General features: G+C 46.3%; 46 protein-coding genes and 2 tRNA genes (1 of these 48 running past the window's edge). 25 read left to right on the top strand and 23 right to left on the bottom strand.

Going from position 1 to position 57671, the window contains the following annotated elements:
- From P3T48_RS04170 to P3T48_RS04190, 5 genes are all read left to right on the top strand, one after another.
- Window positions 1–187 (top strand): hypothetical protein (locus P3T48_RS04170; RefSeq protein WP_276505762.1); only part of this gene is annotated, 187 nt, incomplete at its 5' end.
- A gap of 518 nt (window positions 188–705) precedes the next feature.
- On the top strand, window positions 706–1446 hold the full coding sequence (locus P3T48_RS04175; RefSeq protein WP_276505763.1) for a polyprenol monophosphomannose synthase: 741 nt from the start codon (window positions 706–708) through the stop codon (window positions 1444–1446).
- A 20-nt stretch (window positions 1447–1466) separates the two neighbouring features.
- Window positions 1467–4877: a transcription-repair coupling factor gene (gene mfd / locus P3T48_RS04180; protein WP_276505764.1), complete on the top strand. Its 3411-nt coding sequence runs from the start codon at window positions 1467–1469 to the stop codon at window positions 4875–4877.
- Window positions 4878–4956: 79 nt separating this feature from the next.
- Window positions 4957–6321, top strand: a complete 1365-nt coding sequence (locus P3T48_RS04185) for a TrpB-like pyridoxal phosphate-dependent enzyme (protein WP_276505765.1) — start codon at window positions 4957–4959, stop codon at window positions 6319–6321.
- Window positions 6322–6465: 144 nt separating this feature from the next.
- On the top strand, window positions 6466–8202 hold the full coding sequence (locus P3T48_RS04190; protein WP_276505766.1) for a CotH kinase family protein: 1737 nt from the start codon (window positions 6466–6468) through the stop codon (window positions 8200–8202).
- A gap of 185 nt (window positions 8203–8387) precedes the next feature.
- On the opposite strand, the gene P3T48_RS04195 is transcribed toward P3T48_RS04190, so the two are convergent.
- The gene (locus tag P3T48_RS04195) at window positions 8388–8942 is read right to left on the bottom strand and encodes a glutathione peroxidase (RefSeq protein WP_158463916.1); all 555 of its coding nucleotides are present in this window, start codon (window positions 8940–8942) and stop codon (window positions 8388–8390) included.
- A gap of 296 nt (window positions 8943–9238) precedes the next feature.
- The gene (locus P3T48_RS04200; RefSeq protein WP_276505767.1) at window positions 9239–13129 is read right to left on the bottom strand and encodes a hybrid sensor histidine kinase/response regulator transcription factor; all 3891 of its coding nucleotides are present in this window, start codon (window positions 13127–13129) and stop codon (window positions 9239–9241) included.
- 189 nt (window positions 13130–13318) lie between these two features.
- On the opposite strand from P3T48_RS04200, the gene P3T48_RS04205 reads away from it, so the two are divergent.
- Window positions 13319–14056 carry a hypothetical protein gene (locus P3T48_RS04205; RefSeq protein WP_276505768.1) on the top strand — a complete coding sequence of 246 codons (738 nt, stop codon included), beginning with the start codon at window positions 13319–13321 and terminating at the stop codon, window positions 14054–14056.
- A 158-nt stretch (window positions 14057–14214) separates the two neighbouring features.
- Here the strand turns inward: P3T48_RS04205 and P3T48_RS04210 are convergent, their stop codons facing one another.
- From P3T48_RS04210 to P3T48_RS04230, 5 genes are all read right to left on the bottom strand, one after another.
- Window positions 14215–15156, bottom strand: coding sequence for a DNA/RNA non-specific endonuclease (locus tag P3T48_RS04210; protein ID WP_276505769.1), 942 nt, complete (start codon window positions 15154–15156; stop codon window positions 14215–14217).
- Window positions 15157–15328: 172 nt separating this feature from the next.
- Entirely contained in the window at window positions 15329–15580 is a 252-nt protein-coding gene (locus P3T48_RS04215) for a type B 50S ribosomal protein L31 (RefSeq protein WP_006847266.1), read from the bottom strand.
- Window positions 15581–15968: 388 nt separating this feature from the next.
- Complete coding sequence (locus P3T48_RS04220; RefSeq protein ID WP_276505770.1) at window positions 15969–17321, bottom strand: single stranded DNA-binding domain-containing protein; 1353 nt, start codon at window positions 17319–17321, stop codon at window positions 15969–15971.
- A gap of 39 nt (window positions 17322–17360) precedes the next feature.
- Window positions 17361–18602, bottom strand: coding sequence for a DUF5689 domain-containing protein (locus P3T48_RS04225; RefSeq protein ID WP_276505771.1), 1242 nt, complete (start codon window positions 18600–18602; stop codon window positions 17361–17363).
- Between the two features lie 14 nt (window positions 18603–18616).
- Window positions 18617–21169: a TonB-dependent receptor gene (locus P3T48_RS04230; RefSeq protein ID WP_276505772.1), complete on the bottom strand. Its 2553-nt coding sequence runs from the start codon at window positions 21167–21169 to the stop codon at window positions 18617–18619.
- 170 nt (window positions 21170–21339) lie between these two features.
- On the opposite strand from P3T48_RS04230, the gene P3T48_RS04235 reads away from it, so the two are divergent.
- The 3 genes from P3T48_RS04235 to udk all read left to right on the top strand — a co-directional run bounded on the left by P3T48_RS04235 (window position 21340) and on the right by udk (window position 23776).
- Entirely contained in the window at window positions 21340–22383 is a 1044-nt protein-coding gene (locus P3T48_RS04235) for an endonuclease/exonuclease/phosphatase family protein (RefSeq protein WP_022252738.1), read from the top strand.
- 109 nt (window positions 22384–22492) lie between these two features.
- The gene (locus P3T48_RS04240; protein WP_276505773.1) at window positions 22493–23062 is read left to right on the top strand and encodes a uracil-DNA glycosylase family protein; all 570 of its coding nucleotides are present in this window, start codon (window positions 22493–22495) and stop codon (window positions 23060–23062) included.
- Window positions 23063–23140: 78 nt separating this feature from the next.
- On the top strand, window positions 23141–23776 hold the full coding sequence (gene udk, locus P3T48_RS04245; RefSeq protein ID WP_022252736.1) for a uridine kinase: 636 nt from the start codon (window positions 23141–23143) through the stop codon (window positions 23774–23776).
- An 883-nt stretch (window positions 23777–24659) separates the two neighbouring features.
- Here the strand turns inward: udk and P3T48_RS04250 are convergent.
- The 6 genes from P3T48_RS04250 to P3T48_RS04275 form a co-directional block, all read right to left on the bottom strand.
- Window positions 24660–26453, bottom strand: coding sequence for a M6 family metalloprotease domain-containing protein (locus P3T48_RS04250; RefSeq protein ID WP_276505774.1), 1794 nt, complete (start codon window positions 26451–26453; stop codon window positions 24660–24662).
- A 58-nt stretch (window positions 26454–26511) separates the two neighbouring features.
- Window positions 26512–27342: an EFR1 family ferrodoxin gene (locus tag P3T48_RS04255; RefSeq protein ID WP_276505775.1), complete on the bottom strand. Its 831-nt coding sequence runs from the start codon at window positions 27340–27342 to the stop codon at window positions 26512–26514.
- A gap of 2 nt (window positions 27343–27344) precedes the next feature.
- Window positions 27345–27731 (bottom strand): DUF1573 domain-containing protein, encoded by a 387-nt coding sequence (locus tag P3T48_RS04260; protein ID WP_276505776.1) that lies wholly within the window; start codon window positions 27729–27731, stop codon window positions 27345–27347.
- A 145-nt stretch (window positions 27732–27876) separates the two neighbouring features.
- Window positions 27877–30735 (bottom strand): excinuclease ABC subunit UvrA, encoded by a 2859-nt coding sequence (uvrA, locus tag P3T48_RS04265; RefSeq protein WP_276505777.1) that lies wholly within the window; start codon window positions 30733–30735, stop codon window positions 27877–27879.
- 74 nt (window positions 30736–30809) lie between these two features.
- Entirely contained in the window at window positions 30810–31280 is a 471-nt protein-coding gene (gene rlmH / locus P3T48_RS04270) for a 23S rRNA (pseudouridine(1915)-N(3))-methyltransferase RlmH (RefSeq protein ID WP_022252854.1), read from the bottom strand.
- A gap of 10 nt (window positions 31281–31290) precedes the next feature.
- Window positions 31291–31626: a DUF4491 family protein gene (locus P3T48_RS04275; RefSeq protein ID WP_276505778.1), complete on the bottom strand. Its 336-nt coding sequence runs from the start codon at window positions 31624–31626 to the stop codon at window positions 31291–31293.
- 171 nt (window positions 31627–31797) lie between these two features.
- Between P3T48_RS04275 and P3T48_RS04280 the strand changes: the two genes are divergently transcribed.
- On the top strand, window positions 31798–33549 hold the full coding sequence (locus tag P3T48_RS04280) for a phospho-sugar mutase (protein WP_276505779.1): 1752 nt from the start codon (window positions 31798–31800) through the stop codon (window positions 33547–33549).
- 396 nt (window positions 33550–33945) lie between these two features.
- Here the strand turns inward: P3T48_RS04280 and P3T48_RS04285 are convergent, their stop codons facing one another.
- The 3 genes from P3T48_RS04285 to P3T48_RS04295 form a co-directional block, all read right to left on the bottom strand.
- Window positions 33946–34344 (bottom strand): hypothetical protein, encoded by a 399-nt coding sequence (locus tag P3T48_RS04285; RefSeq protein WP_022251725.1) that lies wholly within the window; start codon window positions 34342–34344, stop codon window positions 33946–33948.
- A gap of 143 nt (window positions 34345–34487) precedes the next feature.
- On the bottom strand, window positions 34488–34853 hold the full coding sequence (locus tag P3T48_RS04290) for a hypothetical protein (protein WP_158463935.1): 366 nt from the start codon (window positions 34851–34853) through the stop codon (window positions 34488–34490).
- Window positions 34854–34967: 114 nt separating this feature from the next.
- Window positions 34968–35999: an asparaginase gene (locus tag P3T48_RS04295; protein WP_158463936.1), complete on the bottom strand. Its 1032-nt coding sequence runs from the start codon at window positions 35997–35999 to the stop codon at window positions 34968–34970.
- A gap of 222 nt (window positions 36000–36221) precedes the next feature.
- On the opposite strand from P3T48_RS04295, the gene thrS reads away from it, so the two are divergent.
- From thrS to P3T48_RS04350, 11 genes are all read left to right on the top strand, one after another.
- Entirely contained in the window at window positions 36222–38174 is a 1953-nt protein-coding gene (gene thrS / locus P3T48_RS04300; protein ID WP_276505780.1) for a threonine--tRNA ligase, read from the top strand.
- Between the two features lie 398 nt (window positions 38175–38572).
- The gene (infC, locus tag P3T48_RS04305; RefSeq protein WP_158463938.1) at window positions 38573–39259 is read left to right on the top strand and encodes a translation initiation factor IF-3; all 687 of its coding nucleotides are present in this window, start codon (window positions 38573–38575) and stop codon (window positions 39257–39259) included.
- An 81-nt stretch (window positions 39260–39340) separates the two neighbouring features.
- Entirely contained in the window at window positions 39341–39538 is a 198-nt protein-coding gene (rpmI, locus tag P3T48_RS04310) for a 50S ribosomal protein L35 (protein WP_022111351.1), read from the top strand.
- 39 nt (window positions 39539–39577) lie between these two features.
- Entirely contained in the window at window positions 39578–39922 is a 345-nt protein-coding gene (gene rplT / locus P3T48_RS04315; RefSeq protein WP_022111350.1) for a 50S ribosomal protein L20, read from the top strand.
- 292 nt (window positions 39923–40214) lie between these two features.
- A tRNA-Pro gene (locus P3T48_RS04320) sits at window positions 40215–40288 on the top strand.
- 32 nt (window positions 40289–40320) lie between these two features.
- Window positions 40321–40394: transfer RNA gene (locus tag P3T48_RS04325), tRNA-Pro, on the top strand.
- 73 nt (window positions 40395–40467) lie between these two features.
- Complete coding sequence (locus tag P3T48_RS04330; RefSeq protein WP_022251610.1) at window positions 40468–41043, top strand: cytidylate kinase-like family protein; 576 nt, start codon at window positions 40468–40470, stop codon at window positions 41041–41043.
- 29 nt (window positions 41044–41072) lie between these two features.
- Window positions 41073–41432, top strand: coding sequence for a CidA/LrgA family protein (locus P3T48_RS04335; RefSeq protein WP_022251611.1), 360 nt, complete (start codon window positions 41073–41075; stop codon window positions 41430–41432).
- Window positions 41429–42121: an LrgB family protein gene (locus P3T48_RS04340; RefSeq protein ID WP_276505781.1), complete on the top strand. Its 693-nt coding sequence runs from the start codon at window positions 41429–41431 to the stop codon at window positions 42119–42121. The genes P3T48_RS04335 and P3T48_RS04340 overlap by 4 nt, the downstream gene beginning before the upstream one ends.
- 123 nt (window positions 42122–42244) lie before the next feature.
- On the top strand, window positions 42245–43759 hold the full coding sequence (locus P3T48_RS04345) for a right-handed parallel beta-helix repeat-containing protein (protein ID WP_276505782.1): 1515 nt from the start codon (window positions 42245–42247) through the stop codon (window positions 43757–43759).
- Between the two features lie 27 nt (window positions 43760–43786).
- Window positions 43787–44455, top strand: coding sequence for a tetratricopeptide repeat protein (locus P3T48_RS04350; RefSeq protein WP_276505783.1), 669 nt, complete (start codon window positions 43787–43789; stop codon window positions 44453–44455).
- Here the strand turns inward: P3T48_RS04350 and cdd are convergent.
- From cdd to P3T48_RS04365, 3 genes are read right to left on the bottom strand one after another with little or no spacing between them, the layout of a single operon-like run.
- On the bottom strand, window positions 44417–44896 hold the full coding sequence (cdd, locus tag P3T48_RS04355; protein WP_022251615.1) for a cytidine deaminase: 480 nt from the start codon (window positions 44894–44896) through the stop codon (window positions 44417–44419). The two genes, P3T48_RS04350 and cdd, sit on opposite strands and share 39 nt — an antisense overlap.
- A 42-nt stretch (window positions 44897–44938) precedes the next feature.
- Complete coding sequence (locus P3T48_RS04360; protein WP_276505784.1) at window positions 44939–46225, bottom strand: M64 family metallopeptidase; 1287 nt, start codon at window positions 46223–46225, stop codon at window positions 44939–44941.
- Window positions 46226–46253: 28 nt separating this feature from the next.
- On the bottom strand, window positions 46254–47180 hold the full coding sequence (locus P3T48_RS04365; RefSeq protein ID WP_276505785.1) for a glucosaminidase domain-containing protein: 927 nt from the start codon (window positions 47178–47180) through the stop codon (window positions 46254–46256).
- A 92-nt stretch (window positions 47181–47272) separates the two neighbouring features.
- Here P3T48_RS04365 and P3T48_RS04370 point away from each other — a divergent pair, with 92 nt between their 5' ends.
- Window positions 47273–47680, top strand: coding sequence for a 2-amino-4-hydroxy-6-hydroxymethyldihydropteridine diphosphokinase (locus tag P3T48_RS04370; RefSeq protein ID WP_158463944.1), 408 nt, complete (start codon window positions 47273–47275; stop codon window positions 47678–47680).
- Between the two features lie 8 nt (window positions 47681–47688).
- On the opposite strand, the gene nrdG is transcribed toward P3T48_RS04370, so the two are convergent.
- From nrdG to P3T48_RS04390, 4 genes are all read right to left on the bottom strand, one after another.
- Complete coding sequence (nrdG, locus tag P3T48_RS04375) at window positions 47689–48204, bottom strand: anaerobic ribonucleoside-triphosphate reductase activating protein (RefSeq protein ID WP_276505786.1); 516 nt, start codon at window positions 48202–48204, stop codon at window positions 47689–47691.
- Window positions 48205–48428: 224 nt separating this feature from the next.
- The gene (locus P3T48_RS04380; protein ID WP_158463946.1) at window positions 48429–50651 is read right to left on the bottom strand and encodes an anaerobic ribonucleoside triphosphate reductase; all 2223 of its coding nucleotides are present in this window, start codon (window positions 50649–50651) and stop codon (window positions 48429–48431) included.
- Between the two features lie 301 nt (window positions 50652–50952).
- A complete protein-coding gene (coaW, locus tag P3T48_RS04385; RefSeq protein WP_022251621.1) occupies window positions 50953–51786 on the bottom strand; it encodes a type II pantothenate kinase in 834 nt (277 codons plus the stop codon).
- 29 nt (window positions 51787–51815) lie between these two features.
- Window positions 51816–53285, bottom strand: coding sequence for an SLC13 family permease (locus tag P3T48_RS04390; RefSeq protein WP_276505787.1), 1470 nt, complete (start codon window positions 53283–53285; stop codon window positions 51816–51818).
- 243 nt (window positions 53286–53528) lie between these two features.
- Between P3T48_RS04390 and P3T48_RS04395 the strand changes: the two genes are divergently transcribed.
- The 3 genes from P3T48_RS04395 to P3T48_RS04405 form a co-directional block, all read left to right on the top strand.
- On the top strand, window positions 53529–53813 hold the full coding sequence (locus P3T48_RS04395) for a hypothetical protein (protein ID WP_276505788.1): 285 nt from the start codon (window positions 53529–53531) through the stop codon (window positions 53811–53813).
- Between the two features lie 675 nt (window positions 53814–54488).
- Window positions 54489–57083 carry a DNA gyrase subunit A gene (gyrA, locus tag P3T48_RS04400; protein ID WP_276505789.1) on the top strand — a complete coding sequence of 865 codons (2595 nt, stop codon included), beginning with the start codon at window positions 54489–54491 and terminating at the stop codon, window positions 57081–57083.
- Window positions 57084–57124: 41 nt separating this feature from the next.
- Window positions 57125–57671, top strand: partial view of a hypothetical protein gene (locus P3T48_RS04405; RefSeq protein WP_276505790.1) — the 5' end (the start) only. It continues 653 nt past the right edge of the window; only the first 547 of its 1200 coding nucleotides appear in the window; the start codon lies at window positions 57125–57127; its stop codon lies beyond the right edge, outside the window.

Below are 57671 nucleotides of genomic sequence, written 5' to 3' on the forward strand. Positions count from 1 at the left end.
AATGATTCTTATAATGCCTCTGCGCATAGCCTTGGCTGACAAAAACAGGCGAGTTGGTTTTGATTTTAAAGAACGTTTGGAGGAAGGAAGACATCGGCACATTAAAGAATGGACTAATGCAACCCTCTCTCCAAATTTGGCAGTGAAACGCATCAATACCATAGGTAAAAAATGCGTCGGATTTTAAACGGATTTTGAACACCCTACCTTACAGGGCGCATTGCTGACTGTCATTATACCCAGGGCGTTGCCCTGGCTAAGAGCTTCTGCCCTTTCAGGGCGTGCTGCGTATTACACCATCCGTACAGGTCGATTTTTTTCCTATACTATATAAATTGTTTCTTAAACCTGTAAAAGTTCCGTTCAGAGCCTATAAAAGTTCTGTTCAGAGCCTATAAAAGTTCCGTTCAAAGCCTTTGAATGTGCGTTCAAAGCCTTTGAATGTCCGTTCAGAGCCTTTGAATGTCCGTTCAAAGCCTTTGAACGAAGATTTTAATGTGGTTCAACGATTTTAAAGTAACTACTTATGGTTATATGGGGTGCTGAGTAGTTACTTTATTTCGCAACAACGTGAATTAAATATAATCATCGTTCAGAAAATGAAAATATTTTCTTTTTCCTTTCGCAAACTCAGAAAAATGCATTATCTTTGCATGAGATATATTAATTATTATCATGTCGATTCATTTAAACCAATAATAGCTTATGAGTGATAGTGTTGTAATTATTCCTACTTATAATGAAAAGGAGAATATCGAGAAGATTATCCGGGCCGTGTTCGGTCTGGAGAAAGACTTTGATATCCTTGTTATTGATGACGGAAGCCCCGACGGTACTGCTGCCATCGTGAAGGAACTGATGGCTGGCGAGTTTGCCTCCCGTCTCCATATCCTTCAGCGAAAGGGCAAGTTAGGACTGGGTACAGCCTATATCACTGGCTTCAAATGGGCGCTTGAGAAGGGGTATGAGTTTATCTTCGAGATGGACGCAGACTTCAGTCATGATCCCAACGACCTGCCACGACTCTACGCCGCGACTCACGACGAGGGATTCGACGTGGCTGTGGGCTCGCGCTATGTCTCGGGTGTCAACGTCGTGAATTGGCCCATTGGTCGTGTGCTGATGAGCTATTTCGCCTCGAAGTATGTGAGAATGGTCACGGGATTCAAGGTGAATGATACTACGGCAGGTTTCGTATGTTATCGCCGCAAGGTGCTGGAAACCATAAATCTTGACGAGATCCGTTTCAAGGGTTATGCCTTCCAGATAGAGATGAAATACACTGCCCACAAGATTGGCTTCAAGATCAAGGAAGTGCCCGTAATCTTCGTCAACCGACGTGAGGGTACGAGCAAGATGAGCGGTGGAATCTTTGGTGAGGCTTTCTTTGGTGTGATGCGCCTGCGCTGGGATGGATGGTTTAAGAAATATCCCAAGAAGGTGTAGGGGGCGAAGACTGAAGAGAAGTGGAAATACAGGAAATAGTACATATTTTTGAGCGGTCGCCCCAGGCGAAGGCGCTCCTGAAATTATTGGATAGAAAAACGCAGAAGACCGTTTTCCTCAGTGGATTGGTGTGCTCTTCTGCGCCTTTGTTTTTTGCCGCTGTCAAAGAGCGGTTGGCTCGCCCGGTGCTCTTCGTGCTCAATGATGCCGACGAGGCGGGCTATTTTTATCACGACCTGGTGCAGATACTGGGCCAGGATCAGGCATTCTTCTTTCCTTCTACTTACAGGCGTGCTGTGAAATACGGACAGAAGGATGCTGCCAACGAGATATTGCGTACCGAGGTGCTGGCACGACTGGCATCCTCGCAGCCACTCTATGTCGTTACTTACCCCGATGCTCTGGCAGAAATGGTGGTGTCGAAGAAGAATCTCGACGAGCGTATCATTAAGCTCGCAGTGGGTGACCAGGTGTCGCTGATGGACATCTCGCATCAACTGCGCGACTTCGACTTCATGGAGACAGATTATGTCTACGAGCCTGGTCAGTTTGCCATTCGAGGCAGCATTCTCGATATTTATTCCTATAGTTGCGAGTTTCCTTTCCGCATCGACTTCTTCGGTGACGAGATAGACACCATACGTACTTTCAGTATTGAGGACCAGTTGTCGCGCGACCGGCGTGAGAGTGTGGAGATTGTGCCCGAACTCTCGCTTGCTGAGGGTGAGAAACAGCCCTTCCTGCATTTCCTCGACAAGCGGGCTGTGGTAGCGATGAAGGACTTTACGTTCGTCTATGACCGTATAGACCAGATATACAAGGAAGGCTTCTCCTCGCAGAGCATGGTGGAACAGATGGAGGGAGCCACCGAGGTGGAGGCGGAACGGATAAGACGTGCCATGAAGAAAGAGCTGAACCTGTCATCGGCCCTGCAGTTTCAGCAGGGTGTGGCGGAGCGCCAGCGCATAGAGTTTGGTATCGCCGAACAGGGTGTGGCGGAGCGCAAGACAGAGGAGGCTGCCGACGTGGTGCCGTTCCATATCGTGCCTCAGCCCCTGTTTCATAAGAATTTCGACCTGATAGGCCAGATGATGGAGGACTATCTTCTGCAGCAGTACACCTTATATATATTGGCCGACAGCAGCAAGCAGCAACAGCGACTCAAGGATATTTTTGAGAGTGAGGAACTGAAGCGCTATCAGGTGAGGTTTGTGCCCGTGGACAAGACCCTGCACGAGGGCTTCATCGACAACGATAAGAAATGCTGTTTCTTTACCGACCATCAGATCTTCGACCGATTCCATAAGTACAGTCTGCGTTCGGACTCAGCACGTGCCGGCAAGATGGCGCTCACGATGAAGGAGTTGCAGGAGATGGAGCCGGGCGACTATATCGTGCACGTGGATTTCGGCATCGGAAAGTTTGGCGGACTGGTGCGTGTGCCGGTGGGCAACAGCTATCAAGAGATGATACGCATCGTCTACACGAACAACGACAAGGTGGATGTATCCATCCACTCGCTCTATAAGATCAGCAAATACCGCAGCGGCGATACGGGCGAGCCGCCCCGACTGTCGACCCTCGGCACGGGTGCCTGGGACCGACTGAAGGAGAAGGCGAAGAAGCGCATCAAGGACATCGCGCGCGACCTGATCAAACTCTATGCCCGCCGCCGTAAGGAGAAGGGATTCGCCTTCAGCGCCGATTCCTATCTGCAACATGAGTTGGAGGCCTCGTTCCTATACGAGGACACGCCCGACCAGAACAAAGCCACCATGGACGTAAAGGCCGACATGGAGAGCGCACGCCCCATGGACCGACTGGTGTGCGGCGATGTGGGCTTCGGAAAGACGGAGGTGGCGATACGCGCAGCCTTCAAGGCGGCATGCGACAGCAAGCAGGTGGCTGTGCTGGTGCCTACCACGGTGCTGGCTTTTCAGCACTACCAGACTTTCAGAAACCGACTGGAGGGAATGCCGGTAAAGGTGGACTACCTGAGTAGGGCACGCTCCGCCAAGGAGACCAGACAGTTGCTGGAAGACCTCAAGGAGGGAAGGACAGACATCGTAGTGGGGACGCACAAGCTGATTTCCAAGACTGTGAAATGGCATGACCTCGGTCTGCTCATCATCGACGAGGAACAGAAGTTCGGCGTCAGCACCAAGGAGAAGCTGCGCCAACTAAAGGTGAATGTCGACACGCTGACGATGAGTGCCACACCTATTCCCCGCACTCTGCAGTTCTCGCTGATGGGTGCACGCGACATGAGCATCATGCGCACGCCGCCGCCCAACCGATACCCGATACAAACGGAGGTGGTGACCTTCAGCGGTGATACCATGGCAGATGCCATCAACTTCGAGATGAGCCGTAACGGACAGGCGTATGTCGTCGTCGACCGTATATCGAAGCTCATGGAGTTGAAACTGATGATAGAAAAGTACGTGCCCGACTGCCGCGTGGCGATAGGACACGGACAGATGAAGCCCGAGGAACTGGAGAAGGTCATTATGGGATTCATGAACTACGACTACGATGTGCTGCTCTCGACAACCATTGTGGAGAACGGTATCGACATATCGAACGCCAATACCATCATCATCATCAATGCCCATCACTTCGGTCTTAGCGACCTGCACCAAATGAGAGGCAGGGTGGGGCGTAGCAACAAGAAGGCTTTCTGTTATCTCGTGGCTCCGCCGAAGAGTACACTGACACTCGATGCTCGCCGCCGACTGGAGGCGTTGGAGACCTTCTGCGATCTGGGAAGCGGGTTCAACCTCGCCATGCAGGACCTTGACATTCGCGGTGCTGGAAACCTGCTTGGCTCAGAGCAGAGCGGATTCATGGAAGACCTGGGGTATGAAACCTATCAGAAGATCCTGTCGCAGGCTGTCACCGAACTGAAGAATGAGGAGTTTGGCGACCTGTATCAGGAGGAGATGGATGAGGGGCAGCAGCTCACGGGTGACGACTTCGTGGACGACTGTTCTATCGAGAGCGACTTAGAGATGTATTTCCCCGACACCTATGTGCCGGGAAGCAGCGAGCGAATGTTGCTCTACAGGGAACTGGACCGCATAGAGAATGACGACGACCTGGCTGCTTACCGAAAGCGAATCATCGACCGCTTTGGACCTGTGCCCCGTGAGGGTGAGGAACTGATGCACGTGGTGAGCTTGCGACGCCTCGGCAAACGCTTGGGCTGCGAGAAGATCATGCTCAAACAGGGTACTATGCAAATGCAGTTTGTAAGCAACGTGCAGAGTCCGTTCTATCGCAGCACGATGTTCTCGAAGGTTCTCAACTATGCCACTTGCCACGTACAGCAATGTGCGTTGAAAGAGAAGAACAACAAGCGATTCCTTCGTATCGCCCGCATCACGAGTGTGGAACAGGCTGTCGCCATTCTCCAGGAAATACAAAAGTAAAATCAAGAATACAAGAATAAGATAAAGTGTAAGACTAAGAATAACAATAACAATCACAATCAATATCAACTTAAAAATTATGAGACAGAAAAAGTTCATCCTACAGGAAAAAGACATTCCTACACAGTGGTACAACATTCAGGCTGATATGCCCAACAAGCCATTGCCACCACTTAATCCGCAGACCCACAAGCCCATGACGGCTGAGGACTTGTCGCACGTGTTCAACCTGGAGTGTGCCAAGCAGGAGCTCGATACAGAACATGCCTGGATCGACATCCCTGAGGACGTGCAGGAGAAGTACACCTTCTATCGTTCTACTCCGCTGGTGCGTGCCTACGGTCTGGAGGAGGCACTGGGTACTACTGCCCACATCTATTTCAAGAACGAGAGTGTCAATCCTTTAGGCTCTCATAAGATCAATTCGGCCTTGCCACAGTGCTACTACTGCAAGCAGGAGGGCGACACCAACGTCACCACCGAGACGGGTGCAGGACAGTGGGGCGCAGCCTTGTCGTATGCAGCCAAACTCTACGGACTGGAGGCGGCTGTGTATCAGGTGAAGATTACCATGCGTCAGAAACCTTATCGCTCCAGCATCATGCGTACCTTTGGCGCTACTGTGGAGGGTTCTCCATCAATGAGTACACGAGCCGGAAAGAACATCATCACACGCGACCCTCATCATCCAGGTTCACTCGGTACTGCTATCAGCGAGGCTGTCGAACTGGCTACTACTACTCCGGGCTGTAAGTACACACTGGGTTCGGTGCTCAACCATGTGGCTCTGCATCAGACGATCATCGGACTGGAGGCAGAAAAGCAGATGCAGATGGCTGGCGAATATCCCGATCAGGTGATTGCCTGCTTCGGTGGCGGAAGCAATTTCGGCGGACTGGCTTTCCCATTCATGCGTCATAATCTGAGCGGAGAGAAGAACACTGAGTTTATCGCAGCCGAGCCAGAGAGCTGTCCTAAGCTGACAAGGGGTAAGTTCGAATATGACTTCGGCGATGAGGCTGGCTACACTCCGCTGCTGCCGATGTTCACCCTGGGTCATGACTTCAAGCCTGCCAACATTCATGCTGGTGGTCTGCGTTATCATGGTGCCGGTATGATCATCTCGCAGTTGCTCAAGGACGGTTATCTGCACGGTGTGGACATTCCACAGTTGGAGTCGTTCCAGGCTGGTATGCTCTTTGCCCGTACCGAGGGAATCATTCCTGCTCCTGAGAGCTGTCATGCTATAGCTGCAACCATTCGCGAAGCGCTCAAGGCTAAGGAGAAGGGCGAGAAGAAGGTCATCCTCTTCTGTCTGTCTGGTCATGGTCTCATCGATATGCCTTCATACGACAGCTATATCAATGGTGACTTGCAAAACTATTCTGTCAGCGACGAAGAGATAGAGCAGTTCCTCAAGGATGTGCCACAGGTAGAGATGTAGGCCAAGGCGTAAGTGTGCTTATGCTGATTTTTCAATATATATATGTGAGAGAAGGCGCAACTTCATCAGGCAATGATGCGCCTTCTCTTTCTGCTTCTAATAACTTGTTATAACTTGAAATTTTGAATCATTAGACTTATATTTATGTTTAGTAAAGAAAAAATACTGTTATTGCTGCTCGTTGTGATGTGCAACTTGGGCAGTCTGTCTGCTGTCCATGCCGCAACAGATCCAACCATGACGTCAGCTTTGAAACCATCGGGGACTTTACCCGTCATGTATGTTAACACTCAGGATGCACAGCCTATCATTTCCAAAGAAACTTATGTGTCAGCCACGGCCTATATTGATGCTTTGGGATTGGAGGGGTATGAGAATATGGCTTCTGCAGATAAACCAGAAACCTTGATAATTAAAGGGCGTGGTAACTGGACGTGGAATGGGTTTGACAAGAAACCTTATCGCTTGAAGTTTGATAGTAAGGTGAACCCTGTGGGTATGGTGAAGAGTAAGCACTTCTTGCTCATGGCTGGTGCCGATGATGATTTGGGTTTTCTCCGCAATCTGGTAGGCTATGAATTGAGCCGTCGTGTGGGCTTGCCTTATACCACAGATTCACAACCTGTTGAATTGGTGCTCAATGGAAAATATCAGGGCTTGTATTTCGTAACCGAAAAGATACGTGTTGATAAAAAACGAGTTAATATCGTAGAGCAGGCTGACAAGGCGACTGATCCTGAGGCTATCACGGGCGGATGGCTCGTGGAGATAGACAATTATGATACAGATCCTCATATCAATGTGAAGTTGGGCAGCCAGAACATGGTGCTTACTTATCATACCCCAGAGGCGCTCTCCGCAGAGCAAGAGAACTATTTGCAGACACAGTGGAATGCCATCGCCAAGGCTATCTGTAGCAATAATGAAAACGATACGGAATGGGAAAAGTATGTAGACATCGAGTCTTTGGCAAAGGTGTATATCGTGCGTGAGCTGTTGCAAGATGAGGAGGGATTTCATGGCAGTTGCTATCTCTACAAGGAAAAAGGTGCAGATACCAAGTGGACTTTTGGCCCTGTATGGGACTTTGGTAATGCTTATAATGAAACCAATTTCCGTCATTTTATCTTCCAGGGAGATAAGTTTGAGCAGTTTATCATTGATCGTGCCTGGAATTTTAAGCACTTCCGCGACAAGGTGAAGGAGGTATGGCAGGAGTTTTATGCCAATCAATATGCAGAGATGAACGCTTATATTGATGGTGTGGCGGCAAAGATTTCCGATGCTGCAGCTAACGACTATCTATGTTGGAAGAATAGCAGCAATGTCGCCAAGAACCAAGATGAACTGGCCAAGGCTGCCGTTTTTAAGAACTATATGCGCCAAAAGGCCACATGGCTTGTTGAGCAATGGGGTGGTGGCGAGGCTCCTTCTGACAAGATGAACATCTATGTGACTTGCGACGAGGATCGTGTGCCTTACCTCTTTGCTTGGGGTGAAGGAAACAACGGAGGATGGCCAGGCAATCAACTGACCGATACCAGGATGATAGGTGGCAAACTCTTCTATCATATTTCTTTGCCTTATGGAACCAATATCATCTTCAGCTATGGTGATCAGGAAACGCAGACGGAGGATATCTTGAATGTGTCTCGCGACACCTATTATCGCTTCTATCAAGCTCCAAAGAGTGAGCATAAGGAGAAGAAAAATGGCCGTTTCGAAGATATCACACAGAAAGTACTCACAGGCATCAGTGCAATAGTTACGTCAAAGCCGCAGCCTGCGAAAGCTGCGATATACAATATGAACGGACAGCGTGTGGATGATAGCTATCATGGTCTTGTCATCTGCAATGGTAGGAAATATATATCCAAATGAGGTCTGTAAATTCTGTGGTGTGATTCTTCTGTATTGACAGCCATGTGGCAAGAGATGTGTAAATAGAAAAGCCAAATGTTTCATGCAAGTAAAACATTTGGCTTTTTTGATGTTTGAGGGATAGATTCCTACAAACGATGATGGCGATATCAGAAAGTAGCGATATTGCACATATTCGTTGATTCTTATGAATTCAGAAGTTCCTCTATTTGCTTGGCGATATTCTCAAACTTCTCGGTAGGCTCAAAGCGGGCAACAACCTGCCCTTTCTTGTTGATGAGGAACTTGGTGAAGTTCCACTTGATGTCGGCACTCTCCTTGTAGTTGGGGTCGGCCTCGCTTAGCATCTTGTCGAGGACAGGGTAGAGAGGGTGTGACTCGTCCCAGCCAGCGAAACCTTTCACCTCCTTGAGGAACTTGTAAAGAGGAGCGGCGTCATCACCGTTTACCTTTATCTTCTTGAAGCGTGAAAACTCTGTGCCGTAAGTAAGCTTGCAGAATTGATGAATACTCTCGTCGGTACCGGGTGCCTGCTGACCAAACTGGTTGCAAGGGAAATCGAGGATTTCAAAACCTTGTGAGTGATATTTCTCATAGAGATTTTCCAGTTCTTCATACTGTGGGGTGAAGCCACACTTCGTGGCTGTGTTGACGATGAGCAGCACCTCGTTGGCATACTCCTTGAGGGAAACGTCCTTTCCCTTTCTGTCCTTGACAGAGAATTCGTAAACGGTTCTCATTTTCTTTATGTATCTTTTTATAGTTTTATCTCAGTTATCGTATCTTTAACGAGTGCAAAGATACGATTTTTCTTTCATATGTGTCTATAGTTACTGATATTTTTTTATAAAAAAATCCGGGAATTTCACAATCCCCGGATCACTTTGAATATTCCTTTCGTTGTTGAAGGAAAGGAGTATTCAAGAATTAAACTATCATTTAACTTTTCTAAGAACTGGTGCAAAGGTACTGCTTTCGTACAGAATCAAGGTGTAAATTCTCTTTTTTTTCGTGCACCAGGTATAAAAAAGTGTTATTACTTTGAATTTTCTCTATATTCGCTTGGAATGATACCCATTTCCTTTTTGAATACCTTCGAGAAATACTTAGGATCGCTGAAGCCCAAAGAGTAGGCGATGCTGCTAAGTGTTTCGTCAGTATTGCAGAGCAACTCGGTGGCACGCATGATGCGGATGTGGCGTACGAAGTCGATAGGCTTCATGCCCACAGCATTCTTGATCTTGCCGTAGAGCACGCTGCGGCTCATACCCATGGCTACGGCGATGTCATCGATTTTGAGGTCGGGATTGCTCATGTTCTCATTGATGAACTGTACGATCTTCTCGGTCAGAGCGTCCTCTTCCGTCATGCGCTTATTAGTAGCAGGGCTTCTGTTGTCGCCCTGTCCGGATGCTGTCTGTGGATATTCGTGCGTGATATGGAATTCGGCACCCTCGGCTCGTTGTATCTGTTTTAGCATGTCTTGCTGCAGGGCATGACGCTGATTGATGACAGCCTCGATGCGTCCCTTGAGGTAGGTGGCCGAGAACGGCTTGGTGAGATAACCGTCCACACCTTCCTCGAAGCCTCGCAGGTGGTCTTCCACACTGGCTTTAGCCGACAGTACGATGATAGGAATATGGGCGGTGTTGGTGTCCTGCTTGATGTAGTGTACCATCGTGAAACCGTCCATCACAGGCATGGTGACGTCGGTAAGGATGAAGTCGGGCATCTTGTTTCTTGCCATTACCAAGCCTTCCTTGCCGTTTTCGGCAAGCAGTACATTATAGTCTGTCTTGAGGATGGTGAAGAGGAACTGGCGCAGGTCGGGGTTGTCTTCTACAACGAGGATGGTGATGTCCTTTTCCGCCTGTTCTGTTTTGTCGTCCTCTTCTGTCTCTTCTACTTCCTGGAGATAGCCTTTGGCTGTCTCGTCGCTGATGCTGCCGTTGTTCTCGCTTGACACGAATGCCTGATCGCTTCCTTCGTCAAGATAGAAGTCGCTTTCGTTGTCAAACTTCAGCATCTTGTTGAGCATATTGAGCATCTCCTTGGCATTGCGCTGAACCATCTGCAGCAGGCTGCGGCTCTCGGTAGAGAGGTTGTCCTCCTTCTCTAACACCTCGTTTATCGGACCTCCGATGAGCGTGAGTGGAGTGCGAAGCTTGTGTGAAGCCTTGCTGAAGAACCTGTTCTTCATCTCGTTCATCTCGTGGTTGATGCGTTCCTTCTGCTGCTTGTTGTATGTGATGAAACACAAAGCCGCAACACCGGCAATGATGAGGATGATGAGCAGCTTGCCCCAGATGCTTTCCCAGAACGTCGGTTGCACGTCGAGTTCCAGCGAAGCCACGTGTTTGCTCCATTTGCCATGCGTATTGGTGGCGATGACCTTGAGCACATAGTTGCCATGCGAGATTCGGTTGAAGCCGATGCGGTTCTGTCCTCGAAGGTCGATCCATACGCCTTCGGGGGTATTTCCGTCGATGCGGTATTTATAGAACTGTTGGTACTTGCGTGTATAGTCGAGTGCGGCGAAGCTGATGGACAGGTTGCGTTTGTTGGCTGGGATGACTATCTTCTTCTGGTGCAGGATAGGTATGTTCTCGTTGCTTCCGTTGTAGTGCAGCTCAGTGAAGATAATGCGGGGCTGATAGTCGGTCTGCTTCAGTCTCGCGGGGTTGAACGTCAGGCTGCCCGTAGCAGTGCCCACTGTGATGTTGTCGGTTACTGGGTCGTGAATGGGGCGTGCCTCCGAGAAGGTCATGTTGAGGTCGAAGTCGTTGGGACCGAAGACGGTCAGCTTCCTTGTCTTGGGGTTGTATTTATCGACACTCGACTCCCTGATGAGCCAGATGTTGCCACTGTTGTCCTCTATCATGCTCTGCACATTACCCTCGCTGGTATTGATGAAATTGCAGAATCTCACCTTCAGATTGTCCAGCAGCAGGTTTTCGCTTGTTATCTTGTCGAGGCTTCCTCCCATGCTCGATACATAGGTGTCGCCGTTGGAACGCACCAGAATGAAGTTGATGTCAGGAGCTGTGAGAGATGTCGTGTCGTTCTCCCTGTAGGAAGTGGTGTGGAATTGTATGTTTTTGGAAGGGCGCTTTTCTTCCTTGAAGGTGACGAGGCCGCCTGTGGTTCCGATGAGTATTTCGCCACTGGCGGTACAGGTGATTCTACGTACTTTACTGTAATATTTCTTTGGCCATCTCAGTCCGTTACGAGGAGTAAGGAATGTGATGTTGCCCTGTGGGTCTTCACGCATAAGTGCCAAGCCTCCTCCGTATGTGGCTACCCAGATGTTGCCCTGTCGGTCGCTCACCACATCATAGATGCTGTCGCCCGGGAGGGAATTTCTGTCGGATGCATTGTAGCGGAAATGGCGCATGGTGTTTCGGTCATACAGATACAGTCCGTCGCCGTCTGTGCCTATCCACATTCTTTTCTTTATGTCTTGATAGATGGCATAAATACCTGAGCGTGAGAAGGGTGTCTGCTTCTGGCAGATCTGTCCGTTGGACTGCAGATAACCAATCTTTTTGAAGTGGCTGTCGCTGATCTTGAGGTGTCCCGACTTGAAACCATCCCAGTGGAATCCGTTGTTAGTGTAAGCCATGGCTCTTATTTCCGATTCTCCTTCATCGAGTTTGATCATGGAGTAGTTGTGGAACTTGAAGTTTACCTGAGTCAAGTCGTGTACACCCGTCAACCAAAGTATGCCTTGGTCTGAAACAACGAATTTAGAAATGCGAGGTACATAGAAATTACCTGCAGAGTTGCTTCTCAGCATATAGGGAACGAGCTTTCCCGTCTTGCGGTCGTAGTAGCTGAAGGTGCCATAGTTAGGGATAGTCCACAAAGTGCCGTGTTCGTCTTCCATGATGAAGAAGTTGTCACTCATGGTGCGGTCGGCAGGGGTAGGGGCATCAGCGTAGAGCCAATTAGCTGACATGGTTTTAGGATTGATGACGGTCACGCCCTGTCCTTCGGTAAATGCCCATACCATGTTGTGCCCGTCTACGTAGGCTTTCTTCACTTCTGCTACGGGCTGATTGGGGTTCTGCACACTGATGACGTCGGTCTTGAATGTGCGTGGATTGTACACTACGAGTCCTATGTTGGTAGCGATAATCAACTGATAACCAGTATTCTTCAGCTCGTTGATGCGAGTGACGCCTGCTGGCATGGGAATCCAGGAGAGATGGTTCTGCTTGTCGTAGACAGCCACCTTGCCATCAGTCGTGGCGAGGAAGATGGTGTTGCCCACTTCTCTGAACCACTTGAAGGGCGTAGAGGTATGGAAGTTCTTGCCGTAGATGAATGTTCCCTTGTCGGTGAGAATCCATTCACGGCCTCGCTTGTCTTGCTTGATAAACCATACGTTGCCGCTTCGCAGTCCTTTTTCGCCCACCTTGATGAGCTCGGGCTTCATGCTCTCTATGTCCTTTCCTTGACCTACACGAATCAGGAAGTTCTGTTTGTGAGTCGTAATCCAGGTGTGTCCATTGGCGAGTGGATATATCTCGCTCGACTCCAAATGGATGCCGAAACGCTTGCAGAGCATCGTGCCAACCTTGATAAACTGGCATTGCTCTGTATCGAAGATGTATAGCTTGCGGTCGAAGGTGACTACCCACACATTGTTGTCTGGGCTTGGGAAGATGGAGAGTATGCGGTTGGTACTCATGATGTCGATGTCGTCGGGCTCGTCACGGAATGTCTTGAAATGATAGCCGTCGTAATAGGACAGACCATTCCCGGTGCCAAACCACATCATATTGTCGTAGCCTTGTGCCAAATCGGAAATGGAGTTGGCTGCAAGTCCATCGAGGATTGAAAACTTTCTGACATCGCAATAGGGTTCTGCTGATGAAAAGATTGTTATAAATGATAGTATAATTAAAAAATGTAAGCGTTTCATGCTTTTTTTGATAAAGTTTGGTACAAAGTTAGGCATTAAACTTGACATTTCCAAACTTTTTAGGGAAAATCCGCTTTCTAATAGGGATTTTTCCTTAAAATAATCTACTATTCCCTTTGCCCTAAGAAAAGAATAAGGTATCTTTGCACCAGAATTTAACGAAAATATTAACTTATAAACAAAAGCGATATGAAAAAAGTATATTCTTTGCTGACAATGGCTGTGATAGTTGCCATGTCGCTTACAATGACCAGCTGCGATGGTGATGATTATTGGTATGATCCTTATGGTTGGTACGATCATTATGACGACTGGGGATGGAACAACAATGATTGGAATAATGGTTGGCAAGGAGGTTCGCAGAATAGTGACCTTGTTGATATGGCACGGTTGCTCACAGGTGAATGGTATGGACCAGTAACCTATTCTTATCTTTCAGATGATGGGCAGTCACGACAGACTAATGAGTTCTATGCCGATATGAAGTTCTTCCAATATGCTAACACTCGTGATGCTTTGAGTGGAGAGGGCGTGGAGACTGACTATAAGTATAACGATGATGGTTCTGTAGCAGATCAGCAGACCTTGGAGTTTAAATGGTATATTGATGATAATTACGATATTTATATCCAGTATAAGAACTCTGGGGCTACGTTTGTCATGGACCATGGCTCTTCACAGGCAGGCTTCCACTTAGGGGCAGAAAAGGGATATGACGTGGATACTTTCTGGGGCTATATGATAGGTACGGGAAGTTCGAAGGGTGATGTGATTTATATTGACTTAAAGCGTGTCAACCAGACCAGTCAAGCCAAGGCCTTCGGTTCTTCTAAGACCAATGAGAAGACCATTAAGAAGTCGTTTGGCAGGGGTGCGACCATCAAGCCTCTCAAGGCAGACTCTTCTCGACTGAATAATCGGAGATAACGAAGGATGTTACGATAAATACAAAGTTGCCAAATAAAAAATCGCATGTTTCGATAGTTCTGTAATGAACTTTTGAAACATGCGATTTCTTTTTTGTCTTATTGAAGTATTACTTGTGTATAGGAAACTAAGCTAAATGGCTATTATCCTTTGACTTCTTATTTTTCTATACTTCCCCAGTCGCTAAGTATTTTTTTGCTTTCTACATCTTGCTCGATATTGTCGGGCAGATTGCAGAAGAAGTCTATACCAGTCTTTGCTTCCAAATCCTTGATGCTCATGGTGTAATCAGACAGCTTGTCGTCTCCATGGTATACATTGGTGTGAGGGAACCACATACCGATAGACTTGTAGTAAGCCTGTCCGTTGATCGTCTTCTTAACGAGGACTGCCACAAAGAAATACTTGGGGACAATCAGTTTGTTTTGAATACGCATCAAGATATTTTCTTCTTTGTCAATGGTACCACCCTTGCATACGTACATGGTGTCTGTGTCATTGAGTTTGAATCCGTTCAGATAGTTCTCCATTTTAATCCAAAGCCCTTCATACTTATGGTTGGGATGACTTCCATTGAAGACGCTATATTGTGGCTGCATATTGGTGAGATAGAAAGTTTGATAGTTGACATTGGAATTATACATACGATCGTTCGAAGGACAGATGTGTCCGTGGTCAAAGCCTGATCTGTAGATGTAGTCTTTCTCCCATCTGTTAGAAGCTGCTAAATCTGGATCGGTGGGATATTGGTTGTCCTGGCTGTAATAACGTTTTATATTATCGGGATTGCCGCTGTTCTTGTTGGTGAGGATGTAGCATGACCAGCGCTGCGATTTTTTATCGCAATCCCATTCTACTGCATAGTTTACGTTGTCTGGGTCGTATTGCTTGCTGTTACCATCACGATAAACACGGATAATGCTGTTTCCGCCTTTCAGTTTAGGAAACTCCAGTCGAGTGACAGCCTTGTCGGTTGTTACCTCGTTCTTGTTGGTGTTGATTTCATTCGAACCATTTCCGTCTCCGTCGTCGCTGCTTCCGCAGGCTGCCATAGAGAGCACAGCGAGGAGAGCGAATAAATAAATCTTGATTTGTTTCATAACATAGTGAATGTTAAATGATAAAATAGATAATAAGATGTTAGGATGAATCTTATAAGAAGAGTGGGGTGATAAAGAAAAGTAAAAGGTGCGCACTAACGCATATGCAACTACGTTAGAACGCACCTTCTATCTCGTATTGATAATATATCCTTATATATAAAAAGGTATATTACTTCTTCAACTTGCCGTAACGGTTCATGAAGCGGTCTACGCGACCTGCAGTATCAACGAGCTTGCTCTTACCTGTATAGAATGGGTGAGAGGTGCTTGAGATTTCAATCTTTACTACTGGGTAAGTTTCGCCTTCGAACTCAACAGTGTCGTTGGTCTTGCAAGTTGACTGTGAGAGGAACATGTCGCCATTAGACATATCCTTGAATACTACTGGACGATAGTTCTCTGGATGAATACCTTTTTTCATTTTGTTTTTTACTTTTATTTGGGTTATTAAAATTAGACGTCATGGGGATGTTGCCATCATTTCATGTCCTTGCGGTGCATGCCCATTATAGCCTTTTGACTTAACAGGGTGCAAAGTTACGACTTTTTTTCCTTTCCTCCAAATCTTTCTACTTGTTTTTATACCTTTCGCTCTTTTTTTTATTTTCATTGATGTGTTGCCCAAGTAGTAGTCGTTAGTTTGGGCATACGCTGCCCGTCGCGTGGGCAATGGTTGCTCGTCCCTTGTTCACCAGCTCCCCATCACGTGTTCATCGAGGGACCAAGCGATGGGCATTGCTGGAAACAAAAATCCCCATTGCCTGATGAGAGGCAATGGGGATAGTTAAAGTTATTTGTAATTGAGTGGATTACTTGGCATAAACAATTTCGATAGATGAGAATCTAAGTTGAACACCACCACCTGTTGTACCTGTAAACACATTGGTGTAGGTTGCAGTCTTGCCAGAGAAGTTTATGGTTGCAGTCTCATTACCGTCGCAATTAACAGTTTCACCATTCTTTGTATATGGTGCATTGCAGTGGAAGATGATCTTTGCAATTTCTTTTGTACCCTTTACGATAATCTTGTTATTCTTGTAAACGCGAACTGCAGTTCCTGAAGTGTAGTATTTTGAACCATTTTTCTCACCATTAGCATCAAAGGTGATGGTTGTTCCATCAGACAACTTTATAGTTGTCATGTCTGTCTGATTTTCGTAGTTCTGTGCAGTGAAGTCAAAAGACACGCTTTCACCAGCAGTTGCATTGCTGTTTTCAAGCGTAAGAGTTCTGTGGTCGTCGGCAAATGTTATCTTGCCATTGCCTGTATCAGGAGTATCTGGCTTTGGAGTAACTTCGCCGCCAGTGCCTTCGCCTTCTATCTTGACGATAGTGCTGTTCTTGTCAATCTCCATAATATCAGTACCATTCTTGTTGAATGCCTTGATGATACCCTTGATAGTTACCTTCTGTCCAACCTTCAAATCTTCTTTAGATGTGAAGTCTGCACCATTCAAGCCCTTACCTGAATAAACCTGCATGTCCTTGCTCTTACCATCGTCAGAGATGTAGTAAGAAAGGCTCTTGTATTGATCACTGTAAAAATAAACATCAGAAACGATACCTGTCACGTAAACCTCGCTGGTAGGAGCGCCTGCCTTGATGGCTGCGATAGCTTCTGCTACGGTGTATGGATCGCTCTCTGAACCCTTTCCAGTGGTAGGAGTATCAGGTGTGGTTGTTCCACCTTCGCCATTAAGAGATACAATGTAGTTGCCAGTCTGGAACTCTTTGGTTCCACTGAATACGATAAGGTTACCGCAGATAACGACCTCATCACCTTGCTTCAAAGCATCTTCGCCCGAGAACTTAGTGCGGTTAGGACCAGCATAGCCATTGTAAACATAGAACTGGTTGGTAGGAGTACCGTCGTCTGAAATGTAATATTTCAAGCTACCGTGGGTCGCATCGAAACTGCCCTGTTCTACAGAAACAACTTTACCTTTAACGTATTTCAACTCAGATTCGCTTCCACCATCTTCGATGTACTTTACTGCACCTGCCACATTGAATGGGTCTGCGGCAGTACCTGTACCTGCAGGCTGAACTTCTGGAGTTTCATCCTCTGTAGGCATATTGTAAGGAGCAGGAACGTCTTCGCAGCTGCTGAATGTTATGGCTGCCATAGCCAAGAACAAGCATGAATAAATGAACTTTTTCATATTGATTATTCTTTTTATAGTTTTCTACTTGAGTTAGTTTTATTTGATGGAAACGATATAGTTTCCACTGTTGATTTCCGGTGTTACACCATTGTAGAGTAAGAGCTTGCCGCAGATGACAACTTTCTTTCCCTTCTTGATCAAGTCCTTGTTGGCATCGGTGTACTTATCCTTGTTGAGATAGTAGTTGCGGAATACCTTGATGGTCTTGGCAGGATTGCCAGTTCCGTCAGCATTCATACCCTTGCCGTCTACAGAGATGTAGAAATCAGCATTACCATACTGTACACTTACACTTGGCTCAGAACAGATGATACCTTCGGTATAAACATTGGTCTCGGTAGTCTTTCCGTCGTTAATCAACTGGATGGCTTCCGCTACGGTGTATGGACACTGTTCTGTTCCCTTGGCTACCTTCACGTCGTCTGCAGTACGGATAAGAATCTGCCATGTGTCGTTCTTGCTTCCTGCATAACGTGTGAAGATACCTGTTACGTTCTGTGGACCTTCTGGCAGGAGAGCATTAGCAAACTTGGCGTAGGCAGAAGTGCGAACCACCAGGTTGTTGGTGCTGATGCCAGAGAATCCGCGGTTTACGCAGTTAGCGTTGTCTTTGTCTGCCGCAGCGGCAAATACCTTCTTACCGGCATCGGCGAAGGTTACGCCCTCGATTCTCATCAGCTTGCCTGAGCAAGACTTCAGATAGTCGGCATCCTTGATCTTAGTCTGGTCGAACACCTCAACCATTGCCTCAGCCTTGGCCTCGTCGGCCTCGCCGATAATCTTGTAGTGCTTCTCCCATACGTAGCGGTCTACCTTACCGATAGACTGTGAGCCCTTGTTGGTGTTGGTATAGACACCGCCCAACTCAGCCTGCTTGCCGTAGCCACCGATGTAGAGGCCCTTGCAGTCGATAAGCACTTGCTGACCTACAGGCAACTCGCCATAGAGTCCGCTCTTGCCGATGCAAACCAAGATACCGCCCGTCTTGTCCTGCAGGCAAATCTGGTTGTAGAGGTTGCCTCCGAGGTCGTTACCTGTGACGATACCCAATATCTTGATGTCCTCGTCCACCTGCTTGTACAGGCCGCGTTCTATCTGTGTGGCATATTTCTCCTTCAGTTCGGAGATAGTGATGACATTGGTAGCCTCCAGTTTGTTGTTGCCGATGGCAGGGCCGGTATAATCCTTTTCTCCCACGGAATCAGCATAACCGTCGCCCATGCATGAAGCCAAGAGCAGGGCTGCAAATGCCATTGCGATATATTTTAACTTTTTCATATCTTTCTCTTCTTTTAGAATCTGTATGATACCTGGAACATCCCGTTGGTTCCGAATACGTAATACTTCTTAGGGTTCTTAGAGAACTTGTAGACGCGATCCTTGGCCTCGTTTTCCTTGTTGAGGGTATAGTCGCTTCGGCTCTGCTCGTAACCACCTGAAACAATCTTGCGGTTGTTGAGGATGTTGGTTACCATGAGGTTGAAGTTCAGACTACCGTGCTTGAGGCGGATACTCTTGCCGATGCTTCCGTCTACCATCCATCCGCCGTGTCCCTTAGCCTGGTCAACAGAACCAGGGAGAGGCTCGTCGTTGAAGAGCATGTCGCGGTTCTTCAGAGAAGACTTGTAGCGATAGCTTGGTGAGTATGACAAATAGATGCGGTCGTACCAGTTGGCGTTGAGGTTGACGAACCAGCCGCTCTTATGGAAGTCGAGTGCAAGGCTACCGATAGTAAGAGGAGTTCCGCTTTCGCGCATGTCCTTAATATATGCGTAGTCCTTAACCACCTCTGCCGACTTGGAGAGCATGTAGTTCACGTTGGCATTGTTGATGTTCTTGGCGTCGCTGATGGTTCCGATGGCCTTGAAGTTAAGGAAAGAAGCCACCTTGAAGTCGAGACCTGCCTCGATACCATAGTATTCTTTCTCCAATCCTGTCATGCTGAGGTAGGTGAAAGAGTTCTCGTCATCGTTGTAGAAGTTCTGCCACTCTGTGACGTGGTCGAGGCGACTATAGTATGCGTTGACGTTGGCGTGTACCCAGGCATTCTGATACTGATAGCTGAACTCGCTGCTGAATACATGTTCGTCACCGAGGTTGAGAACGTAGTCGTTGCAGATCTCAGGAGAGATGAATGCTGTGTTGGCCATTGGTGGACGCCACTCGTAACCTACACCAATCTTGAATACGTGGCCCTTGCCGGCATCGAAGTTGATGCTACCCTTGGCACCGCCTTCACCGAAGCGTGCGATGCGGCTGTTGCCCTCAGAATTGTTGGCAGCCATACCGTTGCGCATATAGCCATGACGACGCATGTTGGTCTGACCAAGCTTGGCGCTTATCATGGTCTGGAAACGTCCCATCTCAGCAGTGTAGGAAGTCCAGAGCAAGCCCTTCATCACCTCAACCTTATAGTCGTAACCGAACTTGTCGCCTTCGTAAACGAGAGAGCCGAGGTTGTTAGGTCCAGCAGTGTTGAGGTCGTATTGTACTCTTGGGTCGCTGGCAGGATAGGTGCCGAGCGCATAAGTGTTGATGTTGTGGAAGAAAGAAGCACCCAGCAAGTCATCCATGGTCTGATAGTGACGGTTGCTGTTGCTGCCCAGTACAAGACCGCCTACGAGTGTAGAGCGCTTAGTAACCTTAGCAGACAGGGTGGAAGCCATGTTGAACATCAGGTTGTCGCTGTGCTTGGCCTGGATGAAGTAGAGCGCATCATGGCCCTGGTTGGCAGCCTGAGTGTTGGCATAATAGAGGCGATCCCAGTCAATCTGGCGGTTGGCCTTGCTTGCTGTCCAGTAGTTGTAAGAGTTGTACCAGCTCTGGAGTGTAGACGAGTTGTTGCCCAGCGCGTCAGCATTCCAGATGTCGTAGTAGCTGCTTGGCAGATTCTTCCAGTAGTCTGGCTGTGGGTTCTCAGCGTTGGCGTAGTTGAGCTTGGTGCTCTTATACATAGAGTACTTGCCAAAGACAGAGGTGGTGAGCTTCATCTTGTCGTTGATGTTCCAGTCCCATGTGGCGATGGCTGAAGGCGCAAAGTCGTTCACAACGCGTGAGTTGCGCTTGTGGCCATTGTAGTAGCCCCAGTATGGGTTGTAATAGTAGTCGTTGGCGAGCCAGTAAGTCTCGTCGGTTGCTGCTCCCTGTGTAGAGCGCTCTGTAGGATTTCCCCATGTGGTGAAGCTCAGGGAGTGACCATTGTCCCACTTCTTCTGCACACCGAAGTAGTAAGACAGCGCATTGTAGAAGGTTCCCTCTACATAACCGCGGTTTGCCCAACGATAGGTAAGACCCGCTGAGATGGCCCATCCCTTGTCGTTGAATCCACTGCTATAGGTATAAAGACCACGAAGCGTGTAGTTGCGGTTGGCAACTCCCACAGAAGCATAGTGGCCTGTCTGCATGCTTCCGGCACGGAAGTCATAGTTGTTGCTGCCTCCCATACCTGTCATGGAGTAGTTGTTGCCCTCGAAAGGCAAGGCAAAGTCAACGTTTCTTGAGAATCGGTTCAGACCTCCGATGTTAGAGAAGCGGAACTGACCAGACTCCATGTCGTTCATGGGAGCACCATTGATGTACACATCATTGTACTTCTGATTGAAGGCACGATAACGGAAACGCACTGGCGAGAACAGGTAGCCTGCCTCTGATGCGTAAACATTTGAGTTAGAATTCAGAATGGTGACGTTCTGTGACATATCGTCATCCTCACCCAACTGTGCTTCGGTGAATGTGAATGCATTCTCGTCCAATCCCTTTGCTATCTTCTGCTCGGTGGCGTTCTGAGCGAAGAGCAATGGGCTGTAGCAGAGAGCAATCATTGCTAATTTTACCTTTTGTTGCATAGTCAATAGTTTAATTAATATAATGTGAGTGCAAAGTAAATAAATAAATTTTAAAAAAGAAAGTTTTTTTGATTAAAATTTCATTAAAAATTCACTTTTTCCACTTTTCTTACTGATAATTACAATTTAATAGCTACTTTTGCAGTAAACAAATTTTAAAACTATAAATAATGAAACGACATTTGCTATTCTTGGCGGCTCTTTTGATAGTCAATTTGGCTGCCTCTGCCCAGAAGAAGTTCTCGGTTTACGCCGTAGGTTTTTACAATCAGGAGAATCTCTTCGATACCTGTCACGATGAGGGAAAGAAAGATTACGAGTATTTGCCCAACAAAGGCTGGAACGGCATGAAGTACACCAATAAGTTGCGTAATATGTCGAAGGCCTTGGCGGATATGGGAACAGACGTGCTTCCTAATGTGGGGTGTGCCTTTATCGGACTTTCCGAGGTGGAGAACCATAAGGTGCTTGATGCCTTGGTAGACCAGGCACCTCTTAAGGCCCGCAATATGAAATATGTACATATCGAGGGTCCCGACCGTCGAGGCATCGACTGTGCGCTGCTCTATAATCCTTCGCTCTTCAGTGTGAAGAATGTGAAGCTGTTACCTTATGTGCAGGAGTTGGCAAAGGACAGCGCCTTCTTCACCCGTGGCTTCCTCACCGTAAGAGGAGAGATGGCTGGTGATGATGTGGCGGTGATCGTATGCCACTGGCCAAGCCGTTTCTCTGGTCCTTTCTATCGTGAGTCGGCTGCGCGACAGGTGAAGGTGATCAAGGACAGTCTGCTGAATGTGAACCAAGAGATGAAGATCTTTGTGATGGGAGATATGAACGACGACCCAGTGAACAAGAGCATGCACGTCTATCTGCAGGCTAAGCCCGAAATCAGTCAGGTGGGAGCTGGCGATATGTACAACCCCTGGTACAACGTTCTGGCAAAGGAAGGCAAGGGCACCTTATTCTATAGTGGCAACTGGAACCTCTTCGACCAGATAGTGATTACTCCTAATCTGCTCAACAAGGACGCCAAGAAGAAGGACTACTCTTCGCTGAAATACTGGAAGAGCCATATCTTCCGTCGCGATTACCTCATCCAGCAGGAAGGTCAGTACAAGGGAGCTCCGCTGCGTACCACAGCAGGCGGACGCTGGCTCAATGGCTACAGCGACCACTTGCCTGTAGTGATGTATCTCGTGAAGGAGAAGAAGTAACTTTTTAAAGGTAAAAAGGTAAAAAAGTAAAAAGGTAAAAAAAGTAAAAAGATAAAAAAAGTAAAAAGGTAAAAAAAGTAAAAAGATAAAAAAAGTAAAAAGGTAAAAAATGATAGAAAATCATCCTTTTGAGCCGTGGCTGCCATCGAATGCCCATCTACTGATGCTCGGCACTTTCCCGCCTTCGCCCAAGCGCTGGTGCATTCCTTGGTATTATCCTAACTATCAGAACGATATGTGGCGCATCTTCGGGCTTATCTTCTTCGCAGATAAACTTCATTTTGTCGACGCAGAGAACAAACGCTATCGTGAGGCAGAACTGAAGAGTTTTCTGCAGGAAAAAGGTGTGGCTATCTACGACACGGCTCAGAAGGTGATACGTACCAAGAATACGGCTTCAGACAAAGACCTACAGGTGGTGGAACCCTCCGACCTTGATGGTATGCTCAGAGCATTGCCCCAATGCAGGGCTGTGCTTACTGCAGGACAGTTGGCCACCCGCATCTTCTCCGAGCATTACGGCATTACAGCCACTCCGCCTATGGGAGGCTATGTGGAGTTCGTTTTCGATGGACGTATTCTCAGACTCTATCGCATGCCGAGCAGCAGCAGGGCTTATCCCTTAGCCGTGGAAAAGAAGGCTGAATATTATCGCAAAATGTTCGAAGATGTGCTCTAAGTGTATGTGCTGCCAAAGAGTAGCTCTTTTAATTTCTATAACTTCAGAACCTGATAAAGTTCAATAAAAATTAAAACTATGGATAAAGACAAAATAACCATCATCGGTATAGCCGGAGGAACCGGCTCGGGCAAAACCACGGTAGTGAGAAAAATTGTTGAGGCTTTGCCTCCTCACTTTGTGGCTGTAGTGCCTCTTGATTCTTACTATAACGACACAACGGGCATGACAGACGAAGAGCGTCATGCCATCAACTTCGACCATCCTGATGCTTTCGACTGGAAATTGTTGCACAAGCAACTCAACGATTTGCGTAACGGAAAGGCTATCGAGCAGCCTACCTACAGTTACCTCAAGTGTAATCGTGAGGCAGAGACGATACATGTAGAGCCCAAGCCTGTCATTATCATAGAGGGTATTATGACGCTGCTCAACAAGAAGTTACGCGATTTGATGGATCTAAAGGTTTTTGTGGATGCTGATCCCGACGAGCGGCTAATCAGAAACATTCAGCGCGATACTATCGACCGCGGACGTACGGTCTCTATGGTCGTCGACCGCTATCTGAAAGTGCTCAAGCCCATGCACGAGCAGTTTATTGAACCTACTAAGCGCTATGCCGACATTATTATTCCTGAGGGCGGTGAGAATGTGAAGGGTATCAATATTCTGTGCCGCTATGTGGAAGGTTTGGTGAAAGAAATAGAAGCTTAGTAATTTGTCTGTATTTTTATGCTGTATATTCATACGGTAATAGCCAAAAAAACGTTTCCCAGTTAGGTTTTTTAATCCGCCTAACTGGGAAAATATTTTTTCCTAACTATGAAATTTTTTTTTCATAGTTAACTAAGCTATGGCTGTGAATATTTATGCAAAAGTATTCTTGCTGTCTTATTCTTGTTTTACAGCAAGAAATATAACGTGCAGCTAATAATAAACTCCGCTTTAGCGACTGAGAAAGCGGAGTTTAACATATTATTTCGAGCTGTACGATTGAAATACCCTAATAGGAAAAAACTCTTAGAAGCCGCACGCCCTGAAAGGGCAGAAGCTCTTAGCCCAGGGCAACGCCCTGGGTTTTAATGATATACAAGCCTACGCCCTGTAAGGGCAAAAGCTTTAAAACTCCAGACAAAACTTAAAGCTTTTGCCCTTACAGGGCGCCTTGCTGATTGCTATTATACCCAGGGCGTTGCCCTGGGCTAAGAGCTTCTGCCCTTTCAGGGCGTATTGGTAATTTCAACCATACAGGTCGAATTATTTCCCTATGCCGTAGAATTGCTATTCGCAGGGCACAATTGTGCCATAAGTAGGCATTTTTGTGGAATCCGTATTAAAAAAAATTGAACACGAAGATAACTGGAGTCTTATCGCTTTGCGCCTCGTGAATCAGCATGATTACGAACTAAAAATAGTCGGTAAAAAACAAAGTGTGCAAAGATACAAAATACAATTTAGGAGAATGTCGAAGAGTGTTGCAGACTGTCGTTAAGTACATGACCTAAAGAAGCGCTTCGTTAACACTAAATAAAGCGCTTCGTTAAGTCTCATAGAAGCGCATCATCAGAATGGATGCCTGCGCTTCCTTAAAATTGCCTTATTTTATCACCACTTTCTTCTTGCCGATGATGTAGATTCCCTTCGTCAATTTGCTTGCATCATTGCCGAGGTAACGGCCATCGAGGGAGAAGATTTGCTTTGTAGTCATATCAGTTTCATCAACAGATGGGAGCTGGATGGCGCTGATATTATCAAGATAGTCGAAGGTGATGACTCCATTTTCTTCCTTGATATTATAGAAAGGCTTCTTTAATGTGCTGTTGTTGAGTACGACACTCAAAAGTTCGGTCTTATTTGTAGCACCTGGGAAAGGATCGCCTTGGAGACTTTCCTTGTACTGATCGTCTGTCCATTGTTTGCCATCACCATGGTTGTAGTCAGAGATTACATAACCATCAGCTGGAACAATCATAACTTTTGGCTTGCCTAAAGTATTATTGGGGTTATCAAAGAGGTTGACATCTTCGTTGTTATAGTCAATTCGCCAAACCAACATACCTGTTTTGTAAACATATGCTACACCTGTCCACCATCCGCCTATCTGGATGTTTTGTAACAAGAGGTACTCATTGTTTTCTCCCTTTATTTTATAAGCTATCCTTTCTTTGCCGTATGATTTGAGAGTAACAGTCTGCTTTTCATCGCTCAGTTCTATAGGTGTAGCCCATCCCATGGCATCCATTTCCCAAGGTGAATAAGGAGTAGGGCAGTAGCCGCCATTATAAGTATATTCTCCTCCATCCATCAAATCCCACATTTCTGGGTTTTGGTTGTCTACTTTTGATGCGTCAACAGTAGGGTAAAGGTCGGGCAGACCGAGCGTGTGAGAGAATTCATGGCAGAACAGTCCGATTCCGCTCAGTAAGAAACCGTTCTTTTGGTTCAATTCCCGTCCAAAGTTGAGTTCTGCATGAACTCCAAATCTGCAGACCTTTTTGCCGTCATAGGTTCCGAAACTGCCATCACCTGGTCCTGACTTTGGCCAAATGTCATTTGGATTGCCCGACATGCTGGCAGGATAACCTGCATAGATGATATATACGAGGTCTACCATTCCATCACCGTCTGCATCATATTGTGAAAAGTCAACATCTTTATCGGCAGCTTTACAGGCATCGCTGACAAGGGCAGAGGTGTTGTCGTGTTCACCTTCTCCATAGTAAAGAGAAGGCTGATTGAGTTTATAAGGACCTACGACATCAAACTGTGGAGTGTATGCACCCTTACTCATGTCGTAGAAATAGTCTGAAACACTTCCTTTGTTGCGGAAATATGCTTTTGCGTAAGAGCCTGTATAAGCTTCATACCCATCGGGTAAGTTGTCCTCAGTCTTTCCTTTAAGGAAGTGCTCAAATACATTCTTGGCTTTCTCTCCACTTTGGAAGGGTGTGTCAGAAAACTCAACCAGAATAACCAATGCCTTTGGACTGCCACTATGTGGGAAATACTTCACTCCGCTGTTTCCGGTACCCATTGCTTTTGCTGGTGATGCCTTTTGAATGGCATAACTTCTAAAGCGTGAAAGGTCTTGCTTTTTGATGGCTTTGATTTCTGCAGGCACACGTTTGTTGGCATTGTGGGCAATATAGTTTGTTGCTTTCAATGCGCCGTATGAGGTAGTTTCTGCAATATAGTAGTTGTTTCCTTCTTGTACAAGAAGAACTCCATCCTCTGTGGTGATCCAATTGAAATGTTCGTCGCCATATATTCTGACGTTTAATTCTGTTCCGTCGCTCTGTGTGACAGTGACAATGCCTGAGTATGCTTTTGCCGCAAATCCGCTTGCGATACCCATCAGAGCAAATGTGATGCTAAGTAAAATCTTCTTCATTTGTCTATAGAATTATTTAGTTATTATTCAAGTTTTGGTAGGTGATAGACAGTTACACCTATTTATAATAATATTGTCCCTTCTTCTGTGTCTGTCTGCCAAACTCGATGGCATGGTGCGGACAATGATGATAGCAAGAGAAACAGGTGAGGCAGTCGTCGTGGTGGAGCCATACCGGCTTCTTGCCTTTGCCTCCAGAGATGTCGCCCACAGGGCAGACGTTGGCACAGATGCCGCACTTCACGCATCGCTCTTCCACGACGTGGAATCGCTTGTCGGTGATGAGCACATGCTCGAAGAATCCTCCTACTATGTGGGTGAAGAACCAAGGAAGCGGACCTTCCGTCAGATGGCTAATGCCGGTCTTTCGCTCTCTCAGGTCTTCGCAGATGGCTTTCAGCTGTTGTGCTGCCTTCTCCTTCTTGCGCTTCTCCTTCTCGGAAGGATCTACATCCATGAATGGCAAGCCCACATACGACTCCGGCATGATGAGCGAATAAGCCGAGTCGGGCTGGCTGATGCCCATTGCTTGCAACTGATGGTTGGCTTGCAGACTTTTGTTGAGTGTGTCGATGGTCTTTCCGATGCTGTCGCCTGCCGTGCATACTGCATAGGAGAAAGGTTTGCTGTCAGGAGAAATACCATCGCCGAAGGGTTTCAGTCTCAGTCGACTGATGAACGAACGCACCAGTCTTGGCACTCTCCAGCCATGAACGGGGAAAACGAAACCAAGCCGTTCACCTTCTTTCAAGGCGAACGGCTCGATGTCTTTATCGGCTGAAAGATAGTCGGAATAGTCGGCTATGTTGATCAGTCGTTCTTGCGTGGCAGCCCCAATCTGAATGGCGGCCCAGCGAGTATTTCCTGTTCCTGAGAAATAGAATATCATTACTACTTCTTGACTTCGGTCATGACACCTTCTATATACAGACGAGTCATCTCTACAGTGCCGTTGGTACGTACGGTGATGCTCTTCTTGAAGTGGCCGGGCCATGTGCCGTCGCTTTTGTAAGTTACCTCAATCTGGCCCTTCTGACCAGGAGCTATAGGAGCCTTGGTGTACTTGGGTACGGTGCAGCCGCAGCTTGCCAATGCCTGATTGATGATAAGAGGCTTGTCGCCTACATTGGTAAAGGTAAAGGTAGCCTTGTGGATCTTCTCTGTCTCAGGGAATGAGCCAAAGTTGTGAGTCTGCTTGTCAAACTTGATTTGAGCCTGTGCGTTGGCGCTCAGAGCGCAGCAAACTGTCATACATATAAAGAGTACAAACTTTTTCATTTTCTTTCTTTTTTAAAAATGTAACGTTTTCTGTTCTTTTAAGTTTTGGATGCAAAATTACACATAAAGTTTAGTATGTCTCTAATTTTTTACATCTTTTAGCATCTCTTGTGGCGTATTTACCTCAGTTTAATAGCTTTTCGCCTTATTTTGGCAGATATTTCTTCAGGAATTGACCTGTGATGCTGCTTGGGCAGGCTGCCACTTGCTGAGGTGTACCGCAGGCTACCAGGTTGCCACCCTTGTCTCCTCCGTCGGGGCCTAAGTCTATGATATAGTCGGCACACTTGATGACATCGAGGTTGTGCTCGATAACCACCAGTGAGTGTCCGCGCTCTATCAGGGCGTTGAAGGCATGGAGCAGACGTCGGATGTCATGGAAGTGAAGACCGGTGGTAGGCTCGTCGAAGATGAAGAGTGTGGGCTCCTGTTCCTCCTTGCCGATGAAGTAGGCGAGTTTGACACGCTGGTTCTCACCTCCTGACAGGGTGCTTGAGCTCTGACCGAGCTTGATATAGCCCAGGCCCACTTCCTGCAGAGGCAGAAGTTTTCGTACGATGATGCGGCACTGGTCGAAGTCGTTGTCGCTATGTGCATTTTTCTCATCGCTAAAGAACTCGATGGCTTCGTTCACTGTCATGTTGAGCACATCGTTGATGTCCTTTCCTCCATATCTCACGTCCAGTATATCGTGCTTGAAGCGTTTGCCGTGGCAGGCTTCGCAGGTAAGAGTGAGGTCTGCCATAAACTGCATCTCGATGGTGACATATCCGGCACCCTTGCATTCCTCGCATCGTCCGCCTTCGGTATTAAAAGAGAAATACTGTGCTGTAAAGCCCATCTGTTTAGCCAAAGGTTGGGCGGCAAAGAGCGTGCGGATGGCATCGTAGGCTTTCAGATAAGTGGCAGGATTGCTGCGTGTACTCTTGCCTATAGGGTTCTGGTCGACAAACTCGATGTGTCGGATGCTCTTCCAGTCGCCTTCCAATGAGGCAAACTCGCCAGGAGCATCAGCCACGAGGTCGAGTCGGCGGCGGAGGGCAGGGTAGAGTATGCCCTTGATGAGCGACGACTTGCCCGAGCCCGACACACCTGTCACTACTGTAAAGACATTGAGAGGTATCTCCACATCAATGCCTCGCAGGTTGTTCATGCGAGCCCCTCGGATGGTGATGCTCATGTTCCATGCCCTTTGTGAGGCAGGACATTCTATCTCCTCGTCGTGGGTGAGGTAGCGTATGGTGTAGCTCTTGGGGTAGCGGTCCAACAGTTTCTGTTGGGCGGCCTTGTCGGTAGTATCGTACTCGGAGGAAGGTCCGGCATAGACCACCTCGCCACCTAAGCGTCCTGCATCGGGACCTATATCTATGAGATAGTCGGCAGCCCGCATGATTTCCTCATCGTGTTCCACGACAACCACGGTGTTGCCCAACTGTTGCAGTTCGCGAAGTACCTTGATGAGGCGGTCGGTGTCACGGCTGTGCAGTCCGATACTTGGCTCGTCGAGGATGTACACACTGCCCACGAGCGAAGAACCCAGGCTCGTGGTCAGGTTGATGCGTTGGCTCTCACCACCCGACAGACTATTGCTGAGTCGGCCTAAGGTGAGGTAACCCAATCCTACATCGAGCAGGAACTGCAGACGGTTGTTGATTTCGGTAAGCAGTCGTTTGCCGATGCTCTGCTCGTGTTCTGTAAGCTCCAACTTGTCGAACCAAGCCTTCAGATTGGTAATCGACATTTCCACCAGTTCGGTAATGCTTCTTCCGCCTATCTTCACATAGGTGGCTTCCTTCTTGAGTCGTGTGCCATGGCAGTCGGGACAAACCGTCTTGCCACGGAAACGGCTCAGCATCACGCGGTATTGTATTTTGTACTGGTTCTCTTTCACCATCTGGAAGAAGGCATCGATACTCACCTGCTCGTGGATGTCCTTTTTGCGGTCGCAAGGCAATCCGTGCCAGAGCATATCCTTCTGTTTCTGTGTAAGATTAAAGTAAGGCTCGAAGATTGGGAAATCGTATTGTGCTGCACGGCGGATGAACTCTTTCTGCCACATGCCCATCTTCTCGCCACGCCAGCAAACCACGCACCCATCATACACACTCATTGAGGTGTTGGGGATGACGAGTTTCTCGTCGATACCTATCACACTTCCGAAGCCCTCACAGGTAGGACAAGCACCTAAGGGAGAGTTGAAGGCAAACATATTGTCGGAAGGATCTTCGAAGGTGATGCCGTCTGCCTCGAAGCGGGTAGAGAAGTCGTAGCAGATATGGCTGGGAAGGAACAGAAGGCGGCAGGCACCATCGCCCTCATAGAAGGCAGTCTCAGTAGAGTCGGTGAGTCGGCTGATGTCGCTCTTCTCCTCGCTTACCGACGAGCGGTCGATAACAAGGTAGATGTCCTGAGCTTCGGCTTTTCCGTCGAAGTCCTCGATACGTACGAACTCATCTTTCACCAAGATGCGCGAGTAACCTTCCTGCAGATACATCTCCAACTGGCGGTCAAGAGTGCGTCCTTCTGCCACATGGATAGGGGCAAGAATCACAAACTTGGTGCCAGGAGAATACTGTCGGGTGCAGGCCAGGACGTCTTCAGTGGTATGTCGCTTCACCTCCTCGCCGCTGATGGGTGAGAAGGTTCTTCCTATGCGTGCATAGAGCAGGCGCAGGTATTCGTAGATCTCGGTAGTGGTTCCTACTGTGGAGCGCGGATTGCGCGAGATGACTTTCTGCTCGATGGCAATAGCTGGCGGCAAGCCTTTGATGAAATCACATTCGGGTTTGCTCATTCTGCCCAAGAACTGGCGGGCATAGCTTGACAATGACTCTACATAGCGACGCTGGCCTTCGGCATAAAGAGTGTCGAAAGCCAATGACGACTTGCCCGAGCCCGATACGCCTGTTATGGCAACAAACTTGCCCTGAGGAATCTTGATGTCGATATTCTTCAGGTTGTTGGCCCTGGCTCCTTTGATCTCAATATATTTTTCTTTAGCCATTTAGTAACTTTTTTTATTTCCTCCTTTTTACCCTTTTTACCTTTCTACCTTTTTATCTTTTTACCTTTCTACCTTTATTCATGATGATATGGCTCTCCTTTTATAATAGTGCATGCCCGATAGAGGGCTTCGGTGAAGATAAGTCTTACCATCTGATGGGAGAAGGTCATCTTGGATAGCGAAATCTTCTCGTTGGCACGGTCGTATACCGCCTGAGAGAATCCATACGGACCACCAATGACGAAGACGAGTCTTCGTGAAGTAGCCTGCTTGCGCTCTATCCATTTGGCAAACTCGATGCTGCGAAACTCCTGTCCATGTTCGTCCATCAGCACTACTGTGTCAGAAGGCTGCAGCTGTTTCAGTATCAGTTCGCCTTCGCGCTCTTTCTGTTGCTGTTCACTCAGACTCTTTGTGTTTTTGAGTTCGGGAATGGTGGTGATGGTGAAAGGCATGTAATGGGTGATACGCTCGGCATAATCTTTGATGCCAGCAATGAAATGCTTGTTGATGGTTTTGCCCACCAGTATGAGTTCTGTCTTCATTTTCCGTCTTTTACTTTCGTTCTTCGTCCTTCACCTCATCCTTATAATAACCCTTGCCGATGCGCTTGGGATTTTTAGGAAACCATCCCTTCTCGCAACGTTGTTTCTGCTCGAAGAGCTCACCGATGCTCCAAAGACTGGAGGCTCCCAAGACGCCATGAATAGCCGACAGAAGAATGTCCTCTATCAGGAATGCCGCAGCGATGGTGGCTAATCCCAGAACGAGAAATACCCACCAGTAGCGGGTGCCTGTGTAGTATTCGGTCTTGATGACAATAGGGTGGAAGAGTCCTATAATGAGAAATGTGCTGACGGCAATGATGATGCCTGTGAAATGTAATTCCATGTTTAATATTTTTATTGTTACTGAAAATGGTACAATCTTGTCCAAAAGATGACCAAATATATTTTAGAATGCAAAAATACAAAAAAATCTTCAATCTTGCTTTTGTTTCTCGGATATTTTATATATCTTTGCAAAAAGAACTAAAATAACAATTATATAATACCATTAACTATGGCTAATAACACAGAATTAATTAAGCAGTGTGAAGAAAGAGCTCAGCAGTGGCTCACACCTTCATTCGATGAAGAAACCCGTAAGGAAGTAAAGGCAATGCTCGACGCAGAGGACAAGTCTGCTCTCGTTGATGCATTCTATCAGAACTTGGAGTTTGGTACAGGTGGCTTGCGTGGAATCATGGGCGCTGGTACCAATCGTATGAACAAGTATATCGTTGGTATGGCTACCCAGGGCTTTGCTAACTACATCCTCAAGGCTTTCCCAGGTGAGGAGAACCTTTCTGTAGTGGTAGGTCACGACTGTCGTAACAACTCTCGTCTCTTCGCTGAGACCGTAGCTGCCATTTTCTCTGCCAATGGCATCAAGGCTTATCTCTTCGAGAGCCTCCGTCCTACACCAGAGATTTCTTTCGCTATCCGCGAGTTGGGTGCTAAGGCTGGTGTCAACGTAACAGCTTCTCACAACCCTAAGGAGTACAACGGTTACAAGGCTTACTGGAGCGACGGTGCTCAGGTTCTGGCTCCTCATGATACAGGTATCATTGAAGAGGTGAACAAGGTTTCTATCGACCAGGTGAAGTTTGAGGCTAACTGGGATAAGATCAAGATTATCGGTGGTGAGATGGATTACGACTACATGACAGCCGTTCATTCTGCTATGATCGACCAGGATGTCATCAACCGTCAGAAAGACCTCAACATCGTTTATTCAGCTATGCACGGTACAGGTCGTGTCATCGTTCCTCTCTGTCTGCGTTCTTGGGGCTTCCAGAATATCAATGTAGTTCCTGAGCAGATGGTTGTAGATGGTAACTTCCCAACAGTGGTTTCTCCTAACCCAGAGAATGCAGAGGCTATGACCCTTGGCATGAAGCTCGGTACTAAGTTGAATGCTGACCTCGTGGTTGCTACCGACCCTGATGCTGACCGTCTGGCTATCGTTTGCCGTGACGATAAGGGTGAGTGGATGATTATCAACGGTAACCAGACCTGCATGATGTTCTGCTACTACATCATCGAGAACAAGAAGAAGTTGGGCAAGTTGAAGCCAACAGACTTCCTCGTGAAGACCATCGTAACTACAGAGGTTATCGCTGAGATTGCCAAGAAGAACAACGTAGAGTTGCGCGACTGCTACACTGGCTTCAAGTGGATTGCACGCGAGATCGCTATCTCTGAGGGCAAGCAGCAGTATATCGGTGGTGGTGAGGAGAGCTTTGGTTTCTTGCCATACGACAAGGTACGCGATAAGGATGCTCCTGCTTCTATCTGCCTGATTTGCGAGATTGCAGCATGGGCTAAGGATCAGGGCAAGACTCTCTACGACCTCTTGATGCAGATTTATGCAGAGTATGGCTTCAGTAAGGAGTTCACGGTCAACGTGGTTCGCCCTGGCAAGACTGGTGCTGACGAGATTAAGCAGATGATGAGTGACTTCCGTGCCAACGCTCCAAAGGAGTTGGGTGGCAGCAAGGTGGTTACCTGGAAAGACTATCAGACATTGGAAGAAAAGCATGCTGACGGCAGTGTGGAGAAACTCAACATGCCTACAACAAGCAATGTGTTGCAGTGGTTCTGTGATGACAATACTAAGGTAAGTGTTCGTCCTTCAGGTACAGAGCCAAAAATCAAGTTCTATATTGAGGTGAAGGATCCTTCCTTCAAGTGTGCTGGTTGTTACAACCGTTGTACAGCAGCTGCTATGGAGAAGATAGAGGCTATCAAGAAGAGCTTGAACTTGGAATAGACAGGTTTTTAGTTATGGAGGTAATACCTCTATAGTATCTCTTATTTATACTGCGGGTGACTGAGAAGTTGCCTGCAGTTCTTATTTTGTATAAAAGACTGAACTTTAGCAAGTTTAGAAGTTGTAGAAGTTAAAGAAGTTATCACGTTAAACCACACCCTTCGGTTTTGAATAGAAAAGCTTCGGAAAATGAAAGCGGCTTCGATAGTCAATAAAGCCTATTGCGTAGAACAATGAAAGCGGCTTCGTAAGCAGTTGAAGCCTATTGCATTATTCTGATATTTTGCGAAAGTTGAGTAAAAGAAATAACCCAGGGCGGAAAGCCCTGGGTTTATTGTTGTACTTTGGGTGCTTTTTCAGCTATCCCATTGTGAGGTCTTTGCTCTTTACTCAGACTTAATCGAAAAGTTCGGCAAAGGCTTCTGCCGTCTTTCCTTCGTAAACCACCATGTCGGTAACAGGTTTGTAGCTGAAGTCGACAAAGCGAAGCAGCTGGGCTCCTACAAACTGACGGTCTTTAGAGATGCAGGTGTCCAATCGCATGTTGCCCATATCGCTCTTGCTGTACTTCTTGCCCTTGTTGCGCTGTTCCATAATGGTGTTGTTGCCGCCATTGAGCAGTTTTTCTAATTGTCCGCCTACTTCTACCGAGTATTCATTCTGGTTAACTTTGATGACACTCTGTGAAGGTTTATAGACAGCCTGAGTGAAAAGTCCGAAGCATGTTTTCTTTATTTCGATTTCTGGAAGCGCCTTCAGTTGGTCGCACATTTCCAAATGGTTGATACTTGCCATAATTTAAGTTGTTTATATATTGTCTGTTTTTTGAATTTGATATAACTCACCAGTCCTATGCCCGTCTTCGAACATAGGTAAACAGTGAGCTTGATGACTTCCCGAAAAGGAAAAACTCGTGATTCTTTTTGTACAGGCAAGTGTCAGCAAAGAAGATGCCGCAGGCAAATGACATAATATTTGCTTGCAACATCAAAGTGGATAGGCGCCGATTCCTGGCGCTCGTGTCCACGGTAGGTGGTTAAAAGAAAATGATAAAAATGATTCTTGAGTGGTAGCTTGTTGGGCGTTGATGTTTCGGAAGCCCAGCATGGTATCACTCTCTGTGGTCGGGCGTTACAGATGCGATAAATGTTGCTCGAATCGGTAAGTACCGCCTGTTGTTGAGGCTTATGCTCTTCTACTTTCTGCAGTCTGTCTTTAGTGACAGGCGCAGCATGGCTCTCTCCATAGCTTCCGAAAGCCATGGCAAGTACCAGTGTGATGAAAAGTAGAATGCGTCTTAGCATATATTGTTCTTTCTATTCTATACTTTATATATAGGCACTTCGCCTACACATTATATTATATATAATCCACAAAGCCTATATCTTTTTATATATAGCTTCTTAGGGAACATTGGTTTATAGTGTGATTTCACCCGCAAGCGATTGTTGTAACTTCTCACGTACTATCTTGTTGTCGCTGTATCGGCCTTGCAGGTACATCAGCTTGGTGACAGCTGCTTCCACGGTACTGTCGCGTCCACTGATAACGTGGGCTATCTTTAGCTGGAAGCCGGCTCCGTATCTGCTCATTTCCACACTTCCCGTAAGACATTGACTGATATTGATGATGTTGACACCACGATGGGCTGCCTGGTCGAGCAGACGCATAATCCAAGGTGCCTGAGGAGCATTGCCCGAGCCGTAAGTTCGCATCACAATGCCTCGTAGAGTAGGTGACTCCAGTACATGACGCACGATGGCATCCTGTATGCCTGGAAAGAGACTGAAGACGATGACGTTCGGATCGAGCTTCAGGTGTGGAACCATAGGCTTGTCATAGTCTGGCGTCAGGATGTGATGGTCGTGGAAGGAGAAGTTGATGCCCACATCGCAGAGATGGGGATGGTTGAAGGAGTCGAAGGCATGAAAACCTTCCGCATTAATCTTGATGGCTCGGTTGCCTCGCAGCAGTCTGCCATTAAAGAAGATGCATACCTCTGGAACCATAGGTCTTCCTTCCTTGTTCTTCATCGAAGCCAATTCTATAGCAGTCATGAGGTTCTCCTTTCCGTCGGTTCGCAACTCACCAATAGGCAGCTGGCTTCCTGTGAGGATGACAGGTTTGGTGAGGTTTTCCAACATAAAGGAAAGGGCTGATGCTGTATAGGCCATGGTGTCGGTTCCATGCAGGATGACAAAACCGTCATATTCTTCGTAATTATTGGCTATCAGTCCTACTAATTCTGCCCACCGCATAGGATCCATATCACTGGAGTCGATAGGTGGGTCGAATTTACGTACATCGATGTCGGCTTGTATGAGCTGGAATTCGGGCATTGAGGAAACTAAATGGTTGAAGTCAAGAGGCTCAAGAATACCAGTCTCGACATTTTTTCCCATGCCGATGGTTCCTCCTGTGTATATGATCAAAATCCGAGCTGCCGCCATATCTTGTACTTTTAATCTTTTTATTCCTTAAACTTACTGTAGGGTTATGCATTTTTTTGTTTCTACCTCCTCTTTTAGTGTAGAGATGGTGAAAATAAATGTTTCCTGTCTGCAAAAATACAATAAAAAATAGTCAGAACAAAAAAAAGTTGGAAAAATATGTGCGTCGTATGCAAAAAAGCATTACTTTTGCATTTGATTTAATAAAAATACTAAGTTGTTATGGTAAAAATCACATTCCCAGACGGATCTGTTCGTGAGTATGAGCAGGGCGTAACTGGTTTACAAATCGCCGAGAGTATCTCACCGGCTCTCGCTCGCAACGTTGTATCTTGCGGTGTAAATGGTGAGACAGTAGAGTTGAACCGTCCTATCAATGAGGATGCTAATGTAGAACTCTATAAGTTTGAGGATGAGCAGGGTAAGCACACATTCTGGCATACTTCTGCACACTTGCTCGCTGAAGCTCTTCAGGAGCTTTATCCTGGTATTCAGTTTGGTTTCGGTCCAGCCGTAGAGAGTGGCTTCTTCTATGACGTGATGCCAGCTGAGGGTCAGGTGATTTCTGAGAATGACTTCGCTAAGATTGAGGCTAAGATGATGGAGCTTGCCAAGAAGAACGAGCCTGTGGTTCGTAAGGAGGTTTCTAAGGCTGATGCGCTCGCTGAGTTCAAGGCTGACGGTCAGGAATACAAGTGTGAGCACATCGAACAGGACTTGGAGGATGGCACTATCACCACATATACCCAAGGTAACTTCACCGACCTCTGCCGTGGTCCTCACTTGATGAGCACTGGTCTTATCAAGGCCGTGAAGATTACAAGTGTGGCTGGTGCTTTCTGGCGCGGTGATGCCAAGCGTGAGCAGATGACCCGTATCTACGGTATCAGCTTCCCTAAGAAGAAGATGCTCGATGAGTACCTCGTGGTTCTCGAAGAGGCTAAGAAGCGCGACCACCGTAAGATCGGTAAGGAGATGGAACTCTTCATGTTCTCAGAGCGTGTAGGTAAGGGTCTTCCTATTTGGTTGCCAAAGGGTACACAGCTCCGTCTGCGTCTGCAGGAGTTGCTCCGTTCTCTCCTGAAGCCTTATAACTATCAGGAGGTTATCTGTCCAGGTATTGGTGGCAAGAGCCTCTATGTGACATCTGGTCACTATGCTCACTATGGCAAGGATGCGTTCCAGCCTATCCAGACTCCTGAGGAGGATGAGGAGTATATGCTCAAGCCAATGAACTGTCCTCACCACTGCGAGGTCTACGCTCGTAAGCCTCGTTCTTACAAGGATCTTCCTTTGCGTATCGCAGAGTTTGGTACCGTATTCCGCTATGAGAAGAGCGGTGAGCTCCACGGTTTGACTCGTGTCCGTACATTTACTCAGGATGATGCACACATCTTCGTCCGTTCAGATCAGGTGAAGTCTGAGTTCGAGAACGTAATCGACGTAATCTTGAAGGTATTCAAGATTTTCGGTTTCGAGAACTACGAGGCACAGATTTCTCTCCGCGATCCTAAAGATACAGAGAAGTATATCGGTTCTGATGAGATTTGGGAAGAGAGTGAGAACGCTATCCGCGAGGCTTGCAAGGAGAAGGGTCTTGAGACTCATGAGGAGGTTGGCGAGGCTGCCTTCTATGGTCCTAAGCTCGACTTCATGGTGAAGGATGCCATCGGTCGTCGCTGGCAGTTGGGTACCATCCAGGTGGATTACAACTTGCCAGAGCGCTTTAAGCTGGAGTATACAGCCGAGGATAACTCAAAGAAGACTCCTGTGATGATCCACCGTGCACCATTCGGTTCATTGGAGCGTTTTACAGCCGTTCTCATCGAGCATACAGCCGGTCACTTCCCATTGTGGTTGACTCCAGACCAGGTTGCTATTCTCCCTATCTCAGAGAAGTTCAACGATTATGCCCAGAAGGTACGTCAGTACTTCGACAAGCAGGGCGTTCGTGCTTTGGTAGATGACCGTAACGAGAAGATTGGCCGTAAGATTCGTGACAACGAGTTGAAGCGAGTTCCTTATATGGTTATCGTAGGTGAGAAGGAAAGCGCTGAGGGTTTGGTTTCTATGCGTAAGCAGGGTGGTGGCGAGCAGGCTACCATGTCAATGGAAGAGTTTGCTCAGCGCATCAATGCTGAGGTAGCAGAGCAGTTGAAGGCTGCTGAGGAGTAGGTCTTTTCAAGCTGATATATATATTAGTCACGCAGATTTCGCAGATTTCGCAGAATTTTCTTTGGGTATTCTTTGTTTGGGTACTCGGAAAATCGGCGTAGTTTGGGTAATCTGCGTGATTTTTTTTAGGGAAATACTTGTTGTTTCATAGATGACGGGAACCTCATTGCTACAATATACTTAATGCTTAAGAATATCGCAAGAATGAAAAGACTACGACATCTGCGAAATCTGCGATCCCTAAAACAAGCCTTGTAAGTGAATTTTGCGTGATTTTTTTATTACCAGCAGCAAAATATGTGGCAAAAATTAAAAATAACTCTTTGAAAATTTGGAGAGTTGACTAAAAAATCGTAACTTTGCAGCCGTTTAATAAAAAATTGACATTAGAATAGTTAATGAAGAATGACAAAATGAAAAATCAGTATCGCGTAAATGAACAGATACGCGTACGTGAAGTAAGAGTAGTGAGTGAAGGCGGATCTGAAGTGATGCCAACACGCAAAGCCCTTGATATGGCTCGCCAAGAAGGAGTAGACCTCGTGGAGATTTCTCCAAATGCACAGCCACCTGTTTGTCGTATAGTCGACTATTCTAAGTTCCTTTACCAGCAGAAGAAGCATGCAAAGGAAATGAAGCAGAAGCAGGTGAAGGTAGAGACTAAGGAGATTCGTTTCGGACCTCAGACTGATGAGCATGACTATCAGTTCAAGTTGAAGCACGCACAAGACTTCCTTAACGAAGGTAACAAGGTGAGAGCCTATGTGTTCTTCCGTGGTCGAAGCATCCTTTTCAAGGAGCAGGGTGAAGTTCTTTTGCTTCGTTTTGCCAACGACTTGGAAGAGTATGGCAAGGTAGAGCAAATGCCTAAGCTTGAAGGTAAGAAGATGTTCCTCTATCTCAGTCCAAAGAAGGCTGGTGTAGCCAAGAAGAGCCAGCAGAAAATGGATCGTGAGAAGCGTGAGGCTGAAGCCAAGGCTGCTGCACAGGCAGAACGTGATGCCAATGCAGAGAAGAATGGTTTGCTTGCCAACGCTAAGGGTGGTGATGCCCTGAAGAAACTCGCAGAGAACAACGAGGATTAATAGAGAAAAAAGAGATGCGTAACGCCGTGGTATATGCGTTGCCATCCGTTAAATAAATAACAATTTAAATTAAAAGTAAAAATGCCAAAAGTAAAGACTAATTCCGGCGCAAAGAAGAGATTCCGTTTCACCGGTACAGGTAAGATCAAGCGTCATCACGCTTATCACAGTCACATCTTGACTAAGAAGACAAAGAAGCAGAAGAGAAACCTCCTTGGTGAGACTCTCGTAGATCGTTCAAATCTGAAGCAGGTACGCGACTTGCTCTGCCTTCGTTAATTATTAACTTTTTAGTCGAACTTTTAAAGAAAGAAAATTATGCCAAGATCAGTAAATCACGTTGCATCTAAAGCAAAAAGAACAAAAATCTTGAAGCTCACTAAGGGTTATTATGGAGCTCGCAAGAATGTATGGACAGTAGCTAAGAACACTTGGGAGAAGGGTCTTACCTACGCTTATCGTGACCGTCGTAACAAGAAGCGTAACTTCCGCGCATTGTGGATTCAGCGTATCAACGCAGCTGCGCGTCTTGAGAACATGAGCTATAGCCAGTTGATGGGTGCTCTGCACAAGGCAGGTATCGAGATTAACCGTAAGGTTCTCGCTGACCTCGCTGTAAACAACCCTGAGGCTTTCAAGGCTATCGTTGACAAGGTTAAGTAATCGAGTCAGTACATTAAGCTAAAATAAAAGTTGCATTTCTCACGTTTTATTCGTGGAAATGCAACTTTTTCTTTTAGTATGAAACTACGAGGATGTTCTGTAAATCATATTGTTGTTGTGTGTAGAGGGCTGTTGCTCCTGTCTATGATTGCTTAGATGTTCTTTTTTTGTGGCATTTTTGGAAAAAAGTTAATGAAAAATTTGGTGGAATCAAAAAATAGTACTACCTTTGCAACCGCAAATCAGAAATGCAGTTGATACTGTGTACAAGATGAGCCAAAAAGAATATAAACGGGGTGTAGCGCAGCCCGGTAGCGCTCCTGGTTTGGGACCAGGTGGTCGCAGGTTCGAATCCTGTCGCCCCGACTTATTCTTAGTTCATTTATACATTGTATTTACGGGGTGTAGCGCAGCCCGGTAGCGCTCCTGGTTTGGGACCAGGTGGTCGCAGGTTCGAATCCTGTCGCCCCGACAATAAGGCTAAGAAGAATTTTCTTCTTAGCTTTTTTGTTATATGTAAATTGATACACTAAATAGTTTTCAGTATGATAATAACAATAGCAAGGCAGTGCGGTTGTGGTGCTGCAAATGTTGGTAAGTTGCTTTCAAAGCATTATGGTATTCCTTTTTATACTCGTAAAAACTTGCTGGAGATGGCTGACAAAAGAGGTATGCTTGATGAGATGGAATCTTTTTTTGATGAACGTCCTGTCGATGAGTTGCTCTTTGCCATTTCTTCTTTTGGAGAGAATAGACGAGACTTGACGGAAAAGCCATTGCATGCTCTTGCTGCAATGATAGGAGATGAGGACTGTATCATCATTGGAAGATGTGGTAATTATATTTTCAGAGAGCGCAAGGATCTGGTATCGCTCTTCTTGAAAGGAGGTCTTGATGAGCGTGTGGATGCAGTTCAACAGGAACAACATATTTCTTTTGCGGATGCCAAGGATTTCGTAGAACATACAGATGAGTGCCGTGAGGCTTATCACAAATATTATACGGAGTTGACATGGGGTAATGCTCAGGATTATGATTTGTGTGTTGACAGTGTGCGTTTGGGTACAGAGAAAACAGCGAGATTTATTGAGCAGTATATTCAAGAAATAAAAAACAAATAATGTTTTCTTAGAAAACCATATAGTTAACAATGAAATATCTCATACAGTTTTTGATTATCATCGCTTTTTCTTTTATGGGTGAATTGCTCCATTACTGCTTGCCGTTGCCCATTCCAGCGAGTATTTATGGTATTGTCTTGCTCTTTATGGCTCTTGAACTGAAATGGATCAAAGTGAAGGATATTCGTGAGACAAGCAGCTTTCTGATTGCAGTCATGCCGGTAATGTTCATCCCCGCTGCTGTAGGACTCATAGATTCGTGGTCGGCTATCAGCAATGCCTGGTTGCAATATGTAGTAGTTACTATCGTCAGTACGTTTGTTGTAATGGGAGTGTCGGGAGTTCTGACGCAATATGTTATACGAAAAGGAAAGGAAAAGAAAAAATGATGTCTGTATTTCAAGATTCGGTATTTTTCGGTGTGCTGCTTAGTTTGGCATCTTACAGCATTGGTCTGGCTTTGAAAATTAAGACGGGTTGGTCTTTGATGAATCCTCTTTTGATATCTATCGTGTTGGTAATTGTGGTTCTGTTGATAACAGGTGTCAGTTACTCTTCGTATAATGCCAGCGCCAATTGTATCAGTTTCCTTCTCACTCCGGCAACCATATGTCTTGCTGTGCCTTTGTATCAGCAGGTGGAACTATTGAAGCGTAATTATAAGGCAGTGCTGATAGGAATCTCGTCGGGTGTGCTTGCCAGTTTGTGCTCTGTATTGATTCTGGCAATACTTTTTCATTTCGATCATGCCGCTTATGTCACGTTCTTGCCAAAGTCAATCACGACGGCGATAGGTATTGGTGTGGCAGAAGAGTTGGGAGGACATGTCTCTGTATCGGTAGTAGTCATTATCATTACAGGAGTGTTGGGAAATATCTTTGCTGAGGTCTTCCTTAAGTTATTGCGTATAGAAGAACCAATTGCCAGGGGTATAGCCATAGGTTGTTCGTCTCATGCACTTGGTACAGTCAAGGCCATGGAAATGGGAACGATAGAAGGAGCTATGAGCAGCCTCTCTATTGTGGTATGTGGTGTGATGACCGTTATAGGCGCTTCTATCTTTGCCTTGTTCTTGTAGGGTAAGTTGGTGGTGAGTGCACGAAGGGAACTTTTGGTGTGCATTATTTCTTAAATAGCCTTAACTTCTCACATGTGAAATGGCATAAAGCAATAAGATGGGAATTTTTTCGTTATATAGATAATGAAAAAGATTAAAGCTATATTTTATATAATATGTGTAGTCTTCGGACTGATGACAGCCTCGTGTGTAGATGATGATAGTTTTACAACATCTGCAAGTGATGTGCTGTCTTTTTCCGTGGATACGTTGAGTCTGGACACAACATTCTCTAACGTACCTACACCTACTAAGACCATGTGGGTTTATAATCGCGCGGGCAAAGGTATCAGATGTCAGTCTGTGCGACTGGAAAGTGGTAATCAGAATGGTTTCAGAGTCAATGTAGATGGTACTTATCTTGGACAGGCTTCTGGTTTTCAGACTCAGGATGTGGAAATACGCAAGGGAGATAGTATCAGGGTGTTTGTTGAGCTTACTTCCAAATTGCAGCATACTGATGCGCCCAATCTGGTAGAAGACAATCTGATTTTCCTGCTTGAGAGTGGTGTGCAACAGAAGGTGAACCTCAATGCATATTCCTGGGATGCCGAGTTTTTGAAAGATAAGATAATTGCCAAGGGGGTAAACGAAGTCTTTTCGAATCAGGGAAAACCGATTGTCGTATATGGAGGCATCAAGGTAGACAGTACTGCCACATTGACAATCAAGCCAGGTGTGAAACTTTATTTTCATGAGAATGCCGGACTTGATGTATATGGAACACTGAAGATAGAAGGTGAAAAAGGCAACGAGGTTTTGTTGAGGGGAGACCGCATCGACAATATGTTTGACTATTTGCCTTACGACCGTACTCCTGGTCAGTGGCAAGGCTTGCGACTTCGAAGTTCCTCGGTTGGAAACAAAATTCAGTTTGCAGATATCCATAGTGCGTATAATGGTATAATGGTTGATTCTTGTCATGACGAGACTGTCTCAAAATTGTCAAAATTAGAACTGTTGCAGTCTACTATTCATAATTGCCAGGGATATGGAGTTATGGTAGACTCTGCTGCCATAGTCAAGATAGAGAATTGTCAGATATCCAATACGCTGAATCATTGTCTTTATGTCTATGGCGGTTCGGTAACTATGAATTATACTACCTTGGCTCAGTTCTATCCATTTGATTCTCGCCGTAAGTCGGCATTAGGATTCAAGGCGCCTGTATATCAGTTGGATGTAACCAACTCTCTTGTCACGGGCTATGCTGATGATGAAGTGGTATGGACGCCAGTAGAGGAACAACCTCTGAAAGCTAACTTCAGTTACAGTGTATTGCGTACAGTGGAGATGAATGACAAGGATAAGGAAAAGTGTCCTGATGTAGTCTTTGGTGACAGTATTCTCTATGAGAAAGGTGATTCTATAGAGCGTGAAGGTAAGTACATTTTCTTTGGAAAAGAACATTTCGTGAAATTTGATACAGATAATTTAGTATATGACTTCCGTCTTCTAAGTAAGTCGGCAGCTGTGGGATGGGCAAATCCTAAGTCATCGGCACCTGATAGAGACGGCACAGAACGAGATCAAGAAAAACCTGATGCAGGTTGTTATCAGCATCGGGAAAAGGCAGAAGAAAGCGAAAGCGGCAAATAACAGAAATTGGCAAAGAAAATGACATATATGCAGAACTTGCTATATAAGAGCAAAGGGTTGGCTACGAGATGGCTAACCCTTATTGCTTTTGTTTTCGTTTGTCTTTTGACACATGCCCAAAGCGCTCCAACCCACAACAAGCAAAAAGATGCAGAGCTATTGGGTAAGGCTTTGGAATACTTCGCTTCTCAGAAATATCATGAGTGTCTGCTTATCCTACAGGGACTGGATAAGCAATATCGTCTGAACCCTCGTTATAAAGCATATTTGGGTGTATGCTATTATTACGAGTGGGACTATGAGAATGCCGTAAAACATCTGACTGTCGCAATTCCCAAGTTGGTGAACTTCGCACCCCATGAGCGTTCTTTTTACTATTGGGCCTTGGCTGAGAGCTATTTTAATCTCAGGCATTACGAGAAAGCTGTACCCTGCTATCAAGATATGCTCAAACTGTGCTATGAAAAAGAGCGTGCCGAGGCATATTACCGTTTAGGTTTCTGCTTTCTGTTTGGCGAAGACTGGGCTGATGCATGGAGCAACTTTTATGCAGCCCAGAACTGTTTTCGTAAATATCGGACAGGCGAAGAACCTGCTCGTATGGCGCAGATAGGAAATATGCTGAAGGCACTGAATGGCAAAGTGGCAGGCGAGGCTTTAGTGCATATTGGCATCAACAAAGCTAAAGGGAAGTAAGTCCTTGATGCTTTCAAACACATAGATGCCCTCTGTGCCGTATAGCAAGATGCGTACAGGTCGCTGGTAACGGTCTTCTATCTCGAGTACTACTTGTCGGCAGGCACCGCAAGGTGATATGGGCGACTTCAGCAATCCATTGACATTTCTTGCGGCTATGGCAAGGGTTGTGATAGGCTGATCGGGATGATTGGCCTGTGCGGCAAATATGGCTGTACGCTCAGCACACAGTCCAGAGGGGAATGCTGCATTCTCCTGATTAGCTCCAATAACAACATTTCCGTTTTCTAACAAGCAGGCTGCTCCTACGTGAAAGTTGCTGTATCGTGCATATGAATTATTTGTTGCGTCAATGGCTTTTTGTACCAATGCTTGTTCTGCAGGGGGCAGTTCGTCGGGTTGTACTAATAGATAATTGATGGCTGTTGTCAGTTTTTTCATATCAGTTTTCTCGTTTAATGGTTACTTAAAGGATTTTTATCTTTATTTGGTATAGAAATCTATGACGCGGCTGATAGCCTGTTGGCAGACTGGGCAGAACTCAGGATTCTGATTGGTTCTCATGCGGCAGTCTTGTGTGCCTCGGTATACGCCTTTGAGGCTGTAGCCAGCTCCTTCGTAGACGCCTACTTTGTTCATCACGTCTTTGGCTTTGCGTGAGAGTGGGGTAGGAATAGGCGTGCCAGGCTTGATCAGGTTTTCCCATTTTCCTTTGAAATCGACCAGTGTTGTGATGTTCGATTCCCATGGTTCCACATCGTGTGGATACATCGGAATGGCCTCGTCCTCGTATGCGTATTCATCAGCCAGTCCGGCAAAAGAATGTCCGAACTCATGTACTACTACGGGTTTGAACCATTCGTTGTGGGTCATTGAGAGATTGTAGGAGTTCAGAATTCCGCCTCCTCCATATTTCTCAGTATTTACTAATATAATAATGTGTTCGTAGGGAGTGCCAGCAAGCCAGTTGTGTACATCTTTGAGATGGAGTGTGGTAAGATATCTGTCACTGTAGAACGTATCGAAATGTGAACTGAGTGCAGTGTTCTTCCAGATGCCTTTGGATGGCTCGCTTGTTCCGCTTTCTTCTGAATCCGATTTAACGGCTATGATGTTAAACTTGTCTTTCTTGCTTTTGAATGGTTCGTGCGCAAACAATGCATCGGTAGCTGTCTGTGCATCTTTAATGAACAGTCCCATTTCTTCCTGCTTGTAGCCTTCTGCCAGATAGGCAATATGGATGCAATTGGTGGTGTCGGCTGCTTGATGAAGTGTTACAAAGGGAGTTGGATTCTCGCCTTTGTGTCTTATCAGGATGTCGTCGGGCACTATCTGATGGGTGAGTGTACTCATGATTTCGCGACGGTTGTTGCGCAGGTCGATGGTTACATCAATCGTGTCTTTTGGCATGGGTACTAAAAAGATGCTCTCGAAACTCTTGGTCTGCGTTTTGGCTTCTGGGTAGGTGAGCCATTCCTGAAAGAGTGTAGAGAAGGAATTGCGATAGATAATATTGCCGGATTGATGGTCGCGGACCGTGATTTGCCCATTACCTTCCATTGGCAATTCTTTGAGCCGATGCCTCTTCCCATACCATCGTGGCATGACATTGAGTTCGTCGACTGCAATCATCTGCTTTTGTGAGTTGCCGGCAAAGATATAGTCGATTCGTAGAGTTTTATCTACGAAATATTTGCCAAAGTCCTGTGCACTTGTGATGCCTGGCATCATTGTGAGGATTATGAGAAGTGTCAATATGCTTTTTTTCATCAGACTGTCTTGTTATTTTTGTTTATTTTTATCTTACTTTCAACTGTGCGCCCGGACGGATTTGGTAGTCCGGAGACAGATGGTTCATCTTGTACAGGTACTTCAGACGTATGCCGTATTTCTGTGAGATGGTGTACATGCTCTCACCTGGCATTACTGTATGAGGACGGCGCTTGTACTGTTTGGGTGCCTTTTTGCGTTTCTTCTTCAGATAGATGACGTCGCCCTTGTGCAGAATGGCCTTCTTGTCTCTTTCGTTGTATTTAGCCAACTTTCGCCAACTGATGTTCACTTCTCTTCCTATGCTTTTGAAGGTATCGCCTTCACGAGCATAAAGATAATAGTTGTCGTTGAAAATATGTATGGGGTGTAATGTCCCTTCTGCATTGATGGGAACATCTGTTCCGCTGTGAGTTGCCATAAAGCGGTCGAAGCTTTTGGCTTTGTCATAGTCTTGTAGCCTGTAAAGTTCTATGATTTGAATGAGTTTGTTGGCATATTGGGGATTAGTGGCATAACCGCACGACTTAAGTCCATGAGCCCATCCTTTGTAATCTGTGGTGTTGAGACAGAAAAGGCGTGAATAACGAGGTTGCTTGGCCAAAAAACGGCTGTGGTCTTCATAACTCTCCTTGGCATCCTGATACACTCTGAAGCATTCGCCGCGTGCGTCGTCATCGTGGTATTGGGTAGGACCTGTCCAGTTATGGCATTTGATGCCAAAGTGGTTGTTGCCTTGTCTTGCGAGATCGCTCTGTCCAGCTCGGCTCTCAAAGAGTCCCTGGGCAAGAGTGATACTTGCGGGTATGCGGTAACGAAGCATCTGCTCGATGGCGAGATCCTTATACTGGTTGATGTATGTCTGATAGCTTTGATTCCATTTCATTTGTGCGCTACTGGTGGCGCACATAAGTAGCATGGCGAAGCTTATGATATGTTTACGTATGCAGTTCATATTGCAAAAATATAAAAAAATACGGATAACAGGTGTTTTTTTTAAGTATTTTCACTAACTTTGCACAGCAAAGAACCAAAAAGGTAACTATAGTGACAAAAATTATCATTTCTTTGGGATCTAATACGTTTCCCGAGCAACATATAGAACAAGCCATCTGTTTGCTGCGACAAGCTTTTGGTGAACTCATGGTTACTCGCCAGCTGTGGACAGAACCTATCGGAATGGAGTCTTCCTGTAAGTTTTTGAATATGCTGGTGATGGTTTCTTCTGCAAGGTCAATGCAGCAGGTGCAGGAAGAACTGAAGCGGATAGAAGTTCTGTGCGGAAGAAAACCTGAAGATAAGGCTAAGGGGACTGTGGTTGTTGATGCAGACTTGCTGCTTTACAACGACAAGCGCTGCCATTTGAATGACTGGCAACGCGATTACGTGAAAATATTGATGGCTGAGTTGGATGCTTCCTATGCAGATTTTTCAGCAAGCAATGATATTGTGTGATGTGTCTGTCAGAGTTGTGGGTTAGGGTTGTCTTTTGTGAAGATGAGTTCTACTACTTCACCTTTTTCCAATGACTTTCTGACGTTGATGATGCGCTGATTGCTGCTGCCACGGAAGAACAGGTCTTCATCGCGCAAGTCTTTGATGAAGGGACCGTCTACCAGTACATCAATCTGTTGGAGCAAGGCGAGTTGCTTGGGGTTTTTCAGTAAGTTTTCATATTTGTATCCGGTAAAACACCAAATGGTTTTGTCACTTTCTTTGCGTATCGCTTTTGCCAGTTCTGTAAATCCTTCTGCCTGGAACATAGGATCGCCACCAGAGAAAGTGACATTGGCAAAGGGATCGCTCATGATTTCTTTCATGATGTCGGCTGTCGATGTCATGGTTCCGTTTTTAATGTTCCACGACTGTGGGTTGTGGCATTCGGGACAATGGTTAGGACAACCTGCACAATAAATAGAGGTCCGGAATCCCGGACCGTCTACCATTGTGTCGTGTACGATGCTTAAAATGCTAATCATCTTTGTGTTATGCAATTGTCAGAATTTTCATTTTTTGTATCTTCATCACTCAACTTTCGCAAATGGGGAAGTTAAAGAATTTAAAGAAGTTAGAGAAGTTAAAGCCATATGCTTTATAGCTAAATATACAACCAAAAAGGCTATTGGCTATAACTTCTAACGACCGAAGGAAGTGATAACTTCTTTAACTACTATAACTTCCGTACATGCGAAACTTCAGTCACTTATTGCTTGGGTGTGTCAATATGGGTTACACGGTCATGGAGTTCGGCCAACTTTCCGCTGTTCCAACGATCGGTAGTACCTACAAGATAACCGGTAATTCGCTGAAGCTTGTCGATGTGGTGGCTTCCGCACTTAGGACATACTTCCAGATTGGCATCTGCATTCTCATATCCACAGTCAAGACAGCGATTGCGGTTGTGGTTTACTGATCCATATCCCATGTTATATTTGTCCATCATATCAACTACACTCGAGATGACAGAAGGATTATGGGTTGCGTCACCGTCAATTTCTACATAGAAAATGTGTCCACCACGTGTGAGGTCGTGATAAGGCGCCTCAATCTGTGCCTTTTTCAAGGCTGTGCACTTATAGTATACTGGAACGTGGTTGGAATTAGTATAGTAGTCGCGGTCGGTCACGCCAGGGATAATACCAAACTCCTTGCGGTCTTTCTTTGTAAACTTACCGCTGAGTCCTTCGGCTGGTGTGGCGAGAATAGAGTAGTTGTGATGATACTCCTCGCTGAATCCATTGGCTCTGTCGCGCATATAGGTCACAATCTTGAGTCCGAGTTCTTGTGCTTCCTCGCTTTCACCATGGTGGTGACCAATGAGGGCTACAAGGCATTCTGCCAGACCGATAAAGCCTATACCCAAAGTTCCATGGTTGATGACACTTTCTATAGATTCTTCTGGTTTCAGTTTCTCGGCACCTATCCAGAGATATTTCATCAGCAGCGGGAACTGCTTGGCCATTGCTGTCTTCTGGAACTGGAAGCGTTCATCAAGTTGCTTGGCTGTAATCTGCAGGATGTTGTCCAATTTTGCAAAGAACATGTCGATGCGCTGCTTTTTGTCCTCTATGCCCATGCATTCGATGGCAAGTTTAACAATATTGATGGTAGAGAAACTGAGGTTTCCACGTGCAATACTTGTCTTCTCTCCCCAACGGTCTTCGAACACGCGGGTGCGGCAACCCATTGTGGCAATTTCCCACTTGTAGCGTTCAGGATCATCTGCATGCCATTTCTCATTCTGGTTGAATGTGGCATCGAGGTTGAGGAAATTGGGGAAGAAGCGACGTGCTGTCACCTTGCAAGCTAATTGATAGAGATCATAGTTGCGGTCTTCTGGGAGATAGTTCACGCCACGTTTTTTCTTCCAAATCTGGATAGGGAAGATGGCAGTCTCACCGTTGCCCACACCTTCGTAGGTGCTTTCCAGAATCTCGCGCATGATGCAGCGGCCTTCAGCACTGGTGTCTGTACCGTAGTTGATGGATGAGAATACTACCTGGTTTCCACCACGTGAGTGAATGGTGTTCATGTTGTGGATGAAAGCCTCCATTGCCTGATGTACGCGGTTTACAGTCTTGTTGATGGCATGCTGTTCCAATCGCGCGTCTCCTTCCAGTCCCTCGAGGTCTTTCTGCAGATAATCGTCAATCTCTATATTATAAAGGTGTTTTAAATCCTTTCCTGTCAACTTTTCGAGATTTTTCACCTCTTCCTGATACGACATGCGTACATAGGGCGCAAGATAGAAGTCGAATGCAGGGATGGCCTGGCCTCCGTGCATCTCGTTCTGGCATGTTTCCAGCGAGATACAGGCCAGGACGGCTGCTGTCTCTATGCGCTTGGCAGGACGGCTTGAGCCATGACCGGCTGTGAATCCATGCTGCAGGATGACATCGAGTGGATGCTGTACGCAGGTAAGACTCTTGGTGGGATAGTAATCCTTATCGTGTATGTGGAGGTAGTTGTGCTTGACGGCGTCGCGCGACTCTTCGCTCAGAAGATAGTCGTCTACAAATGGTTTGGTGGTTTCTGAAGCAAACTTCATCATCATGCCGGCGGGTGTGTCGGCATTCATGTTGGCGTTTTCACGGGTAATATCGTTATTCTTGGCATTCACAATACTCATGAATATATCGCGAGTCTTTGCTTTACGGGCAATACTACGCTGGTTGCGGTAGGCAATATAGCGCTGTGCCACGTCCTTGCGGGCGCTCTTCATCAGCTCCAGTTCTACAGCATCCTGAATGGCCTCTACGCTCATCTGGCTTTTGCCACGATAAGCCACATGGTCGGTTATTTGCTCAATGAGGGAGCTGTCTTCACCCTTGTCGGTATGGAGCATTGCCTTGCGGATTGCTGCCATGATTTTTTGTTCGTTGAAACCAACGATGCGTCCGTCGCGCTTAACTACAGTTTGTATCATTTTCTTGTTTTACTTTAAGGTATGTATTTAATTTGCTTAATACTAATTTATTACGTCAAAAGAAGGTGTAAAAACCTTAGTTTTGGACAATGCAAAGATAGTAAAGATATTCCAAAGTTGTACGTTTTGGACAACTTTTCTTGTGTTAAAATATGTCAAGTCGCTGAAAATCAGGTGTATAAAAAATCGTTTTGGACAACTCTATAAAATGGTGGTTGTCCAAAACGAATAACTTCTTGTTTATCAGTCCTTTCCTGTAGATGTGTATGGAAGAGGGCTTTGGTTGAGGTGTTTTTATGCTCTATTTTTGTTGACGCTTGTAGTCGAGTGCCGCACCAATGGCAGTGCAGAATTCAGAATACTTGGGTACATGGAATCTTACTCCGTACACCTTCTCCATAGCTGGATAAACTTCCCGGCACAAGGGCAAAAGCGACAGGTTGCCTATGAGTACGAAATCTTTGATGCCCGATTCGAGCGAAGACAGAATAGTGGCAGAACCGATGCATTGCAGCACCATCCAGATAAGGCCCTTTGCGATGTCTTCTCGAGAAGCATTGGTCTTGGCATTGCTGAAGAGTGACGCCACGGCACTCATAGGAAGTCCAGGAAGAGGTTTGGCGCTGATGTCTTTGATCAGGAGATTGATTTTTGATACATCTCCGTCTTTTGCAAGGTTCGTTATCTGTTTTATGTCATCGGTTTTAAGCATTATTCGGCTCAGACCGGCAAGTGTGCCTCCACCGATTCCTATTCCTCCGATGTGCTTGATGTTTTCGCCATCGCATTTTACCAAAGAGGTGCCTGTGCCCATGCTCACAACGATCATTCGGTCAAGTTTGCTTTCGTATTTTGCTCCCAATCCGTCTGCTATGAATTCTTCGCTTTTTGAGGTGGGCAAGCCGTATATGTGTTCGTCAATATAGGCTGCGCCTACTCCGGTAAGCATGACATGCTCTATTTCGTCCAACTTGATTTTGTTGTCGTGCAGATACTTGCCAAAGGCTCCGTAGAGCGAAGTGATGGGGTCGGTTGCCTTGATACGGATAGGGCTGATCACCATGCCCTTCTCGTCAATTCCTACAATCTTTGTTGTTGATATTCCAACGTCAATTCCGATTACTATTTTCTTCATTCGTGACTTTAAGTTTCTTTTTTTGCTATTTACAAGACTCCCATCTTGCAGAAAGTGATGAGTACAGCATATCCTATAATCATACTGATGACTCCTATGCTGAGACCTGCCTTCACCATGTCGGTTTGCTGTATCAAACCGGTAGAGTAGGCGATGGCATTAGGAGGAGTGGAGATTGGGAGCGACATGGCGCATGAAGCGGCAACAGCCATGCCTATTATAATGGTAGAAGTGCCACCTATGGCGTCGAGCGAATGTCCCATACCGGCACAAACCACGGTAAGGATAGGTATCAGCAATGCTGCTGTTGCCGTGTTGCTGATAAAGTTACTCAGGGTAAAGCATACGAGTCCTGAAACTACCATGATGACAAATGGGTTGAATTCGCCGAAAGGAATGCTCTTAACAGCTGCTTCGGCAAGTCCTGTTCCGTTCATGGCAAGTCCAAGTGCAAATCCGCCGGCAACCATCCAGATCACGGCCCAGTCTATTTCCTTCAGGTCGTTGGCTGTAATTACTCCCGTGAAGGCAAATACTGCTATTGGCAGCATGGCCACGGTGTTGGCATTGATGCCAAGATAGTTCTTGCCGAAAATCCAAAGCAGGATAGTGAGTACAAAGGTGCCTGCCACAACGATTGTTCGCCAGTTGAACTCGATTTCGCCTTCAATCTTCAGGTCGATGGTTCTCTGTGAGAATGGGAACATCTTGCGGATGATAAACCATGCAATGACGAGCATCACGATCACCATCGGGCACATAATCATCATCCAGTCGCCGAAACCGATATCGAGGTTCAGGCCGTCTGGAGCTGTCAGTACCTTATAGGCAAATGCGTTAGGAGGTGTTCCGATTGGCGTTCCCATACCGCCCAGGTTGGCTCCGATGGGGATGGCCATGGTGAGAGCTATACGCCCCTTGCCATTGGCAGGAAGAGCCTTGAATACCGGTGTCAGGAAAGTAAGCATCATGGCAGCGGTGGCGGTGTTGGATATAAACATGGAGAAAATACCAGTGATGAGCATGAAGCCCAAAAGCACATTTTCTGAACGCTTGCCGAAAGGAGCGATGAGTGTCTTGGCCATGAGTACGTCGAGGCGACTTTTGGTAGCAGCTATGGCCATGATGAAGCCTCCTAAGAAAAGGATGATGGTTGGGTCGGCAAAACATGCCATGATACCTTGGTATTCCAGCAGGTCTCCGTATTCACCCTCAGAACCTTGCATGATGTTGAAGGCTGAGTTGGACGCGCCAAACAGCAATACGAAAATGATGACCACGGAAGTGGCCCATGCCGGTATGGCCTCTGTCAGCCATAACATCACAGCCATCACAAAGATGGCGATGATGCGTTGTTGTACTACGGTCAGGCCTTCAATGCCAAAACAGTCAATAGGCAGATTCCATACCAAGACAGTAAGTAGGGCTGTGATGAGGAACATGAGCCCTTTCTTGCGATTGAAATCGCCTGTCAATGCTTTTTTTACAGTTTCTTTCATGTTTATAGTTGAATCTTTATGTTTCTTATGGACTTCGACTATGTATTTTTAGTTTAGGGGCAAAATTACATATATTTTTTGATATAGCAATAGAAAAGTATTTTTTTTTGCTTTTTTTTGTGTGATATATGTGGAAGTTTGAAGATAATTCATTATATTTGCAGCGACAAGTAATGCTTTGGGCATTGTTGAGAGAATGTGAATATCTAAATTTTATAAACAATTTATTAACTGTTATATATCATGAGCAATTCGAATTTGATCCTCTTAGTGGTTTTGGTAGTAGTCTTTGCTATTATTGTTTTCTCTTATCTTCACAAGCGTCATCATGAGTACAAAATGGCTGATATAGAGAAGGCGGTTCGCAAGGCATATGTTGGTGAGGCTACCTCTGTTAGCAAAGAGGAACTTGTCAAGGTGGTTAAGACTTATTTTCACTGCTCGTCTAAAGAGGCTTTATATATAATAGGTGTAGCTCGCCGTAAAAAGATCGTTGACATTGCTTACGGAAAGGTTTCGCTGCTTTAAATCGGGTGCAGTAGGCTTTTGCAGGCTTTTTTGAGGCTGTTGCATTATTTTTTAAGAATGACAATACAAGACGGGGAAGTTTTCTTCGGCCATAATATTCTTTGGCTTTTGCTGATGGGTGTTTTTTTGTATTTTTTGACGGAATGATGAGGCTTAATAGATGACAGGCCTTGGTCTTAATAGATGGCTTGCTTTGCCCGTTATTGTTGTACGTTTCGGTCTTAATAGACAGATTTAGTCTTTGTTTGGCTGATTTGGCTTAACAGAAATGTTTTAAGATCTCGCAACAAATCCTGAAAAAGGTGACAGGAAAGCTTTTGTATATTTATTCGCCAGTAAGCTATACTTAATTGTGAAAAAATAATTTTGTAGTTGTGAAAAAATATTTTTCCAGTTGAGGCGATATTGTTTTGCAGTTGAGATTTTCATTTTTTTGCAATTACTGCATGAATATACTAATGACACTTTTTGCCGTTAACCTCCCATGAAAAACAAAATAATGCTAAATTCGTGTTTTTTTTTTCGATTTGACGGCTTTTATTGAATTATTATTTGTACCTTTGTCGGGAATTAGCATTTGGCAAAAAGCGCTTAGAACGCAAAAAAAAGGCCTTAGAGGCGATTTTGCCGCAAAAATGAAGAATAAAACAATTAAAAATACAACGTTAGATTTAAATGGACGAAAATCAGACTCTTGATCATGACAGAATCATGAAAATCAACATCGAGGAGGAGATGAAGTCATCCTACATCGACTATTCTATGTCGGTGATCGTGGCTCGTGCCCTTCCTGATGTGCGTGATGGTTTCAAGCCTGTACATCGCCGTATCCTATACGGTATGTTGGGAATTGGAAACACCAGTGACAAACCTTATAAGAAATGTGCCCGCGTAGTAGGTGAGGTGTTGGGTAAGTATCACCCTCATGGCGACAGTTCTGTTTACGGTGCCCTTGTTCGTATGGGACAGGAATGGAACATGCGCTATACCCTTATCGACGGACAGGGTAACTTCGGTTCTGTGGATGGCGACTCACCTGCAGCCATGCGTTATACTGAGTGCCGCCTCTCCAAGATGGGAGAGCACATCATGGACGACCTGGACAAGGAAACCGTCGACATGATGAACAACTTTGATGACACCCTGCAGGAGCCTACAGTGATGCCTACCAAGATTCCTAATCTCCTCGTCAACGGTGGTAATGGTATCGCCGTAGGTATGGCTACCAATATTCCTACCCACAACCTGGGTGAGGTGATTGACGGTTGCTGTGCCTACATCGACAATCCTGATATCGATACCGATGGGTTGATGCAGTATATCCCTGCTCCCGACTTCCCAACAGGTGCCACTATTTATGGTATCCAGGGAGTGAAGGATGCTTACGAGACAGGTCGTGGTCGTATCGTGGTTCGTGCTACAGCCGAAATAGAGTGTGGCGACAGTCACGACAAAATCGGTATTACCGAGATTCCTTATGGTGTCAACAAGGAACAGCTCGTGATGGCCATTGCCGACCTTGCGAAGGAAGGCCGTGTAGACGGAATCGCCAACGTGAACGATGAGTCTGGTCGTCAGGGTATGCGTATCGTGGTAGACGTGAAGCGTGACGCCAACGCCAATGTACTGCTCAACAAACTCTTCAAGATGACTGCGCTACAGAGCTCGTTCTCTGTGAATTGTATCGCCCTTGTGGGTGGCCGTCCTCGCCTGTTGAGCCTGAAGGAGTGCGTGAAGTATTTCGTAGACCATCGTCATGACGTGACGATCCGTCGTACTCAGTTCGAATTGAAGAAGGCACAGGAGCGTGCTCATATCCTGGAAGGTTTGATCATCGCCTGCGACAATATCGACGAGGTGGTACATATTATCCGTGCCAGCAAGACTCCTTCTGATGCTCAGCGCAACCTGGAGAAGCGTTTCGAGTTGGATGAACTGCAGAGCAAGGCGATTGTGGATATGCGTCTGAGCCAGCTCACAGGCTTGCGCTTGGAGCAGTTGCACAACGAGTTTGACGAGTTGATGAAGACCATCGACTATTTGAACCAGATTCTCAATGACCCTGAGCTTTGCAAGAAGGTGATGAAGGACGAACTCAACGAGGTGAAAGAGAAATATGGTGACGCACGCCGCACCATGATCAAGCCCGACGACCACGAGTTCAATCCAGAGGACTTCTATCCCAACGACCCTGTAGTCATCACCGTGAGCCATCTTGGCTATATCAAGCGTACTCCATTGTCAGAGTTCCGCGAGCAGGCACGTGGTGGAGTAGGTGCCAAAGGTGCCCGTACACGCGACAAGGACTTCACCGAGTATATTTATCCTGCCACCATGCACCAGACGATGCTCTTCTTCACCAAGAAGGGACGATGCTATTGGCTGAAGTGTTACGAGATTCCTGAGGGCGACCGCAACTCTAAGGGCCGTGCCATCCAGAACCTTCTCAATATCGACAGCGATGACCAGGTGAATGCTTTCCTCCGTCTCAGAGGTTTGAACGATGCCGAGTTCATCAACAGTCATTATATTGTATTCGCTACTAAGAACGGTACGGTGAAGAAGACTTGTCTGGAGGCTTACTCACGTCCTCGTGCCAATGGTGTGATTGCCATCAATATCGTAGAGGGCGACGAGGTGGTTGACGTTCGTCTGACCAATGGTCACAACGAGCTGATTATGGCCAACCGCAATGGTCGTGCTGTACGCTTCGATGAGAATACTATCCGAACGATGGGACGTACCTCAACGGGTGTTCGTGGCATGCGTCTTGATGGTGACGATGATGCGGTAGTAGGTATGATCGTTGTCAACGATCCTGAAAAGGAAACCGTCATGGTGGTGAGCGAACGGGGTTACGGCAAACGTTCGGATGTGATGGATTACCGTGTGACCAACCGTGGTGGTAAGGGTGTGAAGACCCTGAATATTACCGACAAGACCGGCCGACTGGTAGCTATCAAGAATGTGACCGACGAAAACGACCTGATGATTATCAACCAGAGCGGTATTGTTATCCGACTGGCTGTGTCTGAGTGCCGCGTCATGGGACGTGCCACACAGGGCGTACGCCTCATCAACCTGGCCAAGAAGAATGATGTCATTGCCAGCGTATGCAAGGTGATGAGCTCGGAACTTGAGGCTTCGGTAGAGGAGGAGAGCAAGGCTGCATGGGCCAAGAAGAGCGAGGAGATAGAGGGTGAGACTGCATCTGCAGAGGGCGAGGAAACTCCCGATACAGAGGAAACTCCCAACATCGACTTCGAATAATGTGAATTAACAAATTAACACAAACTTAATTGATAAAGAACATGAAAAAGTTTATTGTTGCTGCTATGTTGGTACTAGGTGCCACATCAGCTTTTGCTGGCGACAGCGATGCTCTCAAGGCTGTGCTCAGTGCCAAGAAGTATTCTGAGGCCAAGGAATTGGTAAAGCAGAATCTTGCTTCTATGGCAAGCGACGCCGAGAGAGCCAAGGCTTACAACTACCTGGTTAAACTCAGTATGGATGCCTTCAACAAGGAGTCTGCCAAGGAATTGGAAGACCAGATTAAGAAGACAACTACAGCCGACAAGGAGTCGATGTACAAGAATGCCTACAATGCGCTTGCCTCTGCCATTGAGTGCTACAAGTACGACCAGCTCCCTGATGCCAAGGGTAAGGTGAAGCCTAAGTATAATGGCAACAAGGATCTCGTTTGGCCAGCCCGTATCCAGCTCGTTAATGCCGGTCAGGATGCTGCCCAGAAGAATCAGCCAGAGAACGTGCTCAAGTACTGGGGTACGTTCCTCGATACAGAGAATGCTCCTCTCTTCGATTCTAAGGTAAAGGAGAAAGAGGCAGAGAAGGATTACC

Source organism: Segatella intestinalis, from assembly GCF_029348455.1.
GTDB lineage: Bacteria > Bacteroidota > Bacteroidia > Bacteroidales > Bacteroidaceae > Prevotella.

Coding starts and splice junctions, on each gene's coding strand:
- P3T48_RS04175 (WP_276505763.1), top strand. CDS start 706: ATGAGTGATAGTGTTGTAATTATTCCTACTTATAATGAAAAGGAGAAT.
- P3T48_RS04185 (WP_276505765.1), top strand. CDS start 4,957: ATGAGACAGAAAAAGTTCATCCTACAGGAAAAAGACATTCCTACACAG.
- P3T48_RS04190 (WP_276505766.1), top strand. CDS start 6,466: ATGTTTAGTAAAGAAAAAATACTGTTATTGCTGCTCGTTGTGATGTGC.
- P3T48_RS04195 (WP_158463916.1), bottom strand. CDS start 8,942: ATGAGAACCGTTTACGAATTCTCTGTCAAGGACAGAAAGGGAAAGGAC.
- P3T48_RS04200 (WP_276505767.1), bottom strand. CDS start 13,129: ATGAAACGCTTACATTTTTTAATTATACTATCATTTATAACAATCTTT.
- P3T48_RS04205 (WP_276505768.1), top strand. CDS start 13,319: ATGAAAAAAGTATATTCTTTGCTGACAATGGCTGTGATAGTTGCCATG.
- P3T48_RS04210 (WP_276505769.1), bottom strand. CDS start 15,156: ATGAAACAAATCAAGATTTATTTATTCGCTCTCCTCGCTGTGCTCTCT.
- P3T48_RS04215 (WP_006847266.1), bottom strand. CDS start 15,580: ATGAAAAAAGGTATTCATCCAGAGAACTATCGTCCAGTAGTATTCAAG.
- P3T48_RS04220 (WP_276505770.1), bottom strand. CDS start 17,321: ATGAAAAAGTTCATTTATTCATGCTTGTTCTTGGCTATGGCAGCCATA.
- P3T48_RS04225 (WP_276505771.1), bottom strand. CDS start 18,602: ATGAAAAAGTTAAAATATATCGCAATGGCATTTGCAGCCCTGCTCTTG.
- P3T48_RS04230 (WP_276505772.1), bottom strand. CDS start 21,169: ATGCAACAAAAGGTAAAATTAGCAATGATTGCTCTCTGCTACAGCCCA.
- P3T48_RS04235 (WP_022252738.1), top strand. CDS start 21,340: ATGAAACGACATTTGCTATTCTTGGCGGCTCTTTTGATAGTCAATTTG.
- P3T48_RS04240 (WP_276505773.1), top strand. CDS start 22,493: ATGATAGAAAATCATCCTTTTGAGCCGTGGCTGCCATCGAATGCCCAT.
- udk (WP_022252736.1), top strand. CDS start 23,141: ATGGATAAAGACAAAATAACCATCATCGGTATAGCCGGAGGAACCGGC.
- P3T48_RS04250 (WP_276505774.1), bottom strand. CDS start 26,453: ATGAAGAAGATTTTACTTAGCATCACATTTGCTCTGATGGGTATCGCA.
- P3T48_RS04255 (WP_276505775.1), bottom strand. CDS start 27,342: ATGATATTCTATTTCTCAGGAACAGGAAATACTCGCTGGGCCGCCATT.
- P3T48_RS04260 (WP_276505776.1), bottom strand. CDS start 27,731: ATGAAAAAGTTTGTACTCTTTATATGTATGACAGTTTGCTGCGCTCTG.
- uvrA (WP_276505777.1), bottom strand. CDS start 30,735: ATGGCTAAAGAAAAATATATTGAGATCAAAGGAGCCAGGGCCAACAAC.
- rlmH (WP_022252854.1), bottom strand. CDS start 31,280: ATGAAGACAGAACTCATACTGGTGGGCAAAACCATCAACAAGCATTTC.
- P3T48_RS04275 (WP_276505778.1), bottom strand. CDS start 31,626: ATGGAATTACATTTCACAGGCATCATCATTGCCGTCAGCACATTTCTC.
- P3T48_RS04280 (WP_276505779.1), top strand. CDS start 31,798: ATGGCTAATAACACAGAATTAATTAAGCAGTGTGAAGAAAGAGCTCAG.
- P3T48_RS04285 (WP_022251725.1), bottom strand. CDS start 34,344: ATGGCAAGTATCAACCATTTGGAAATGTGCGACCAACTGAAGGCGCTT.
- P3T48_RS04290 (WP_158463935.1), bottom strand. CDS start 34,853: ATGCTAAGACGCATTCTACTTTTCATCACACTGGTACTTGCCATGGCT.
- P3T48_RS04295 (WP_158463936.1), bottom strand. CDS start 35,999: ATGGCGGCAGCTCGGATTTTGATCATATACACAGGAGGAACCATCGGC.
- thrS (WP_276505780.1), top strand. CDS start 36,222: ATGGTAAAAATCACATTCCCAGACGGATCTGTTCGTGAGTATGAGCAG.
- infC (WP_158463938.1), top strand. CDS start 38,573: ATGAAGAATGACAAAATGAAAAATCAGTATCGCGTAAATGAACAGATA.
- rpmI (WP_022111351.1), top strand. CDS start 39,341: ATGCCAAAAGTAAAGACTAATTCCGGCGCAAAGAAGAGATTCCGTTTC.
- rplT (WP_022111350.1), top strand. CDS start 39,578: ATGCCAAGATCAGTAAATCACGTTGCATCTAAAGCAAAAAGAACAAAA.
- P3T48_RS04330 (WP_022251610.1), top strand. CDS start 40,468: ATGATAATAACAATAGCAAGGCAGTGCGGTTGTGGTGCTGCAAATGTT.
- P3T48_RS04335 (WP_022251611.1), top strand. CDS start 41,073: ATGAAATATCTCATACAGTTTTTGATTATCATCGCTTTTTCTTTTATG.
- P3T48_RS04340 (WP_276505781.1), top strand. CDS start 41,429: ATGATGTCTGTATTTCAAGATTCGGTATTTTTCGGTGTGCTGCTTAGT.
- P3T48_RS04345 (WP_276505782.1), top strand. CDS start 42,245: ATGAAAAAGATTAAAGCTATATTTTATATAATATGTGTAGTCTTCGGA.
- P3T48_RS04350 (WP_276505783.1), top strand. CDS start 43,787: ATGCAGAACTTGCTATATAAGAGCAAAGGGTTGGCTACGAGATGGCTA.
- cdd (WP_022251615.1), bottom strand. CDS start 44,896: ATGAAAAAACTGACAACAGCCATCAATTATCTATTAGTACAACCCGAC.
- P3T48_RS04360 (WP_276505784.1), bottom strand. CDS start 46,225: ATGAAAAAAAGCATATTGACACTTCTCATAATCCTCACAATGATGCCA.
- P3T48_RS04365 (WP_276505785.1), bottom strand. CDS start 47,180: ATGAACTGCATACGTAAACATATCATAAGCTTCGCCATGCTACTTATG.
- nrdG (WP_276505786.1), bottom strand. CDS start 48,204: ATGATTAGCATTTTAAGCATCGTACACGACACAATGGTAGACGGTCCG.
- P3T48_RS04380 (WP_158463946.1), bottom strand. CDS start 50,651: ATGATACAAACTGTAGTTAAGCGCGACGGACGCATCGTTGGTTTCAAC.
- coaW (WP_022251621.1), bottom strand. CDS start 51,786: ATGAAGAAAATAGTAATCGGAATTGACGTTGGAATATCAACAACAAAG.
- P3T48_RS04390 (WP_276505787.1), bottom strand. CDS start 53,285: ATGAAAGAAACTGTAAAAAAAGCATTGACAGGCGATTTCAATCGCAAG.
- P3T48_RS04395 (WP_276505788.1), top strand. CDS start 53,529: ATGAGCAATTCGAATTTGATCCTCTTAGTGGTTTTGGTAGTAGTCTTT.
- gyrA (WP_276505789.1), top strand. CDS start 54,489: ATGGACGAAAATCAGACTCTTGATCATGACAGAATCATGAAAATCAAC.